The organism is Mycolicibacterium hippocampi (assembly GCF_010723735.1).
In the GTDB taxonomy this organism is placed as follows: domain Bacteria; phylum Actinomycetota; class Actinomycetes; order Mycobacteriales; family Mycobacteriaceae; genus Mycobacterium; species Mycobacterium hippocampi.
On record NZ_BLLB01000002.1, the window covers coordinates 4,616,886 to 4,673,962 of the forward strand.

Here is a 57,077-nt window from a genome sequence, read left to right on the forward strand (position 1 = left end):
GCAAGGGATCACTGCTGCACGAGCATCCGCAGAGCGTCGGCGCCGTGGGTTCCACCGGCACCACCGCCGCCAACGCGCTGGCCAGCGAGGCCGACGTCATCATCGGCATCGGCACCCGGTACAGCGATTTCACGTCGGCGTCTCGGACCGCGTTCAACAACCCCGACGTCCGCTTCGTCAACATCAACGTGGCGTCGCTGGACTCGGTCAAGCAGGGCGGCGTCAGCGTGGTGTCGGATGCGCGCGAGGCGCTCGAGGCGCTGGACGTGGCCCTGTCCGACTACACGGTCGGCGGTGAATACCGCGCCAGGGTCGGCGAATTGGCGACGGAGTGGAACGACACCGTCTCGGAGGTGTACCGCACCGAAGACGGCGCCGCGCTGAACCAAAACCAGGTGATCGGGCTCGTCAACACCCTGTCCGAGCCACGCGACGTGGTGGTGTGCGCTGCCGGATCGATGCCCGGGGACCTGCACAAGATGTGGCGGATGCGTGACCGTAAGGGCTACCACGTCGAATACGGATACTCCTGCATGGGTTATGAGATCGCCGGCGGCATCGGTGTCCGGATGGCGGCCCCGGACCGAGACGTGTTCATCATGGTCGGCGACGGGTCCTACCTGATGATGGCCACCGAACTGGTGACCGCGGTGCAGGAGGGCGTCAAGATCATCCCGGTGCTGGTGCAGAACCACGGCTTCGCGTCCATCGGTGGTCTTTCGGAATCGTTGGGCTCACAACGGTTCGGCACGGCCTACCGCTACCGCAGCGAGGACGGCCGACTCGACGGCGGCAAGCTCCCGGTGGATCTCGCCGCTAACGCCGCCAGTCTGGGCGCAGACGTCATCCGGGTGTCGACGGCGGCCGAGTTCAGCGACGCGGTGAAGGTGGCCAAGTCGGCCGACCGCACCACGGTGATCTACGTCGAGACCGACCCGCTGATCTTCGCCCCCGACAGCCAGTCCTGGTGGGATGTCCCGGTCAGCGAGGTGTCGACGTTGTCGTCCACGCAGTCGGCGTATCAGCGTTACGCGGATTGGAAGAAAGTGCAACGGCCACTGATCAACCCCTCGGATCGCTGACCGTGACCGGTGACCGAGATCTGCGCATCGCCGTGCTGGGCGTCGGGGTGATGGGCGCCGACCACGTCGCCCGGATCACCTCGCGAATCTCCGGGGCCCGGGTGGGTGTGGTCAACGACTACATCACCGAGAAGGCCGAGCAGATCGCCTCCGAGATCGACGGATGCCGTGCGGTGGCCGATCCGCTGGAGGCGATCGCCGATCCCCAGGTGGATGCCGTGCTGCTGGCCACGCCCGGCGCCGTCCACGAGAACCAACTGCTCGCCTGCCTGGAGCACCGCAAGCCGGTCCTGTGCGAAAAGCCGCTGACGACAGAGGTTTCGACGTCGTTGGACATTGTTCGGCAGGAGTCCCAGCTGGATCGTCCGCTGATCCAGGTCGGGTTCATGCGGCGCTTCGACGACGAGTACATGCACCTCAAGGCGCTGCTCGACGGCGGCGAACTGGGCCGGCCACTGCTCATGCACTGCGTGCACCGCAACGCCAGTGTGCCGTCGTACTTCGACAGCTCGTTGATCGTCAAGGACTCGCTCGTGCACGAGGTCGACGTGACCCGATTCTTGTTCGACGAGGAGATCACGAGCGTGCAGATACTCAAACCGTCCTCGAACCCCGCGGCGCCGGAGGGCGTCATCGATCCTCAGATCGCGGTCCTGAGGACCGCCTCGGGAAAGCACGTCGACGTCGAACTCTTTGTCACCACCGGTGTGGCCTACGAGGTTCGCACCGAAGTGGTTGGCGAGAAGGGCAGCGCGATCATCGGCCTGGACATCGGGATGATCCGGAAATCCGCCCCGGCCACGTGGGGCGGGCAGGTGACGCCCGGGTTCCGGGAGCGCTTCGGCCGCGCCTATGACACCCAGATCCAGCGCTGGGTGGACGCCGTCCGGGCCGGCGTCAATGTCGATGGCCCCACTGCCTGGGATGGCTACGCAGCCGCGGCCGTCTGCGCTGCCGGCGTCGAGTCCCTCCATACCGGCCTGCCCGTCGACGTGCAGCTCGCAGCACGCCCCTGAACCGCAACATCATCAAGGAAAGAAGAAATCGATGACGAAGACCATTTCTCATTGGGTGGGTAACAAGGAGTTCTCCGGGACCGGTAGCGGTACGGCGCCGGTGACGAATCCGGCGACCGGTGCGGTCACCGGGCAGGTGGCGTTGGCCACCGTCGAGGATGCGCGTGTGGTGATCGATGCTGCCGCGGCGGCGTTCCCGGCCTGGCGGGACACCTCGCTGGCCAAGAGGACTCAGGTGCTGTTCCGGTTTCGGGAGCTGCTCAACGAACGCAAGGGTGAACTCGCCGAGATCATCACCGCCGAACACGGCAAAGTCGTCTCCGACGCCCTCGGGGAAGTCTCGCGCGGCCAGGAAGTCGTCGAGTTCGCCTGCGGCATCCCGCACCTGCTCAAAGGCGGGTTCACCGAGAACGCCTCGACCAAGGTCGACGTCTACTCCATCCGCCAACCCCTGGGCCCGGTCGCGGTCATCTCCCCGTTCAACTTCCCCGCCATGGTCCCGATGTGGTTCTTCCCCATCGCCATCGCCTGCGGCAACACCGTGGTCCTCAAACCCAGCGAGAAAGACCCCTCAGCGTCGCTGTGGATCGCGGCGCTGTGGGCCGAAGCCGGCCTACCACCCGGGGTGTTCAACGTCCTACAAGGCGACAAGACCGCCGTCGACGAACTGCTCACCAACCCCACGATCAAATCCGTCAGCTTCGTGGGCTCCACCCCCATCGCCCAGTACGTCTACACCACCGCCACCACCGCCGGAAAACGCGTCCAAGCCCTCGGCGGCGCCAAGAACCACGCCGTCATCCTGCCCGACGCCGACCTCGACCTGGCCGCCGACGCCATGGTCAACGCCGGCTTCGGCTCCGCCGGGGAACGCTGCATGGCCATCTCGGCCTGTGTGGCCGTCGGCCCCATCGCCGACGACCTGGTCGCCAAAATCACTGACCGGGCACGCACCATCAAAACTGGCGACGGCACCAAGGACTCCGACATGGGCCCCCTGGTCACCCAAGCCCACCGCGACAAAGTCGCCTCCTACATCGACGCCGGCGAAGCCGACGGCGCCAAAATCGTCGTCGACGGCCGCACCGTCACCCCCAACGGCGGCGCCGACGGCTTCTGGCTCGGACCCACCCTCATCGACCACGTCACCCCCGACATGAGCGTCTACACCGACGAAATCTTCGGCCCCGTCCTGTCCGTCGTCCGCGTCGACACCTACGACCAAGCCCTGGAACTGATCAACACCAACCCCTACGGCAACGGCACCGCCATCTTCACCAACGACGGCGGCGCCGCCCGCCGCTTCCAAAACGAAGTCCAGGTCGGCATGGTCGGCATCAACGTCCCCATCCCCGTCCCCATGGCCTACTACAGCTTCGGCGGCTGGAAAAACTCCCTATTCGGCGACGCCCACGCCCACGGCACCGACGGCGTCAACTTCTACACCCGCCAAAAAGCCATCACCCAACGCTGGCTCGACCCCAGCCACGGCGGCATCGAACTCGGCTTCCCCCAAAACCAGTAACCCATTCCCCCGCGAGCGCGCGTGTCGGTACGCGACACGCCGCTCGCGGGTGGCATTTTCGTCACGCTCGCGAGGGACGACAACAATGACCGACACCAAATTGGTGGCAACCGCATGGACCAGTGCGGGCGACACGTCACCGGTGCACGTCCCTGCCACCAGTCCGGTACCGATCACCGAACGGGTCGCGGCAATCGCGGCCGCGGGTTACTGCGGCCTCGGTCTGATCGCCGACGATCTGGTCGTCGTACGCGACTCCATCGGCTTCGCAGGTCTGCGTGATCTGCTCGCCGATCACGGGCTCCACCACATCGAGATCGAACTGCTCGAGCGGTGGTGGATCCCCCGCGACACCCCCGGGCACACGCACGAGATCCGCGATCTGCTCTTCGATGCCGCTGACGTCCTCTCCCCCGCGTTCGTCAAGATCGGTTCGGACAACGGACCGCCCGCTCGAGACCCGTTGGCATTCGTCGCGCCGCTGCGTGAGCTGGCCGACCAAGCCGCCGACCACGGCACCCGAGTGGCCATCGAGCCGATGCCGTTCGCCGCGATCTCGACGGTGCCGATCGCCTGCGAGCTCGTCGCTGCCGCAGCTCACCGTCGCGTCGGCCTGATCATCGACGCCTGGCACGTGTTCCGCGCAGGTACCACCCTGGCCGAACTCGACGCCGCGCTGCAGTCAGGGACGATCTTCGGGGTGGAACTCGATGACGCGGCGCCCGGTGTGGTCGGCACGCTCTTCGAGGACACAGTGCAGCGCCGATTGCTCTGCGGTGATGGTTGCTTCGATCTCAAAGGGTTGGTCGAGGTGTTGCGCGACAAGGGGTTCCGCGGGCCGTGGGGCGTGGAGATCCTGTCGGCGAAGTTCCGCAGACTGCCGGTCGCGCAGGCGCTCGAACAGGCCGCCGACTCCACGCTCGCCCAGCTGTAGCGGCCATGCCGCCCAGCGAGGTGTCGAATTTCTTACGTACGGCCACCACCGGTCCACCTCCCCTGGCGCCCGGGTACCCATGAGGCATGATGCGTCGGCTGTTCGTGCTCGTTGTGGTGCTCGTCGTCGTCGGATGCGGCGGCCAAGCCGGGGACTCCGCTCAGTCGTCGACCGAGACGACGGCCGCGTCCACCACGGCGACGACCACCGGCATGCTGCCGGCCGGCGTCCCGACAGAGGGCAACCGCCCACCGGCTGACGATCTCCCGCCAGCGGCCGAGCCGCAGCAGGCGCCGCCGCAGAACGGGCAGGTGCCGGGGCGGATCGTGCCGGTCGGGTCGGCGCCGGAGGGCATCGTCGTCGACGCGGTCACCCGTACCGTCGCCGTCGCCAAACGCAATCCCGACGAACTCGTCCTGATCAACGCCGACACCGGCGAGATCACCGGGCGCACCGCTCTGCCCGGCTACGTCCGCCATCTGCAGCTCGCCGCCCCCGGCGGCCCGGTCCTGGTGCCGGTGGAGAGCGCCGACGCCCTGGTGCGGGTGGAACTTCCTGGCGGACGCGCGGAATCACAGGTGCTGACAGGCACCTTCCCCCACGACGCGTCGCAGGCCCCGAACGGCACCGTGTTCGTCGCCAACGAACTGGGCGGCACGGTCTCCGCGGTACGCGGTGAGGAGATCGTCAAGGTCTTCACCGACAGCGTGCAGCCGGCGGGGCTGGCTCCGGTCGGCTCCGCGATGGGACTGATCGACGTCCGCAAGAACGACCTGACCATCTATGACAGCGACGACCTGACCATCGTCGGGTCAACACCGGCCGGCGAGGGCCCCACGCATCTGGTCGCCGACCGGCACGGCCGGATGATCGCCACCGACACCCGCGGCGACGCCATCAGGGTCTTCGATACCCAGCCGCGTCAGGTCGCCGAAACCGCCCACCCCGGAGGGCCTTACGGCATCACCTATGACCCCACCCGGGACCGGTTGTGGGTGGCGTCCTCCGGCATTAACGAGGTGATCGGATACGACATGACCGATCCGATGCCCCGCGAGGTCCAGCGGATCCCCACCGTGCAGAACCCCTACACCGTGGGGGTGGACGCGACCACAGGACGGCTGTTCATCGCCGGTGTCACCGCCGGCGTGGTGCAGATCGTCGACCCGGACTGACGCTGACGTCACGGTCGCCGAGCGCGAGCGTGCGCATTTGCACACGACACACCGAGTGCCGACGTGCAAACACGCACGCTCGCGGGGAAAAGTGATCAGAGGATGTAGAGCATCTCCTGGTAGGTCGGCAGCGGCCACAGATCGTCGGCGACAAGGCCTTCCAACGCGTCGGCCGCCTCACGCACTGCGTCCATCAACGGCAGCAGGCTCTGCGCATGGGCAGCTTCCTCGCGGGCCGAGTCGCCACCGTGCACACCCATCGCCGTCTTGAGCGCGCTCAACGCGCTCGTCAGCTCCGAGATGGGCGCGGAGACCGTCGACAGCAGCGTCATGTCCGGCTCCAGGCCGGCCGCCTTCAGCGTCGCCGCGTTCTGCGCGAGCTCGGTCTGGTAGCGGATCGCCGCAGGCAGAATCACGGTCGAGCCCACCTCCAGCGTCAGCTTGGCCTCAACGGCCACCGTCAGCGCGTACATCTCATAACGGACCTCGACCCGGCTCTCCAGCTCGCGCGCGCTGAAGACATTGAACTTCTCGAACACCTCGATCGCTTCGGGCTTCACCAGCTCCGGAATGCAGTCGATGGTGGTCTTGAGGTTCGGCAGCCCACGCTCGGCGGCCTCGATCTGCCAGTTCTCGGAGTAACCGTCGCCGTTGAACACGACGGCGCCGTGCTCGGTGATGATCTCGGTGAGCAACTGCTGCACTGCGGTGTCGAAGTCTTCGCCCTCGCCGACCGCCTTCTCGAGCCAGGTCGCCATGTAGTCGAGCGAATCGGCCATGATCGTGTTCAGGATGATCATCGGCACGTTGATCGTCTGCCCGGAGCCCGGCGCGCGGAACTCGAAGCGATTGCCTGTGAAGGCGAATGGGCTGGTGCGGTTCCGGTCACCCGGATCGGTCGGCAGCACCGGTAGGGTGTCGCAACCGATGATCATGCTGCCCTTGCCCTTGGAGGAGGTGGCCGCACCCTTGGCGATCTGCTCGAAGACGTCGGCCAGCTGGTCGCCGAGGAAGATCGAGATGATGGCCGGCGGGGCCTCGTTGGCGCCGAGGCGGTGATCGTTGGTGGCCGAAGCCACCGACACCCGCAGCAGGCCGGCGAACTTGTGAACGGCGCGGATGACGGCCGCGCAGAACACCAGGAACTGGGCGTTCTCGTGCGGGGTGTCACCGGGCACCAACAGGCTGCCGAACTGAGCATTGCCGAGTGAGAAGTTGACGTGCTTGCCCGATCCGTTGACGCCGGCGAACGGCTTCTCGTGGAACAGGCACTCCATGCCGTGCTTCTTGGCGATGTTCTTGAACGTGGTCATCAACAGCTGCTGATGGTCGGCGGCGATGTTGGCCCGTTCGAACATCGGGGCGATCTCGAACTGCCCGGGGGCGACCTCGTTGTGCCGGGTCTTGGCCGGGATGCCGAGCTTGAACAGCTCACGCTCGGTGTCCATCATGAACGCCAGCACCCGGTCCGGGATGGCGCCGAAGTAGTGGTCGTCGAACTCCTGGCCCTTGGGCGGCTTGGAGCCGAACAGGGTCCGTCCCGCATTGATCAGGTCCGGGCGGGCGAGGAAGAAGTGCCGGTCGACCAGAAAGTACTCCTGCTCGGGCCCGCAGAAGGACACGATGTTGTCAAAATCGCTGTGCCCGAACAGCTTCAGGATGCGCTCGGCCTGTGCGCCCATGGCCTGCTGGCTGCGCAGCAGCGGCGTCTTGTAATCCAACGCCTCGCCGGTCATCGAGACGAACACCGTCGGGATGCAGAGCGTGTTTCCGTTCGGGTTCTCCAGGATGTACGCCGGGCTGGTGACATCCCAGCCGGTGTAGCCGCGGGCCTCGAAGGTGCTGCGCAGGCCACCGGACGGGAAGCTCGATGCGTCGGGCTCACCCTGGATCAGGGTCTTGCCGGCGAATTCGGCGAGCGTGGTCCCGTCGCCCACCGGATCGAGGAAGCTGTCGTGCTTCTCAGCGGTCAGCCCCGTCATCGGGTAGAAAACGTGAGCGTAGTGGGTGGCCCCCCTCGACAGCGCCCAGTCCTTCATCACCGAGGCGACCGAGTCGGCGATCGCCGGATCCAGCTTGGCGCCCTTTTCCATCGTCGCGACCATGGACTTGTAGACCGACTTGGGCAGCCGCAACCGCATCTCGGCCAGCGTGAAGACGTTGGTACCGAAGATCTCGCCGGGGGCCTCGCCTGGATCGAAACTGATGGGGGGAGGCACATACGCCTCGACGCTGTTGATCGCCTGCAGGCGTACCGCATTTCCGCTCAATGGACTTCCTATCACCGCTGGTGTCCGCAAGGGGCTTGACGGACAGTTGACCGGCCCACAGTAGGGAGGCCGCGTTCCGGGATTGTTACGTCAGCGTCAACGGGGTGATTCGGTCGTCACGGTCGCCGCCGTGCTTGCTTCCGGCTTGCGGCCGCGGAGCCCGCGAGGGCAGCGCCTACGCTGGTTTCATGGGTCTACGGCTGCGCAGGGGGCGGGGGGTCACCCGTGACATCGAGGCGGATTACGACGAGCGCACGACGGTGGTCACCGGCCGGGAGCACGAAGCGGCCGGAGTCAGGGCCGTGCTGGTGTCGCTGCAGCGTGGGCTCGAGTCCATGGGCCCGCTGCGGACGGCGCTGTCGCTGGTCAGGCTGAACCAGCGCAAGGGCTTCGACTGCCCCGGCTGTGCGTGGCCGGAGGAGCCCGGCGGCCGCAAGTTCGCCGAATTCTGCGAGAACGGCGCCAAGGCCGTCGCCGAGGAGGCCACCAAGCGTGTCGTCACGCCCGAATTCTTCGCCCGGCACTCGATCGCCGATCTGGAAGGCCGCCCGGAGTACTGGCTGAGCCAGCAGGGCAGGCTCACCCACCCGGTGGTGCTACGCCCCGGTGACGACCACTATCGGGAGATCGGCTGGCCCGAGGCGTTCCGGTTGATCGCCGACGAGCTGCGCGCGCTGGACGATCCGAACGAGGCGGTGTTCTACACCTCCGGTCGCACCAGCAACGAGGCGGCATTTCTCTACCAGCTGCTGGTGCGCAGCTTCGGCACGAACAACCTGCCGGACTGTTCGAACATGTGCCACGAATCCTCGGGAGCCTCGCTGGTCGAGTCGATCGGCATCGGCAAGGGGTCGGTGACCGTGGAAGACGTGGCGGGCGCGGACCTCATCGTGATCGCCGGACAGAACCCGGGCACCAACCATCCGCGGATGCTCTCGGTGCTGGAGAAGGCGAAAGCCAACGGCGCGAAGATCATCGCGGTGAATCCGCTGCCCGAGGCCGGCCTGATCCGGTTCAAGGACCCGCAGAAAGTCCACGGCGTGGTCGGCCAGGGCGTCGCGATCGCCGACGAGTTCGTCCAGATCCGACTGGGCGGCGACATGGCGTTGTTCGCCGGGGTGGCCCGCCTGCTGTTGGAAGCCGATGACCGCAGCCCGGGAAGCGTCGTCGACCGCGACTTCATCGACAACTACTGCGCCGGCTTCGACGAGTACGCAGCGCAGGCGCGCGCGGTGGACATCGACACCGTCCTGGAGGCCACCGGCATCTCGCGTACCCAGCTGGAACGGGTGGCCGCGATGTTCGTCGCATCAGAGCGCACCGTGGCGTGCTGGGCGATGGGCCTGACTCAGCACCGGCACGCGGTGTCGATGATCTCCGAGATCAGCAACGTGCTGCTGATGCGCGGCATGATCGGCAAACCCGGAGCGGGCCTGTGCCCGGTGCGCGGGCATTCGAATGTGCAGGGCGACCGCACGATGGGCATCTGGGAGAAGATGCCCGAGACGTTCCTGGCCGCGTTGGACGCCCACTTCGGGATCACCAGCCCACGTGAGCACGGTGTGGACACCGTCGACGCGATCCGGGCCATGCGCGACGGCCGGGCCAAGGTCTTCATGGGCATGGGGGGCAACTTCGCGCTCGCGACGCCGGACACCACCGTCACCGAGGCGGCACTGCGGGCCTGCGCACTGACCGTGCAGGTGTCCACGAAGCTGAACCGCAGCCACGTCGTGCACGGACGGACGGCACTCATCCTGCCGTCGCTCGGCCGGACCGACCGCGATGTGCAGAACGGCGTGAAACAACAGGTCTCGGTTGAGGATTCGATGTCGATGGTGCATCTGTCCCGCGGTAGCCTGCACCCGCCAGGAGAGCAGGTGCGCAGCGAGGTGGCGATCGTCTGCCAGCTCGCGCGGGAACTGCTCGGGCCCGGGCATCCGGTGCCGTGGGAGCGGTTCAACAACGACTACGACGCCATCCGCGACGCCATCGCCGCGGTGGTCCCGGGCTGCGGCGACTACAACGCCAAGGTGCGGGCACCCGACGGCTTCCAGCTGCCCCACGGCCCCCGCGATTCACGCGAATTCCCCACCAGCACAGGGAAAGCCAACTTCGCGATCAACCCGCTCGAATGGGTGCCGGTCCCCCCAGGCCGGTTGGTCCTGCAGACCCTACGCAGTCACGACCAGTACAACACCACGATCTACGGCCTGTCCGACCGCTACCGCGGCGTGGAGGGCGGCCGTCGGGTGGTGTTCGTCAACCCGGCCGACATCGCCTCGTTCGGGCTCGCCGACGGCGACCGGGTGGACCTGGTGTCGGAATTCACCGCTGGCGGCGAGTTGCAGGAGCGTCGCGCCAAGGACTTCCGGGTGGTGCCGTATTCGACGCCGGTCGGCAACGCCGCGGCCTACTATCCCGAGACGAACTCCCTGGTCGCCCTCGACCACGTCGCCGCCAGGTCGAACACCCCGGTGTCGAAAGCCGTCGTCATCCGGCTCGAAAAGGCTAGCGCCCCAGCCGATCTGGTAAGTGGATCATCATGGGGCGAGTGACGGCACGCCGGCGGGTGCGGCACGTGACGGCCCAGGACGCCGTGGCCCGGCCGGAGACGCTGGTGGTCGAGGAGCCGTTGGAGATCCGGGTCAACGGTGTGCCGCTGACCGTGACGATGCGTACCCCGGGCTCCGATGTCGAGTTGGCGCAAGGGTTTCTGCTCACCGAGGGCGTGGTGACCCGGCGCGAGGACATCCTGTCGGTGCGGTATTGCCGCGGCGCTCCAGTACCCATCCCCGAGTCGCTTCGCTCCAGCCCGCCGGAAGAAGACGGTCTCAACTCCTACAACGTGCTCGACGTGACGTTGGCGCCGGACGTGCCCGCACCGGACGTCGATCCCACCCGCAACTTCTACACGACGTCGTCGTGCGGTGTCTGTGGGAAAGCGTCGCTGGAGGCGGTGCGCCTGATCAGCAAACACGGCCCCGGCGACGACCCGTCGACGGTGCGCACCGCGACGTTGTCCGCGTTGCCCGGCAAGCTTCGCCAGGCGCAGAAGGTGTTCGCTGCGACGGGAGGTCTGCACGGTGCGGCGCTGTTCGCCACCGACGGCACCCCGCTGGTGGTGCGCGAGGACATCGGCAGGCACAACGCCGTCGACAAGGTCATCGGCTGGGCGCTGGAACAGCGCCGGGTGCCGCTGAGCGGCACCGTGCTGCTGGTCAGCGGGCGGGCGTCTTTCGAGCTCACCCAGAAGGCGGTGATGGCCGGCATCCCGATGCTGGCCGCGGTGTCCGCGCCGTCCTCGCTGGCCGTCGACCTCGCCAGCCAGTCGGGTCTCACGCTGGTGGCCTTCCTCCGGGGTGACTCGATGAACGTCTACACCAGGCCCGACCGCGTGACGAACTGAGCCGGAAACCGGCTCCTACCTGCGTTCTCCATGCGTTCTCCAGGCAACCTCCATGCGTGCCCACCCCCTGATCGCCGAGGATCAAAGGTATGCCGGAGATCCTGATAGCCACGCTGCCGTCGGCCGGCCACGCCGAACCCCTTCGCACCGTCGCCGCGGATCTCGTGGGCCGCGGGAACGATGTCACGGTGGTGACCGGCGCAGCGCACCCGGGTCGCCAGACGGAGGAGTTGCGCACCGCACTCGACGAACGGCACCATGACGCCGTCATCGTGGACCACGGAGTCACCGGAATCAGTCCGCTGCTCGGCGCCGGCCTGCCGCCGGTGCTGTGCTATCTGCCTGCCCCGGTGATGCCGACGTCGCTGCGCGATATCGGAGCGCTCGTCGACCGGTTGATCGTCCCGACAGTCCCGAGCTTCGAGTACCCACACAGCGACCTGCCTGCCGGCGTGCGATTCGTCGGGGTGGTGCGGCCGCGACCGCCGGACGGTTTCGTGGCACCGCCGTGGTGGGGTGAACTCGACGGCACCCGTCCCGTCGTGCACGTCGCCCAGAGCTCCGTCGACGACCGTGACCTGTCGCAGCTCGTCGAACCCACCCTCACAGCGCTCGCAGACAGCGACGTGACGGTGGTCGTCAGCACCGGCGGCCGTGACGTCGGCGCGCTGGGCATCCCGGTACCGGCCAATGCGATCGTCGCCGACCATCTCCCGCACGATCTGCTGCTACCCAAGGTCGACGTCCTGGTGACCGACGGTGACTACACAACGGTTCAGCTTGCGTTGGCGGCGGGGGTGCCCGTCGTCGTCGCGGGCAGAACCGGGTACCGGGCCGAGATCGCGGCGCGGGTGGCGCGCTCGGGCGCCGGGATCAACCTGCAGACGGGCACACCATCACCGGCGGAGGTGGCCGCGGCCGTCCACCGCATCCGCAGCGAGGCGGGTTTCCTGCGCAACGCGCGAACAATGGAGGCAGCGTTCGCCAGACGCGACGGGGTCGCGGAGATCGCAGCTCTGGTCGACGAGGTCATCGGCGACCGCGCGCGGCCGTACGTGACCTAGGCGCTCTTCTCGCGCCGCTCGTTACGCGGTGGCTTGCGCGGCACGATGGTCGGCAGCACGTTGTCTTCGACCGTCTCCTTGGTGACAACCACCTTGGCGACGTCGTCGCGGCTGGGGATGTCGTACATCACCGGCAGCAGGACTTCCTCCATGATCGCGCGCAACCCGCGGGCACCCGTGCCGCGGTGGATCGCCTGATCGGCGATCGCCTCGAGCGCGTCCTCGTTGAACTCCAGCTCCACACCGTCCATGTCGAAGAGCCGGGTGTACTGCTTGACCAACGCGTTCTTCGGCTCCGACAGGATCTTGACGAGCGATTCCTTGTCCAGGTTGGTCACCGACGCCACCACGGGCAGCCGGCCGATGAACTCGGGGATGAGCCCGAACTTGATCAGGTCTTCGGGCATGACCTCGGCGAAGTGGTCCTGGGTGTCGATCTCGGCCTTGGAGTGCACCTCGGCGCCGAAGCCCAGACCGCGCTTACCGACGCGATCGGAGACGATCTTCTCCAGCCCGGCGAACGCGCCCGCCACGATGAACAGCACGTTGGTGGTGTCGATCTGGATGAACTCCTGGTGCGGGTGCTTGCGGCCGCCCTGCGGTGGAACCGAGGCCTGCGTGCCCTCGAGGATCTTCAGCAGCGCCTGCTGCACACCCTCCCCGGAGACGTCGCGGGTGATCGACGGGTTCTCGCTCTTTCGGGCGATCTTGTCGACCTCGTCGATGTAGATGATGCCGGTCTCGGCGCGCTTGACGTCATAGTCGGCGGCCTGGATCAGCTTCAGCAGGATGTTCTCGACATCCTCGCCGACGTAGCCAGCTTCGGTGAGCGCCGTCGCATCCGCGATTGCAAACGGGACATTGAGCATCTTGGCCAGCGTCTGCGCCAGGTAGGTCTTGCCGCAGCCGGTGGGGCCCAGCATCAGGATGTTGGACTTCGACAATTCGACCGGCTCGGCGCGGGAATCCCGCATCTTCTCGCCGGCTTGGATGCGCTTGTAGTGGTTGTAGACGGCCACGGCGAGCGTCCGCTTGGCGGTGTCCTGGCCGATCACGTAGCCCTCGAGGAAGTCGCGGATCTCGACCGGCTTGGGCAGCTCGTCGAGCTTGACGTCGTCAGCGTCGGCGAGCTCCTCCTCGATGATCTCGTTGCACAGGTCGATGCACTCATCGCAGATGTAGACGCCCGGACCCGCGATGAGCTTCTTCACCTGCTTTTGACTCTTGCCGCAGAACGAACACTTGAGCAGGTCACCGCCGTCTCCAATGCGTGCCATGGTGCTGGTGTCCTACTTCCTGTCGGCAGTCGATGATCAAACTGTTCGGTGCGCTGCACCGGGCGTCATCCCGACGCTACCCGCTTGTTCTGGGGCCGTGCGACCGATAAAGCCGAATCGCGCCGGTGGTATTCACGTGTGGTTGCGTCAACATATCGCCTGATGCGCCCCACATGGCGGCGAAGACAACACCGTGTCTCTGGCGTGTCGCCGCCGTTACCGCTCCGGGAGCCGTCCGCAACCGACCGTCCGGGTCCTTGAGCAGTGTTCGAGGGCACTGTTCACGATACCGGCATCGGCACCGGACCCGCCGGTCCCCGTCAGCGGGTCAGCGACGACCGGGTCCTATCGGGCCGGGACCCACTGGACCGGGCCCCACCGGGCCGGGACCGACCGGACCCACCACCCCCCCGACGCCCACTGGGCCGACCGGGCCGACGACCGGGTTCGGGGGGTTCAGATAGACGTTCACGTCGTAGTAGAGGCACTGGGCCGAGTAGACGTCCCAGTACATTCCGACAGGGCAGACCACGTCATCGGCGCCGCTGACCGCGGGTGAGACGATCTGCGACAACACCACGGCGGCCGCCGACGCGGCCAGCGCGACCCTGGCGGCGCCAGGCCGTAACCCAACCATCATCGCTATTCCCCCTGCTGCCGGTGCCACTTTGCAGTCGTCGACGGACGTCACGCCTGCACGGTCAGCCTGCCACGGTCAACGGCTCGGCGACGGACGATCGGCACATTTGCCGTGCACCCGTGCCGACCCGCTGTCGTACTCTGCGACGATGACCTCCCTCGAGGAAGCTTTCGGCCTGGCCCGTGACGACAACGGCCTGGCCGTGGTGTCCACGCTGCGCGCCGACCAGACCATCCAAGCGTCGTTGATCAACGCCGGACCGCTGCCACACCCCGCGACCGGTCGACCGGCACTGGGTTTTGTCACCTACGGCAAGGTCAAACTGGCCAACCTGCGGTCCCGGCCCCAGATCGCGGTGACTTTCCGGCAGGGCTGGCAATGGGCCACCGTCGAGGGGCGAGCCGAACTGGCCGGTCCCGACGATCCGCAGCCCTGGGTGCAGTCCGACGACACCCTGGCGCGCCTGCTGCGCGACATCTTCAAGGCCGCGGGAGGAACCCACGACGACTGGGACGCCTACGACCGCACGATGCGCGAGCAGCGCCGCACCGGTGTGCTCGTCGTCCCCACCCGGGTGTACAGCAACGACTGAACGCCGCTCAGCCCTTCTGGGCCGACAGCTTGCGGTACTCCAGCACGGTGTCGATGATCCCGTAGTCCTTGGCCTGCTCGGCGGTCAGGATCTTGTCACGGTCGGTGTCCTTGCGGATGACCGCCGCGTCCTTGCCGGTGTGGCGCGCGAGGGTCTCCTCCATCAGGGTGCGCATCCGCTCGATCTCGGCGGCCTGGATCTCCAGGTCGGAGAACTGTCCCTGGATGACGCCACCCAGCGACGGCTGGTGGATCAGGATGCGGGCGTTGGGCAGCGCCAGTCGCTTGCCGGGGGTACCGGCGGCGAGCAGCACCGCCGCCGCCGAGGCGGCCTGGCCCAGGCACACCGTCTGGATGTCGGCACGGACGTACTGCATCGTGTCGTAGATCGCCATCAGCGACGTGAACGAACCGCCGGGCGAGTTGATGTACATCGTGATGTCGCGGTCCGGATCCAGCGACTCCAGGACCAGCAACTGGGCCATGATGTCGTTGGCGGACGCGTCGTCGACCTGCACGCCGAGGAAGATGATGCGCTCCTCGAACAGCTTGTTGTACGGGTTGGACTCCTTGACCCCGAAGCTGGAGTGCTCGATGAACGACGGAAGGATGTAGCGCGCCTGGGGCTCAATTGCTCCTCGCGTCCGCAGTGGCTGATTCATAGCACCGCCGTGGGGCTGGGTCATGAGGCACTCCCGTTGAAGTTGACACTGGTGATGATGTGGTCGACGAAGCCGTACTCGAGGGCTTCCTGCGCGGTGAACCAACGGTCGCGGTCCGAGTCAGCCTCGATGCGCTCGATCGTCTGCCCGGTGAACTCGGCGTTCAGCCGGAACATCTCCTTCTTGATCGACGCGAACTGCTCGGCCTGGATCGCGATGTCTGCGGCCCCGCCGGTGATGCCACCCAGTGGCTGATGCATCAGGATGCGAGCGTGCGGCAGCGCATGACGCTTGCCCTTGGTGCCCGCGGCGAGCAGGAACTCGCCCATCGAGGCGGCCATGCCCATCGCATAGGTCGCCACGTCGCACGGTGCGAGCACCATGGTGTCGTAGATCGCCATACCCGCGCTGATGGAGCCGCCGGGCGAGTTGATGTAGAGGTTGATGTCCTTGGTCGGATCCTCGGCAGACAGCAAGAGGATCTGCGCGCACAGCCGATTGGCGATGTCGTCGTCCACCTGCGAGCCGAGGAAGATGATCCGCTCGGACAGCAACCGCTCGTACACCGAGTCGACAAGGTTCAGGCCCGATGAGGCGCCACGCATGTCAGTCACGTCTGAATACCTGCTTTCTTTACGTACTTGCTACGCGGTGACCGGTCTTACGAATGACACTAACCAACGTGCGCCGCCGGGGAGCCCCCAGACGGTGCCCGTTCGCTCAGAGCATCACTTCGAGTCGTCGGCCTCGGGGGTGTCCTCGGCAGTGTCGGCGTCCTCGGCACTGCCCGCCTCATCACTGGTTTCCCCAGCGATTTCCTCAACGTCGTTTTCCACGCTGTCGTTTTCCACGCTGTCGTTTTCCTCAACGTCGTCCGCCGCCTCAACGTCCTCACCGGAGGGACCGAAGAACTCGGTGGTGTCGATCTCGGTGCCGTCGGTGTCGGTGACGGTGGCACCGTGCACCACCGCGGCAACGGTCAGGCCACGGCGGACATCGGCGAACATCGCCGGCAGCTGGTTGTTCTGCTGCAGCATCTGCAGCAGCTGCTGGGGCTCGACGCCGTACTGGCGAGACATCAGCACCAGACGCTCGGTCAGATCGTTCTGGCCGACCTGGATGTCGAGCTTGTCGGCGATGGCGTCCATCAGCAGCTGGGTCTTGATGGCCTTCTCCGCGTTGGTGCGGTTGTCGGCGTCGAACTCTTCGCGGCTGCTGCCCTGCTCCTTGAGCGACTCCTCGAACTTCGCCTCATCATGGTCGAGCCCGTGGATGGCGTTGTGCAGGGTGTCGTCGACCTGGGCCTGGACCACCTTCTCCGGCAGCGGCACCTCGACCTGTTCGAGAAGTTCCTCGATGGCCTTGTCGCGGATCTGCTCGGCCTGCTCGACCCGCTTGCCCCGGGCGACCTGCTCGCTGAGGTTGCTACGCAGTTCCTCCATGGTGTCGAACTCGCTTGCCAACTGCGCGAATTCGTCGTCGAGGTCGGGCAGCTCACGCACCTTGATCGACTTGACGGTGACGCTCACCTGCGCCTCCTGGCCGGCGTGCTCACCGGCGACGAGGGTGGTGGTGAAGTCGCGGCTCTCGCCCTCCTTGAGGCCGATGATCGCCTCGTCCAGGCCGTCGATCAGCTGACCGGAGCCGACCTCGTGGGACAGCCCCTCGGTGGCGGCCTCGGGCACGTCCTCACCGTCGACGGTCGCCGACAGGTCGATCGAGACGAAGTCGCCGTCCTCGGCGGCACGTTCGACACCGGTCAGGGTGCCGAAGCGCTTCTGCAGGTTCTCCAGCTCGGTGGCGACGTCCTCGTCGGTGACGCTGATCGGGTCCACGGTGATCTTCAACGTGGCCAGGTCGGGCAGCTCGATCTCGGGACGGACGTCCACCTCGGCGGTGAACACCAGCTCCTCGTTGTCCTCGAGCTTGGTGATCTCGATCTCGGGCTGGCCGATGGGCTGCAGCGACGACGACGTCACGGCCTCGCTGTAGCGGCCGGGCAATGCGTCGTTGACAACCTGCTCGATCACCGCGCCGCGGCCGACGCGGGCTTCCAGCAGCTTGCGCGGCGCCTTGCCGGGCCGGAAGCCGGGCAGCCGGATCTGCTTGGCCAGCTGCTTGAATGCCTTGTCGATCTCGGGTTCGAGCTCGGTGAAGGGCACCTCCACGTTGATGCGAACCCGGGTCGGGCTCAACTTCTCGACGGTGCTCTTCACGTTTCGTACTCCTCTATTGCCGTTCGGGTGGTGGTACTGGTCGGGGTGACAGGATTTGAACCTGCGGCCTTCCGCTCCCAAAGCGGATGCGCTACCAAGCTGCGCTACACCCCGGTCGTCGCTGGCGTCGCGCAGCGCCGGACCACCGGCGATACTACGGCCTGACCAGACAAAGCCTTCAATTGGATTTGAGTTGGGCGGGGCCGGTACAGTCTGCCGGTACTGTCCTCTATGTGCAGCACATGCGGGCGTAGCTCAATGGTAGAGCCCTAGTCTTCCAAACTAGCTACGCGGGTTCGATTCCCGTCGCCCGCTCCATCAGCTACCAGCTCAAGGTCGGCGAACAGACGTTCGGCGACCGGCCTTGTCCGAATCCCCGTCAGATCTCTGAAGCGGTGAGTAGCGCTGCCGCTGCGTTCTTCGTGGACTTGGGATAATGGCCGTTCATCAGCGCATAGTCCGCGGCGCCAACGTGCAGGACGGTCAGTTGTTCGGCAAGCTCGGCCGGCGACGCGGCCCCGGCAAGAGCCGCCTGCCGAGCAAAGAACCGCGTCAACTGAGCTTTGTGATCCGCAGCGATACGAACCGCGGGGTGATTGGGATCGCGAAGTTCCGTGGCGATGTTGCCGAAGAAGCAACCGGAGAACTCCGGGTTTGAACAGTACTGCGCCTGCCTGTCGAAAACTTCGAGGATCCGCTCGCGGGGAACCGAGTCGTCGTCTTCATCCGGCAAGTTGCCGACTGCCATCTCATCGCAGCTGTCCAGCACCGCGAGAAGCAGATCGTCCTTGGAGCTGAAGTACTTGTACAGCGTCCGCTTCGACATTCCGATCGACGTCGTCAGGCGGTCGATTCCCACGGCGCCGAAACCTTCCCGGTGAAACAACTCGACCGCCGCGTCTATCGCACGCTGCCGAACGTCTTCGGCCGGCATCTGCTCGCCCTCCCACTCGCACCTACGGCGCGTACGACAGTCCTCAACCCCTGCCAGCGCCGACCGCGATCATACACCGATGTATAACGATCTGTTTACCCAGCGGGGTGCGTTGACGCCATGGGGATGCCGTCTACCTCACAAGGGTGGTGACGATATCGACGGGATTGGCCAGGGTGTCCCGGATCGGGGAACGCTTCTGCACGGCGTCGGTGAGTTCCTGGAGTTGCTCGTCGGTCGCGGTGGGCGACTTGGCATGCACCCTGACCCGGATCTGCTGCGCGCCCGGACGCACCGAATCATCCAGATTGAGGAATCCCCGCAGGTCGAAATCGACCTCCAACTCCAGTCTCAACGAGGACAACTCGATTCCTCGCACGGCGGCGTTGGTGGCGTAGGTGACCGCGTAACAGCCGGCCAGCGCCTGCAGCACGTATTCCCCCGGGTTCGCGGCCTTGTCGGTACCAAGCAGCGCCGCCGGCTCGTCGGATTCCAGGACGTAGCGAGATGCCCGGCCGGCGACGATCTCACCGTTCTGTCGCATCGCGCCGGTCTGCGAGCGCTGGTGACACCCGGACAACCAGGCCGAACCCAGGGTGAAGCTCACCTGAGCCAGTCCCGGAGTGTCTTTCACCGCAATCATGGTCGCCGAAAGTGCTTCCTGGTCAACGCCGTTGAGGGAGGTGGTGGTCATGGTCTGCTCACCGTCGGGTAGCGGTCGGGTAATCGGTGTAGCCGCGGGGGTAGCCGGCGACGTCGGAGCCGTAGACACTTGGCAAATCCACCTCGGTGAGCGCGAGGTCGTCGAACAGCCGTGTCGGCAGGTCCGGGTTGGCGATGAAAGGCCGGCCGAAGGCTGCCGCATCGATGAAGCCTTCGGCGATCATCTCCTCAGCCTTCGCGACGGTGTAGTTTCCCGCTCCGATGATGATCCCGGAGAAGACTTTTCGCAGCGCGGCACGAAAGTCGGAGTCGAGTTCCGGCCCGTCGGCCCAGTCCGGCTCGCACAGATGCAGGTAGCCAAGTGCGCGCTCCTGAAGCGCTGCGGCCAGGTACAACCCCATGTCCATGCCATCGGCGTCGTCGAGTCCCCCGAACTTGATCATCGGTGACAGCCTGACTCCCACGTGGGCTGCATCCCATTCATCGATGACCGCGTCGACCACCTCGAGCGGCAGCCGTGCCCGGTTCTCCAGCGAGCCCCCGTACTGATCGGTGCGCTGGTTCGAGGTGACCGCCATGAACTGCTGGAGCAGGTACCCGTTGGCACCGTGGATTTCGACCATGTCGAATCCGGCAGCACGCGCATTGCGGGCTGCACGACGGAAGTCGTCGATCAGCTCGGGGATCTCGCTGACCTCCAGCGCCCTCGGCGTCGGACACTGGGCTGTGTAGCGCTCGCCGTCGGCGCGCTTGAGCGTGACCGTGCCGTCGAAGTCGATCGCACTCGCCGAGACACCCGGCTTGCCACCCTGGAGCGTTTCATGGGTGAGGCGTCCGACGTGCCAGAGTTGTATCGCGATTCGCCCGCCCGCCTCGTGAACGGCATCGGTGATCTTGCGCCAGCCCGCAACCTGAGGGTCGCTGTAGATGCCGGGGGTGTCCGCATAACCCTTGCCCTCCGGCGAGATCGGGGCGCCCTCGGTCACGATCAGTCCCGCACCGGCGCGCTGCGTGTAGTACTCCACCATCAAGTCGGTTGGCACATCACCCGGCGACGCCGCCCGCATTCTGGTCATGGGCGCCATGAAGACCCGGTGCGGCGCCACGAAGGCGGGCAGTTCGAGGGGTTTGGAGATGAGCTTGGTCATGCCTTTCCTTTCCTAGGAGTCGCTGTCACCGTCCCCTGTTGCGCGCAGCGACCGCCGGAGGCTGCGCCCGCCAACCAGCCACAATGGAACGTGTTGTACGACAACGACACTCGTTGCGTTTCGATGAGGGAACCCGCCATCCGCGCGCTCCGCCGGCAAGAGTAACACACCCGGAAACAGATCTGTTTCCTCCTGGCGAAAATTTCTGGATCCGCCCCCAACCAACCCTCACCGGCGACCCCCTCGGCCAAATCCGAGGATTCGGCGAGGTGCCGCTCGGGTAGTCGGCAACCGGACGACGGAGTCCTTGATGAGGCAGGCACCTCCACCACCGAAAACGCCGGTTCGGACCAAGGGAAACGACATGGCAGAGCCCGAACACTCCGCACCCGAACCCGTGGCCGTCTCCGACGACGAACGGTCAGGTCCGAAGTCCTCCAAGGCGACCAGAACCGCGCTTCTGGGCGCGATGTTCCTGATGGCGACCAGCGCGGTCGGCCCCGGATTCATCACCCAGACCACCGACTTCACCGTCAGACTCGGCGCGGCCTTCGCGTTCGCGATCGTCGCCTCGATCATCATCGACTTCGCCGTCCAGCTGAACGTGTGGCGGGTCATCGGGGTCTCCGGGATCCGGGCCCACGAACTGGGCAACAAGGTGCTCCCCGGTGTCGGGTACGCGCTCGCCGCCCTGGTGGTGGTGGGTGGGCTGGTGTTCAACATCGGCAACACCAGCGGCGCCGGCCTCGGCACGGACGCGATGTTCGGCCTCGACCCACGCATCGGCGGTGCGGTCTCGGCGCTCATCGCCATCGGGGTGTTCCTGAGCAAGCGGGCCGGCGTCGGACTCGATCGGATCGTGGTGGTGCTCGGGGCCGGGATGATCCTCATGACCGCCTACACCGCGATCGTGTCGCGGCCACCGCTCGGTGAGGCGCTGCGTAACGCGGTGCTGCCCGAGTCGGTCAACTTCCTGGCGATCACGACGATCGTCGGCGGCACGGTGGGCGGCTACATCACCTACGCCGGCGCGCATCGCCTCCTCGACACCGGGGTGACCGGGCCGGAGAACGTCGGCCGGATCACCAGCACCTCGCTCTACGGAATCATCGTCACCGGCGTCATGCGCACGCTGTTGTTCCTCGCGATCCTCGGGGTGACCGTCGGCGGGGCCGTCCTCGCCGACGACAACCCCACCGCGTCGGCGTTCGAAGCCGCACTCGGCACCGCCGGCGGGGTGTTCTTCGGCGTCATCCTGTGGGCCGCCTCGATCACCTCGGTGATCGGTGCCGCGTACACGTCGGTGTCGTTCCTCACCACGTCGAAAACCACGCGCCGCCGGCAGAACATCCTGACGGTGGGCTTCATCGCGCTCAGCGCCGCGTTGTTCGTCGTCCTCGGCGCCGCGCCGGTGACGCTGCTGATCTTCGCCGGCGCCTTCAACGGCCTGATCCTGCCCATCGGGTTCACCGTGGTGGTGTGGGTGGCCTGGAGGCGCCGCGACCTGATGCACGGCTACCAGTACCCGATGTGGCTCAAGCTGGTGGCGCTCGCCGTGTGGCTGCTGACGCTGTACCTCGGGTGGATGTCGCTGAGCGGCCTCGCCGAGCTGTGGAGTTGAGCCGACCGGCCGAGGAGCGCAGATGAATTTCCACACCGCCCCTGCGGACACGGCCGCCATCTCCCCCTCGGAAGCCCGGCGCCGGTTCCGGGACGGCCTGGTGACCCCGACGGCCGGATGGGCGGCCGGCTACGCGCAGGCCAACCTGATCGCCGTGCCCCGCGAGTACGCCTTCGACCTGATGCTGTTCACCCAGCGCAACCCGAAGCCGTGTCCGGTGCTGGAGGTGCTCGAACCCGGCGAGTTTTCCGGCCCGCTGCTCGCCGACGGCGATGTACGCACCGACATTCCGGCCTATCGCATCTACGTCGCCGGCGAGCTGGTGGCCGAGACGTCGGATGCCTCCGATCACTGGACCGACGACCTGGTCGCGTTCCTCATCGGCTGCAGCTTCAGTTTCGAAGCGGCGCTGCAGGAGTCGGGCGTTCCGGTGCGCCACGTCGACGCGGGCACCAATGTGCCGATGTACCGCACCAACCGCAGGTGCCGGCCGGCGGGGCAGATCAGTGGCCCGCTGGTGGTGTCGATGCGGCCGATACCGGCGCCGCAGGTCGCCGATGCGGTACGCATCACGTCCCGTTATCCGTCGGTGCACGGCGCCCCGGTGCACGTCGGTGATCCCGCCGCGCTGGGCATCACCGACCTGTCCGCACCGGATTTCGGCGACGCCGTGACCGTCGGCCCGGATGACATCCCGGTGTTCTGGGCGTGCGGGGTCACCCCGCAAACCGCCGTCATGCAGTCACGTCCGCCGCTGGCGATCGGTCACGCGCCCGGGCACATGTTGATCACCGACCTGCGGGACAGCGCACTGCAGGTGCCGTGAGCGCGGTTCCCCGGCACTGGTTCCGGGATCTCCACACGATCTCCATGTGAACTCCAAGCCCGCGCAGGCGGTGTGCAAGACGCTGGTGGGCATGAACGAATACACCGAAACCCTGCCCAGGCCCTACTGCCCGCCCGACACCGCGGCAACCCCCGCCGAGCCGGTGTTCATCAGTGTCACCGAAGTGCTGCTCGGCAGCGCCGCGGCCTGCTCGACCGTGGACGCCCGTCGGGTCGGCGCGCTGCACAACTGGTGGACGAGCCGCGCTGAACGACGGGATCGTCGACGACGGATGGCGCGACGCCGGCCGGACTACTTCGAGCACGCGGCGATGGCCAGGGAGATGCACCGCTTGTGACCCGAGCCAAAATCACGCCCGCGTGCAGATCCAGCAAATTACGAATGCATAACTATTTCTGACTGCTGCGGTTCAGTAGGTCTTCTCGTCCATCGCCAGGAACACGGAAAATCCCAGCAACAGCGTGATAAGTACGACGGCATAGGTCATCATGGGCTCCGGGGTTCTGCGCTCGAGGTTCGAACTGCGAACACGAGTCTAACCAATGTTGACACCCCTGACAATTACTGTGACCTATTCCAGCAACGACAACGCCATCCGGTAACACGATCCTGGCCTCCCCGCCGGGGGTGGCGCCCTCCGATCAGCGGGGTGACGTCGCAGCTGTCGGTACGCTGTGAGCCATGGAAGGCGCATTGCTCGTTTTGATCCTGCTGGTCGTCGCGGCGATCGGGGCAGGCGTCTACGCGACCGCCAACGCCTCGAAGAAGCGCAGCGCAGCATCACTGGCCGACGCGAAGGCCGACGCCCGCCGCGTCATCGAACGGCTGGGTGGGCAGGTGTTCGCCCTCTCCGGCACCGACGACGCCTCCAAGCAGGCCCTGGCCGACGCTTCCGAGCGCTACACCGCGGCGTCCTCCCAGATCGACCAGGCCACCACAGGGCGCCAGGCCGAACTGGCCAAGGAGAGCGCGATGGAAGGGCTCTACTACGTGCGGGCGGCGCGCATCGCGATGGACATGGACCCGGGGCCTGAGCTGGAGTCGCTGTCAGGTCAGCGGACGGCCGGTACCGTCACCGAGGACCGCCGCGTGCAGTTCGAGGGACGCGAGATCGAGGCGTCACCGGTCCCCTCGCAGCGCACCCCCAACTATTACCCGGGCGGCCGGGTCGCGGGTCGCCCGGTACCGGCAGGCTGGTACTCCGAACCGTGGTGGAAGCCCGCGCTGGTCGCGGGCGCGTGGGGCATGGGCTCGGTGCTTCTGTTCAGTGCGTTGTTCTCCGGGATGGGCGGCGTCGGCTACGACGCCCAGGCGTTCGAGAACGGCTACGGGGACGGATACGGCGACGGCCTCGCCGCCGGCCAGGACGGTGGCGGCTTCGACGGCGGCGACACCGGTGGCGGCTGGGACTCCGGCGGAGGCGATTGGGGCGGCAGCGACTTCGGCGGCGACTTCGGCGGTTTCTAGCCGTGCCTCAGCTCTGACAGCCGGGGCACCAGAACAGGTTGCGCCCCTCCAACACCGTGGTCCGGATGCCCGTCCCACACACCCGGCACGGATCCAAGGCGCGGCGGTAGACGTATGTTCGCGGCCGGCCCTGCCGGTATGACGGTGCGCCGCGGTCGTGTTCGGGTCGCACGACGATGATCTTTCCTCTGCGAACTCCGACCTTCATCAGCGCGACGAGGTCGGTCCACATCGCGTCGAATTCGTCGGCGGTGATCGTCGTACCGGGGCGCAGCGGGTCGATCCGGTGGCGGTAGAGCAGCTCACTCCGGTACACGTTGCCCACCCCGGCCATCACTGCCTGATCCATCAGCAGCGCCCCGATGGGCCTGCGGGACTTGGTGATTCGTCGCCATGCAAGCTGCGGGTCGGCGTCGGCGCGCAACGGGTCGGGTCCCAGCTTGGCGACCACGTCGACGACCTCGGGTTCCTCGATCACCTCGCAGACCGTCGGGCCCCGTAGGTCGGTGCCGTACTCGGTGCCCAGCATCCGCATGCGCACCTGCCCGACGGGTAACGGCAGTGGCACGGGCTTTTCGGTGAACGTCCCGTACAGCCCCAGGTGCACATGCACCACCCGACCGCCCTCGTAGTGGTGGAACAGATGCTTGCCCCAGGCGGTGGCCTTCTTCAGCACCCGGCCGCTCACCATCGCAGCGCCGCCTTCGAAACGCCCCTGCGGGCTCGAGACCACCACCGGCGCACGGCCGAAACGACGCTGATGCTGCCGGGCAAGCCGGTGCAGCGTGTGCCCCTCGGGCATCGGTCAGGCGCCGGGCACCGGGGGCGCGACGTGGGTGGTCTCGTAGTCGGCGAGGATGTCGATGCGCCGTTGGTGGCGCGGGGCCTGCGACCACTTGGTGGTCAGAAAGGCGTCGACGATCGCCAGTGCCTCCTCGGTGGTGTGCATGCGGCCACCGATGCCGATCAGCTGGGCGTTGTTGTGCTCGCGGGCCAGCGATGCCGTCGTGGTGCTCCAGGCCAGCGCGCAGCGGGCACCCGGCACCTTGTTGGCCGCGATCTGCTCGCCGTTTCCGGAGCCGCCGAGCACGATGCCCAGGCTGCCCGGGTCGGCCACCGTCTGCTGTGCGGCCGCGATGCAGAACGCCGGGTAGTCGTCGTCGGCGTCGTAGTCGAACGCGCCGCAGTCGACTGGTTCGTGCCCCGATTGCTTGAGGTGCTCGATGACGGCCTGCTTGAGCTCGTATCCGGCGTGGTCGGCCCCGAGGTAGACGCGCATGCGGACACCCTACATTTGTCCCCTGCTCCGCGAACGCGCGCGTTTGCGCAGCAACACGCCGCCAGGCATGTGTGTTCTTGTCGCACTCGTCGGCCGCGACAGCGGCGTTTCAGCCCACCGTGATGGCGTCGAGCCGCTCCTTGATGAACGCCGCCGACGTGACGGGAGGCAGTCCGGACACCTTGCCGATGGGCGGCTCCAGCGGGGTGACGACCGCGTCGTGGTTGGCCTCGTAGAAGTAGATGAGCGACACCAGGTCTTCTTCGGGGGCATGCCGTTGCGGTGGCAGCACCCGGTGCCGCCCTGACGGCCAGCGCCGTCCGCTCCAGTACTCCAGGAGATCACCGATGTTCACCGTCAGGGCATCGGGGTCATACGGCGCGTCTTCCCAGCCCGCCTCCTCGGAGTACACCTGCAGCCCGCCGGCGCCGGGCTCGCGGTCCAGGATGGTGACCGTCCCGAAGTCGGTGTGCGGTCCGATGCGGAACTGGCCGGGTTCCGGCTCGCCCACCACGCTGACAGGTGGGTAGTGGTTGATGTTCATCGTCCATGTCGGCGTGCTCGCCATGGCCGCGAACGGGTTCGCGGCCAGGCCGAGCGCGTGTGCGAACAACGCCAGAAGTTCGTCGGCGACCCGCCGCATCTGAGCGGTGTATTCGGTGACCAGTCGCTCGAGTGAGGGCACCTCGGCCGGCCAGACGTTGGGAGCGAACCAGATCCGGTCGACGTCGACGTCCCCCGTCGCGGTCTCGGCGCCGAGGCTGAAACTCTCCTTCAGATCCGGTGGGGTCTCCGTCCCTTCGGAGTAGGCGTTGGCCTCCGCACCGGGGGCCAACCAGCCGTGTCCACCCACGGCAACCGAGTAGCCGGCCTTGACCTGGTCGGGCTGGCCGAAGAACTCACGGGCCGCCGCCCGAACCCTCTGCGTCAGCGCCGGGTCCACACCGTGACCGCGGACCAGGATGAACCCTGCTCGCTGCAGACCTGCGTCGACGTCGGCGGCGATCTCGCCGGCACTGGGGCCGCCTTGGTGCCACCGTGAAAGATCAATGGTCGCAATGGTACTCACTGGCCGTCCTCACTCACCGATGTCCTCCGCCCACAGGTCCGGGTTGGAGGCGATGAACTCCTGCATCATCGTCACGCAACGCTCGTCGTCGAGCAGGGTGACCGACACCCCGTTCTCGGCCAGCCAGTGGTGGCCCCCGGCGAAGGTCCGACTCTCGCCGATGACCACGGCACCGATGTTGAACTGCCGCACCAACCCACTGCAGTACCAGCACGGTGAGAGCGTGGTGACCATCACCGTCGACCGGTAGCCGCGTTGCCGACCCGCGTTGCGGAACGCGTCGGTCTCGGCGTGGATGGACGGGTCATCGAGTTGGACGCGCCGGTTGTGGCCACGGCCGAGCAGGGTCCCGTCGGTCGAGAACAGCGCGGCGCCGATCGGGATACCGCCTTCGGACAACCCCTTTCGCGCCTCCTCTACGGCGACGTCGAGCATCTCCAGTGGCGAGCTCACACCTTCTCGGCGGTGATCTTCGAGCGGCACAGAAGCAAGTATGCCGCGCCGGCGAGCCCGCGTCAGTCGAAGACGGGCGGCTCGGTGCGGGTGCGCTTGAGCTCCCAGAAGTGCGGGTAAGAGGCGAAGATCACCGAGGCGTCCCACAGCTTGCCCGCGTCTTCGCCGCGCGGGATGCGCGACAGCACCGGCCCGAAGAACGCCACGCCGTTGACGTGGATCGTCGGCGTTCCGACGTCCTCGCCGACCGCGTCCATTCCGGCGTGGTGACTCTCCCGCAGCGCGGCGTCGTAGGTGTCGCTGGTCGCCGCGTCCGCCAGTTCGGCGGGCAGTCCCGCCTCCTCGAGGGACTCCCTGATCACCTGGCTGAAATCGCTGTCGAAGTCGCGATAGCCCTTGTCGTGGATCCGGGTGCCCATCGCGGTGTAGAGCGGTCCGAGCACGTCGGCGCCGTTGGCCCTTTCGGCGGCGATCGCCACGCGCACCGGTCCCCACGCCGTCTTCATCATCTCCTGGTACTCCTCGGGCAGATCCCTACCCTCGTTGAGCACCGCCAGGCTCATCACGTGGAACCGCACGTCGATGTCGCGGACTTTCTCCACTTCCAGGATCCAGCGCGAAGTGATCCAGCACCACGGACACAGCGGATCGAACCAGAAATCGGCGCGGGACTTCTCGGGCATGGGTTGGTCCTCTCGTCGAAGCTGTGACACACGTCGCTTCAGCACAACCATCGGCGCCCGTCGTGTCTTCCCGTGGCCAGGCTAGTGTTGACGAGCGTGGCCCTTCCTAATCTGACCCGCGACCAGGCCGCCGAGCGCGCCGCCCTCGTGACCGTAGACAGCTACCACATCGCGTTGGACCTGACCGACGGCAGCGGCAAGCCCGGCGAGCGCACGTTCCGTTCGCTGACCACCGTCGAGTTCGACGCACTGGCCGGCGCCGACACCTATATCGACCTGGCCGCGGAGCAGATCCGCAGCGCTACGCTCAACGGCACCGACATCGATGTGTCGGGCTACGACGAGTCGACCGGCGTGCAGCTGACCGGCCTGGCCGAGCACAACGTCCTGGTGATCGACGCGGACTGCCGCTACTCGAACACCGGCGAGGGCCTGCACCGCTTCGTGGACCCCGTCGACGACGAGGTGTACCTGTACTCGCAGTTCGAAACCGCCGACGCCAAGCGGATGTTCGCCTGCTTCGACCAACCCGATCTCAAGGCTGTCTTCAACGTCAGCGTGACCGCGCCGGCGCACTGGGAGATCATCTCCAACGGTGCCACCGTCGAGGTCGCCCAGGCCGATCCCGCCAAGCAGCACACCTTCGCAGCCACCCCGCGGATGAGCACCTATCTGGTGGCGCTGATCGCCGGACCGTACGCACGGTGGGATGACGTGTATTCCGATGTCCACGGCGAGATCCCGCTCGGCATCTTCTGCCGCAAGTCCCTGGCTGAGTACATGGACGAAGACCGGCTGTTCACCGAGACCAAGCAAGGCTTCGCCTTCTACCACGACAACTTCGGCACCCCGTATGCCTTCGGCAAGTACGACCAGCTTTTCGTCCCTGAGTTCAACGCCGGCGCGATGGAGAACGCCGGAGCGGTGACCTTCCTCGAGGACTACGTCTTCCGGTCGAAGGTGACCCGGGCGTCGTACGAACGTCGCGCCGAGACGGTGCTGCACGAGATGGCCCACATGTGGTTCGGCGATCTGGTGACGATGCAGTGGTGGGACGACCTGTGGCTCAACGAATCGTTCGCGACATTCGCCTCGGTGCTGTGCCAGGCCGAGTCCACCGAGTACACCCAAGCATGGACGACGTTCGCCAACGTCGAGAAATCCTGGGCCTACCGGCAGGATCAGCTGCCGTCCACCCACCCGGTGGCCGCCGACATCCCCGACCTGCACGCCGTCGAGGTGAATTTCGACGGCATCACCTACGCCAAAGGCGCCAGCGTGCTCAAGCAGCTGGTGGCCTACGTCGGCTTGGAGGCGTTTCTCGCCGGCCTGCGGGACTACTTCCGAGACCACGCATTCGGCAACGCTACGTTCGGCGATCTCCTTGGCGCGCTGGAGAAGTCCTCGGGTCGTGACCTGTCGGGCTGGGGCCGGCAGTGGCTCAAGACCACCGGGCTGAACACGTTGCGTCCGGAATTCGACGTCGACGCCGACGGCAGGTTCACCCGGTTCGCCATCGATCAGGGCGGCGCCAAACCGGGTGCCGGCGAGACCCGGGTTCACCGGCTGGCGGTCGGCATCTACGACCAGGACGCGACCGGCAAGCTGGTGCGGGTGCACCGCGAGGAGCTCGACGTCGAGGGTGAGACCACCGAAGTACCTGCACTGCAAGGTGTTCCGCGGGGGAAGCTGGTCCTGGTCAACGACGACGACCTGACCTACTGCTCGCTGCGGCTGGATCCCGAGTCGTTGCAGACGGTGCTGACCCGCATCGCCGACATCGCCGAGCCTCTCCCCCGCACCCTGGCCTGGTCGGCGGCCTGGGAGATGACCCGCGACGCGGAGTTGCGCGCCCGCGACTTCGTCGCACTCGTGATGAGCGGTTTGCATGCCGAGTCCGAGGTGGGAGTGGCGCAGCGCCTCATCCTGCAGGCGCAGACCGCGCTGAGTTCCTACGCCGAACCGGACTGGGCGGCCGCGAATGGCTGGCCTGCCTTCGGAGATGCGCTGCTGGACCTGGCGCGTGAGTCGGCTCCCGGTTCGGACCACCAGTTGGCCTTCGTCAACGCGCTGTGCACCTCGGTGCTATCCCCGAACCACGTCGCTGTGTTGTCGACCCTGTTGGACAACGAACCCGCAGCGGTGAACATGGAGGGCCTGGTACTCGACACCGACCTGCGGTGGCGCATCGTGACCGCGCTTGCCGCCAGCGGAAACCTCGATGCCGACGGTGCCGAGACCCCGTTCATCGACGCCGAGGCCCACAACGATCCCACCGCTGCCGGGCGCCGCCACGCCGCCGCCGCGGCGGCCGCACGGCCACAGGCACCGGTCAAGGAGTCCGCGTGGCAGCAGGTGGTCGAGGATGACACGCTGGCCAACATCACGGCGCGGGCGATCATCGGCGGCTTCGTGCGTCCCGGTCAGGGTGAGCTGCTGGCACCGTTCCGGGCCAGGTACTTCGAGGCCATCTCCGGTGTGTGGGAGCGGCGTTCGAGTGAGGTCGCGCAGACCGTCGTCATCGGGTTGTACCCGTCCTGGGACATCAGCCAGGAGGCGTTGGACGCCGCCGACGAGTTCCTCGCCGATCCCGACGTGCCGCCGGCACTGCGCAGGCTGGTGCTGGAGGGCCGCGCAGGGGTCGAACGTTCGCTGCGGGCAAGGGAATTCGACGCCGGCTGACCTTCGGCCCCCGAGCGCGCGGGTCTGCACACCGACGCGCCGCTCACAGCGTGCGTGGACGCACGCTCGTCGATGTCGAGGGTCGGCTCAATGCCCGGCATCGCAGATATTCACCGCTATGCGGCAGGCATGTTGGGGCAGAGTTCGCCGAGGGCGCCGGCGGCGTCGTTCATCGGAGTGGCTATCTCGAGCATCTCCTCGAGCGTCTCCGACTGTTCCGGACCGCCCGAGTCAACACGTTCGGACATCGCCAACCGGTCGGCCGCGTCAGCCCACTCGGTTAGGTGCTGCTTGATCTCGGGCGTCGAAACGGAATCGGCCGCGGTGTGAACCATCATCGCCATCTGCGTGTACTGCTCGACAACCGTTTGAGGGTCGCTCGGCAACGTCGCGCCCTGAGCCGGAGTCAACGTTTCTGCTGCTGCCTGCCATTGGCGGGCAGTACCTTCCACCACCGCACAGTCCGCCTTTCTCTGCGGTGACGCTGGCTCAGGGATGAGCCACATCGCCGCCAGGACCGCCGCCACGGTGGCAGCCGCGGTACTCGCGATCCAGATCCAACGCACCCGGACTGACCTCTGCGACTCCGTGGAACTCATTGCGACCGTGACACCGTAGGTCGATCGGGGTCGAGTTCGAGAACGCTGCCCGACGGATCCGGGACGTAAAGGGTGAGTCGTGGATTGTCGGCTTGCAGTCGGTACACGTCCTTGATGTCAATGGGGTCCCAGTCGTTGAACCCCTTCGTGAATGGCACCTTGCTTTCGAAGTGGAAAAGGTGTTCCGCCTCGAGGTCGTGGGTGATCCACTGGGCCTGATACCAGGCCCCGTCACGTTGAACCCAGCGCACATGACCGGCGTCGTTGCTGAAGCCCTCCCCGGTCACCCGGAACCGGTATGCCTCCTTCACGACTACCGGCGGAACTTCACCCCAACCGTTGGGCGGTGGTGCAACCACGTCCTGCAGTGCCGTGGTGCCCCCAACCACCGGCGGATCGACACTGCGATGCCAGGGCTTCGGAACCGCTGTCGGCCCCATCGGCGGGCCCCCACCAGGGCCTGGCGGGTACGCCTGGCCAAGCTCCCATCTGCCACCGCCGGGCGCGGAATCTGGTGGCGGTGGCGGATCGAACGGGTAGGTCCACGGCGAGTCCTCGTCGCCGACAGCATTGAGTGGACCGTCACCGGGTCCAACTTCATCTCCGGGCCCGAGTTTGAGCTCACTCCGCAGCGACTGGTACTCGGAGCCGATGCCACTGATCCGGCCGGCGATCTGGGCCATATCCGTGTGCGAACGTTGCAGGATCTCGACGACCTCACCGCTGCCTCGGCTGACCACCGGGTAAAGCATCCGCTCGCCCTGCGGGGTCTGGGGCACCGTGGCTGCGGCGTTCGTCACCCAGTCCCGCACCGCGTCGAGATCCCGCCGCCCCGCGGTCACGACCGCAGCCGACCTGTCGACCTCAGCACGCAGTCGTCGGTCGAGACGCGCCGCTCCTCCGAGAACACCCGCGTGCTGGTCGTTGGCGACGGCGTAGGCATCCGACGCCGGGCCCTGCCAGCGTTCTCCGGGCCTGGCTGCCTGCACCTGCGACTGCAACCGCAACAGCGTTGCGCTCTGGTCGAATGCGGAGCCGTCCTGCGGAAGGCCCTCACCGAAGGTGGCACGCGCCTTCGCCCATACCGCCATGAACGCGTCCAGCACGCCCAACGCCCGAACCTCCCCTCAACGGCCCGCAGTCCATTTTAAGGTCGCCTCGGCGCCGGTTCGCGCACCAACTACGTCACCGCCAGAGTGAAGCCACGGTCATGGTCGCCGGGCGATTCGCGACCCGGAATGATATTTCGCGGCGGGAGGCCGCGAAGGTCAGTGCGGCGAGACGCCGGCCGAGAGCACCCGCACGCCGCTGATCAGTCCGTCGATCAGGTTGCCCTCTTTGAAGGATGCGGCGGCGGCAGACACTCCGAGCGGGGCGGTCTCCTCGATGCCTCGGCCCTTGACCTGCGACCCGTAGACCACCTCGATGGCCTTCTGGTCGGGCGACACGGCGAGCAGCACCGCGTTGTCCGGGGTCGGCACCTTGGCCAGCAGCTCACGCGCGGTGGCCGCGGTGTCCGCCCCGAGGTCGCCGATGTAGACCGCGAAGCGCGCCCGGGCGGCGCGCGAACCGAACTTCAGCGCGTTGTCCAGGATCACCAGGTCCTTCGTCGGAAACGGGTAGTGCACCGACAGCTCGCCCGGCTCGGTGACCCCTGAGAGCCGACCACTGGACGTGACCGCGTACCCGCGGGGCAGCTCGGCCAGTTCGTTCGACCCGACGGTCGCGACCTCACCACTTGCCACTTGCGCCACCTCCCACTGTCAGATGTGCACCATGGCCGCCGTGGCCGTGATCGGCCGGTTCTTCGGCAGCCCACAGGATCGGGCCGTGCGTCCACTTCTCCGACATATCGAAGGTCGCGGGGTGCGGGCCCTTCTTGGTGAAGATGAACAGGGACAGAATCAACGTCAGAGCCAGCGGAACCAGCACAAAGCTGGCGTGAATCAGTGCGGTCGTGTTCACACCGAAACCGTAACTCACGGCCCGGTCAGGCCGCGCCCTCACCCAGGTATCTGACCCAGGCCGGGTCGAGCTCCTTGATGCTGGAGAGCAACCGCCAGTGTTGTCCCTTCGGAGGCAGCGGAGTGGTGTGCAGCTTCCACCCCAGCTCGCTCAGCAACCGGTCGGCTTTGCGGTGGTTGCACGCCGAACACGCGGCGACGCAGTTCTCCCACGAATGCGCGCCACCGCGGCTGCGGGGAATGACGTGGTCGACGGTGTCGGCCTTGGCTCCGCAGTAGGCACAGCGGAACCGATCGCGATGCATCAGCGCCGCCCTGGTCATCGGGACACGGGCGCGGTACGGAACCCGGACGAAGGTGCGCAGCCGGATGACCGACGGGACCACGATGGTCCGAGTCGCCGAGTGGACCACCGGGCCCTGGGGGTCGTCGTGCACCACGTCGGCCTTACCGCACATCAGCATGATCACCGCGCGACGCATGGGCAGCGCCGTGAGGGGCTCGTAGGTCGAATTCAGCAGCAACACCCGCCTGCGGCCCCAGATCGACGCCTCGGGCAGCGTGCCGGGGTGGGCGTCCAGACCTGGGCCGACACTGTGCAGCGCGCGCGTGCCAGTGGTTGATGTCGACCCGGATGAGCCGACTGCGGACCGGTGCCGGTGGCCGCGACCGTTCTTGCGCTGAGCCATACGTCCTCCGTCGGACAGTCCACCATGGATCACCCCGGTCCGCACGGCAATTCTCGACGTGTTCGCTGGTCAGTCGGTGAACATCGGGTGACCGTCACCTTCTGGAACATCTCGGAGCGCCGGCACAGCAGCGTCCGAAAGTGGGTCGGCGGTGGCGATGGCCCACAATGGAGACGATGGGCGTGCAAGAGAATCCAGTCGAGAAGCAGCAGTCGTTCTACGACGCAGTCGGAGGCCATGCGACGTTCCACGCCATCGTGGCGAAGTTCTACGAGTTGGTGCGCGAGGACGAGATCCTGCGTCCGCTCTATCCGGAGGAGGACCTCGAGGCCGCCGAGGTGCGGTTGCGGATGTTCCTCGAGCAGTACTGGGGCGGCCCGCACACCTACTCCGACGAACGCGGACACCCGCGGCTGCGGATGCGGCATGCCCCGTTCCGGATCGGGTACCTGGAACGCGACGCGTGGCTGCGGTGTATGCACACCGCGGTCGCCGAGATCGACTCCGAGACCCTCGACGACGCGCACCGCCAGGAACTGATCGCCTATCTGGAGATGGCGGCGCAATCGATGGTCAACTCGCCGTTCTGAGGTCGCCGCCCCGCCGGAACGGTATTCCAGCAGGTGCTCACTCGAAATCCCCCGCCTGGAATACCGTTCCGGCGGGGAAGGCGGGAGGACGGGTCAGCGCAGGACGACGGCGGGGTCGCCGCGACGACGGTAGACGGTGCCGAACCGCGCGTCGATGCGCAGCCAGGCCGGCATCGCCCGGACCCGCACCACCTCGTCCACGCTGACCGATTCCGGGGCGAAGTCGTCTCCTGCCGGCGTCTGTGGCAGAAAGCCCATCGCGGTCAGGGCGAACACGCACCGCATCGGGATCCCGAGGCTGTCCCCGCCGGCAGTGACCGCAACGACCTCCTGGTCCAGCAGCGATGCGGGCGGTCCGTGCGCGCTGGAATGCTCCTTGGCCAGGCCGACACCCCGCTGGGCCAGATCCAGGACCGCCCGCGCCGGCACATCGTCGAGGTGAACGAAGCCGGAGTCCGGTGGCAGAACTCCCCGCCAGGCCGAGTCCATCCCGAAACCCGGGTCGACGTAGCCATCGGCGTCCATGGCCGCCAGGCCCGCCAGCAGTGCGTCGGCCCCCGCACACAGATCCGCGGGCCGCACCCGGCCGCCCACCACCCTGCTGGCCAGCACATCGAACCCGGTGGCGACCCAGGCGACGATCATTCCGTCCGGACGTTCCCGCAGCCGGACCACTGCCGCCTCGTCGAGACGCCGCGCGCGCTCGGTGAAGATCGACAGGTCGTCGCGGTTGTTGTTGCCGTCGAGCCACACACCCCGCTCGGCGCCCGTCATCGGGTCCAGCGTTGCAGGTACCGCCGCTGGCGCTCCGAGAGTCGTTGCAGTCGCTGTTCCTCGATGTGCACCGCCGCCAGCTGGGTCTCGGCGATGACGGCGGGTTTGGAGTCCGGCGGCGCGCCGACCGAGCGCACCTCGTAACCCATCGTGAAGTCCACCGCCCTGACCCGCTTCGACCACATCGTGACCTGCAGCGGGGAATCGACGAGCCGGAGTTGACCCTTGTAGACGATCTTCACCTCGGCGATCAGCAACCCGATCGTGGTGATCTCGTCGCCGAAGGGTTCACGCAGGAACGGGATCCGGGCCTCCTCGAGGAGGGTCACCATCGTCGCGTGGTTGATGTGCTGGTACATGTCGATGTCTGACCAGCGCACGTGGACCGGCGCGGTGAACCCGTGCTGGCCCGTCACCCCGTCGAACCCGTTCCGCTCGTCCTCGTCATGCTGCGAATCTGGCGGGCCGCCACCGACAACGTCGCCAGGTCGTGCTCACCGCTCTCGTAGAGCTCAGTCAGCGTGCGCCGGGCGCGTCGGACCCGCGAGCTGTTCGTCAGCTCCCACTCGGCGATCTTCTCCTCGCCGTTCTCGTCGGGCTCACCGCCGGCGAGTACATCAAAACACAACGCCCTCAGCGAGCCGTAGATGTCGTCGCGAATCGCCAAGCGCGCCAACGCATGCCAGCGGTCGTCCCGGGACAGCCGGGAGACGGCCGTGAGCAGCCCGTCGGTGCCGAAATGGTCCATCAGCGCGAAGTAGGTGTCGGCGACCTCCGCCTGGTCGCGGTCGACGATGTCGGCGATGTCGATCACGTCGAGCAGGCTGAACTGATACAGCCCCGTCGCGACCATGTAGGACAGATCCTTCGGAACGCCCTGCGAGCTGAACTCCCCCGCCTCGCTGCCGACGATCGCTGCGTCGTCACCGCGCAGCCATTCCGGCATCCGTGGGGTCAGCGCGGCGACCTTCTCGGCGAACCGGTTGATCTCGGCGCCCACTGCCAACGGTTGCGGTCGGTAGTTCAGCAGCCAGCGGGTGGCACGGTCGATGAGCCGACGCAGGTCGAGTGTCATCCGGTCGGTCACCGCCACCGAAACTCCGGCGGCGTAGGCGTCCCGGATCTGGTCGCGCACCCGGCCGAACCCGAAGATCGCGTCGGCGGCGACGTAGCTTCGCACCGCATCCACGGGTGCCACCCCGACATCCTCGGCGACCCGGTAGGCATACGAGATCCCGGCGGTGTCGACCATGTCGTTGACCAGCATGGTGGCCACGATCTCCCGACGCAGCTGGTGCGACCGGATCTCGGTGCTGAACTGCTCTCGCAGCGTGTACGGGAAGTACGACGGAAGCCGGGCCGCGAACACCTCCTGGTCGGGTAGGTCGCCGGAGAGCAGATCGTCCTTGAGGGCCAGCTTGACGTGTGCCATCAGGGTCGCCAGCTCCGGGGAGGTCAGGCCGATACCGGCCTCGGCGCGACGCCGGATCTCCTTCTCCGACGGCAGCGCCTCCAGTTCGCGGTTGAGCCCGCGCTCCTCCACGAAATCCCGGATCATTCGGGAATGCACCGACAGCAGGCTGGCGGTGTTCGCCCGGCTGGTGCCCATCAGGTCGTTCTGACTCTCGTTGTCGGCCAGCACGAGTCGGCCGACCTCATCGGTCATCGACAGCAGCAGCTCGGAGCGCTCCCCGGGATCCACCTTGCCCGCGGTGACCAGCGAGTCGATCAGGATCTTGATGTTGACCTCGTGATCGGAGCAGTCGACGCCGGCGGAGTTGTCCATCGCGTCGGTGTTGACACGGCCGCCGATCAGATCGAACTCGATCCGCCCCAGTGAGGTCACGCCGAGGTTGCCGCCTTCGCCGATCACCTTGGCGCGCACCTGATTCCCGTTGACGCGCACCGCGTCGTTGGCCCGGTCCCCGACGTCGGCGTCCGCCTCCGACTCGGCCTTGATGTAGGTGCCGATGCCGCCGTTGAACAACAGATCGGCGGGCGCTTTGAGGATGGCCTTCATCAGAGCCGGCGGTGTCAGCTCGGAAACTTCATCCTCGATGCCGAGCGCGGCGCGAGCTTCGGAGCTGATCGGGATGGACTTCTGCTGGCGGCTGTAGACGCCTCCGCCGGGGCTGATCAGCGAACTGTCGTAGTCCTCCCAGCTGGAGCGCGGCAGGTCGAACAGCCGCTTGCGTTCCTGCCACGAGGTCGCCGCGTCGGGGTTCGGATCGATGAAGATGTGCCGGTGGTCGAATGCGGCCAGCAGCCGGATGTGCTCGGAGAGCAACATGCCGTTGCCGAACACGTCGCCGCTCATGTCACCGACGCCGACGACGGTGAAGTCCTCGGACTGGGTGTCGACACCCATCTCACGGAAATGCCGCTTGACCGACTCCCAGGCGCCCTTGGCGGTGATGCCCATCGCCTTGTGGTCGTAGCCGACGGATCCCCCGGAGGCGAATGCGTCACCCAGCCAGAACCCGTAGGACTGAGCGACCTCGTTGGCGATGTCGGAGAAGGTCGCGGTGCCTTTGTCCGCGGCGACCACCAGATAGGCGTCGTCGCCGTCGCGTCGGACCACTTCCGCCGGTGTGACGATCGCCCCGGTGGCCTTGTCCACGTTGTCGGTGACGTCGAGCAGGCCGGCGATGAACAGCCGGTAACAGGCCACACCTTCTTCCCGGGTGGCGTCGCGATCCGCTGCCGGGTCGCCGGTCGGCTCGGGGGGGTTCTTGACGACGAATCCGCCCTTGGCGCCGACGGGCACGATGACCGCGTTCTTGACCGCCTGCGCCTTCACCAGACCCAGGATCTCGGTGCGGAAGTCCTCACGGCGGTCGGACCAGCGCAGGCCACCGCGGGCGACGAAGCCGAACCGCAGGTGCACGCCCTCCACCCGTGGCGAGTACACGAAGATCTCGAACTTGGGCCGTGGCAGCGGGAGTTCGTCGATGAGCTCGGGATTGAGCTTGAACGACAACACGTTTTGCGCGCGAGCCGAGTCCTGTCGTCCGACGAAGTAGTTGGTGCGCAGCGTGGCCTGGATCATCGAAGCGAACGCGCGCAGCACTCTGTCGGTGTCCAGACTGACCAGCGCGTCGATGTCAGCCGACACCGCGGCGGCGGCCGCCTGGGCATTGCGGTTCGCGGCGCCCCCGTTGGCGTCAGAGGGGTCGAACAGCGCCTGGAACAACTCCACCAGTGAGCGTGCGGTTCCGGCGTGGTCGTTGAGGACCGTCGCGATGTGGGTCTGGCTGTACGGGAACCCGGCCTGCCTCAGGTACTTCGCATAGGCGCGCAGCAGAGCCACCTGCTGCCACGTCATACCGGCCCGCAGCACGAGTTCGTTGAACCTGTCGATCTCGGCATGGCCGTGCCAGATCGCGGTCACGGCGTCGGCGAACCGTTGCGAACTGGCCTCCCGCTCGGGCCCCGCGGGGGCTTCGGGGATTCCGCGATGCGGCGACACCTTGAACTGGTAGATCCAGACCTGCAGCCCGTCGGGGCGGGTGACCGTGAACGGCCGTTCCTCGAGCACCACCACACCCATGGACTGCAGCATCGGCAGCAGATGGCTCAACGATGCCGAACGCCCGCCCAGATACCAGACGAGATGGGACACGCCCTCCTCGGTGGTGTCGTCGAGCACCAGCTTGACCGAGTCATCCTCGAGCTGCTCGATGATCGCGATGTCGTCGAGGGCGTGCAGCGGCGTGATCGCCTGCTTGTACACCTCGGAGAAGGCGTTGGCGTAGTGCTCTGCGGCCGTCTGTTCGATCGCACCGGCCTTGACCGCGCCGAGCAGCCGGTCCGCCCAGGTGCGGGCGGCCTCGGTGAGCAGATCCTGCAGCCGGAACTCGTTGGCTTCGGACAGGTCGACGTCGCGCTGACTCGAGCCCTCCGGCAGCAGAACAGTGAAATGCACTACTGCCCACGGTGATTCGCTGACGCGGGCGGCGTAGTCGATGCTGATTCCGCCGAGCTCGCGGACCAGGATCTCCTGCATCTCCAGTCGCACGGCGGTGGTGTAGCGATCGCGCGGGAGATACACCAGGCAGGACACGAAATGCGCGAGACGATCGGCTCGCATGAACAACAACGTGCGGCGGCGCGATCCGAGTTCGACGACGGCCATCGACATGTCGAGCAGTTCTCTGGCGCTCAGCGCGAACAGCTCGGAGCGGGGAATGGTCTGCATGATGTCGAGCAACAGCTGACCGGGATGGCTGGGGTCCCGGTGCGCCATCGCCAGGGCATCGTTGACGCGGCGGGAGATCAGCGGGATCTCGAGCACGTTGGCGTTCATCGCCGCGACGGTGAACAAGCCCACGAACCTGTGCTCCACCGCGGCCGACGCGTCCCCGCCCACCGATTGCTCGCGGACCACCACGATCTGCGGATAGGCGCCGTACCGCAGGAAACTCGGAATCGTGGCCTGCGCCATCGCCAACAGGTCGTCATCGGCGGTCAGCTGCGGCAACACCTCGTGACGCAGCCGCAGAACGCCGAGCCGGCTGGACGAGTCGACCGTCGCTTCACCATCGCGCACCGGGCAGCGCTGGTAGCCCAGCAGGACGAAATGCCCGTCGGCCAGCCACCGCAACAACGCGGCGACGTCCTTGCGGTCCGGGCTGCGGAAGCGGTGCCCGGCGTCGCTGTGCAGCTCGGCGGCGAGGCTGCGCAGCGTCGCCGCCATGGCGGCTGAATCGAGCGCGACCTGGCGGGCGTCGGCCAGCACCCGAGGCAGCAGCCTCTCGGCCTCCGCGAGCGAGGCCCGATCCACCGATTTCGAAAGCTGGATGTGCACCCAGGTCTCGTCGACACCGGCATCGAAGGTGGCCTCCGTCGGAGGCGCGATCTCCAGCAGTTCACCGGCCGCACCGCGCCGTACCCGGAACACCGGGTTCATGATCGCCTTGTAGGCGACCCCGATGCGGTGCAGCAGCACGGTGACCGAATCCATCAGCATCGTCGCGTTGTCGGTGACGATCTGCAGTGCCGGACCGAAACCGCCTGGGTCGTCGGCGGAGTAGACCGCGACCCGGGTGGTCCCCGGCGGCCGGTGACTGCTCAGTCGGTACTGGGCCGCGACCAGCGCCTGGCTGGCCGGGCTCTCCGTCGTGGAGCGGTGCACCGGACCCGTGACGGCGGCCTCCGCCCCGGGAGCACCCCCATGGGGCCCCCGATAGGTCTCCAGATAGGCGGGCACGAGCCGGTCGATGACCTCAGCAGGTACCGAACCGCCGACTGTGCTGCTGATGGCACCTGGATTCAACGACATTCGCCGCTCCTGACTCGCACGTACGCACCGACCTTCGTTGGCTGTCACCGACTCCGAGGCAGGAACCGGTCACGCGATCCGCACGACGAGACTATCCCCGTGTGAGCTTCCGATGGGTCACCCTGTGCGGACGGGCCGCTTCGGCGCCGAGCCGCTCGACCTTGTTCTCCTCATAGCCACCGAAGTTGCCCTCGAACCAGAACCACTTGGCCTCGTTGTCGTCGTCACCCTCCCACGCCAGGATGTGGGTGCAGGTGCGATCGAGGAACCAGCGGTCGTGGCTGATGACCACCGCACAGCCGGGGAAGTTGCCCAGCGCATTCTCCAGCGAGCTCAGTGTCTCGACGTCGAGGTCGTTGGTCGGCTCGTCGAGCAGGATCAGGTTGCCGCCCTCTTTCAGCGTCAACGCGAGGTTCAGCCGGTTGCGCTCACCACCGGACAGCACACCGGCCGGTTTCTGCTGGTCGGGGCCTTTGAAGCCGAAGGCGGACACGTACGCCCGCGACGGCATCTCGTTCTGACCGACCTCGATGTAATCGAGGCCGTCGGAGACCACCTCCCACACCGTCTTCTTCGGATCGATGCCGGCCCGGCTCTGGTCCACATAGCTCAACTTGACCGTCTCACCGACCTTGACGATGCCGCTGTCGGGCTGCTCGAGGCCGACGATCGTCTTGAACAACGTGGTCTTGCCGACACCGTTGGGTCCGATGACGCCGACGATGCCGTTGCGGGGCAGCGTGAAGGACAGGTCCTTGATCAACGTCCTGCCCTCGAAACCCTTGTCGAGGTGCTCGACCTCGACGACGACGCTTCCCAGACGCGGGCCGGTCGGGATCTGGATCTCCTCGAAATCGAGCTTGCGGGTCTTCTCCGCCTCCGCCGCCATCTCCTCGTAGCGCTGCAGGCGGGACTTGCTCTTGGCCTGCCTGGCCTTGGCACCCGACCTGACCCATTCGAGCTCGTCCTTGAGGCGCTTCTGCAGTTTGACGTCCTTGCGTCCCTGTACGGCGATGCGCTCGGCCTTCTTCTCCAGGTACGTCGAGTAATTGCCCTCGTAGGGGTAGGCGCGGCCCCGATCGAGCTCGAGGATCCATTCAGCGACGTTGTCGAGGAAGTAGCGATCGTGGGTGACCGCCAGGATGGCGCCCTTGTAGTCGGCGAGGTGCTGCTCGAGCCACAGCACGCTCTCGGCGTCGAGGTGGTTCGTCGGTTCGTCGAGCAGCAGCAGATCGGGCTTGGACAGCAGCAGCTTGCACAGCGCCACGCGCCGACGCTCACCACCGGAGAGGTGGGTGACCGGCTCTTCCGGTGGCGGGCAACGCAGCGCATCCATCGCCTGTTCGAGCTGCGAGTCGATGTCCCAGGCGTCTGCGGCGTCCAGCTCCTCCTGGAGCTTGCCCATCTCCTCCATCAGTTCGTCGGTGTAATCGGTCGCCATCAGTTCGGCGACCTCGTTGTACCGGTTGAGCTTGCCCTTGATCGCGACGCCGTCCTCGACGTTCTCGCGCACCGACTTGGTCTCGTCGAGCTGGGGCTCCTGCTGCAGGATGCCCACGCTCGCGCCCGGCGCCAGGAACGAGTCGCCGTTGTTGGGTTGGTCCAAGCCGGCCATGATCCGCAAGACGCTCGACTTACCGGCCCCGTTGGGACCGACCACGCCGATCTTCGCGCCTGGAAGGAAGTTCAGGGTGACGTCGTCAAGAATGACCTTGTCGCCGTGCGCCTTGCGGACCTTCCGCATGGTGTAGATGAATTCGGCCATTGCCGTGATGTCGCCTTTCTCGATCTCGGTTCGGTTCCGGGATCATCTGGACCTCTGCGATGGTCGGGCCCCATCCTAGGCGTGGCCTCGTCGGCGGCGACCGTCGCTACGCGCTCAGCGGCACCTCCTTGCCTTCGAGCTCCGCGGAGTCGGGACCGATCTCGTCGTCGACGTCGGCCTCCACCTCGGAATGACCCCGGCCCTCGATGCGGACCCCGGCATCGGCCGAACCCGGCTCCGAGGTGAAGTCGGGGTGCCTGCGCTTGTCGATGCGGATGATGCACCGCGCCAAGTCAGGCCCCACAGAGGTCGCCCGGATCTCCAGCGAGGAGCGACGGTTCCCGTCGCGGTCCTCGTATTCGCTGGTGTACACGTTTCCAACAACGATGACCGCGTCGCCCTTCCCGAGCCCGGCACCGACTCCGGTGACGAGCCGGCCCCAGCAGTTCACCGTGGCGTACAACGAGTTGCCCGGCTCCCAGGTGCCGTCCGCGGTGCGCCTGCGTGAGTTGCTCGCGACCCGGAATTTGATCAGCTCCTGATCGCCGACCCAGCGGCGTTCCGGGTTGGTGACGATGGTGCCCACGACGGCGATGGGTGTTTCGAACATTTGGTTCCTCCCTCGATATTCGGCTACGGGCCAGGCACGGCGCCTGACTCGTGGGGTGACACCGCCATTCACCGCCGTACCGCCGACATCCCGCGGCCGGGGCGCGGCCCGGGGCGGCCGGGCTGTGGATGAGTTGCGCACTGTGGACAACCGCCGCATAGGTTGATCCGCATGACGGAACAGGTCGCCGGCCGCGCCGCTCCGGGGTCCCTGGCCGGCCGCCGGGTCGTGGTGGCCGACACCGTCGGGGACGCTGCTGTCGGCGCCCTACGCAGTGCCGGCGCCGTGATCGTCGACAACTCGGCCTTCGCGACCGTCGACGGTGCGCTCGGCGATGGCCACGCCGATGTCGTGGTGACGGCAGCCGCGCCCGCGGGGTCTGTGTGCATCACCCCCACCGCCACGGCACTGCCCGCCCGACTCAGCGTCCTCGCATCCGACCTCGTGCTCGCCGACGCCGTGACGGCCGTGCTCGCCGGACAGGCACCGGGCCGGGGTTGGCCGGCCGACATCCGGCTCGCGGCCCCCGTCGAGCCGGTGGTGGGGGTGGCGCTGCACCGACACGACCGCAGAGTGCTCGGCGCCGTCACGGCAGCATTGACGAAGATCGGCGCCCGAATCGTGCCCGTGCCGGTCGGGACGTACTCCGTGCCCCACGGAGTGGATGCCGTCGTCGTAGCTGCCGACTCGACCGACCGTGACGGCCTGTGCTCGGTCACTGTGAGCGTTGACGGGGCCGCGCTCACCGTCCTGGCGCGCGCCTTCGACGATGCGGTGGCTGTGGATCTTGCCGCCGGGCTGATCTTTGGGCGGGCACTGCAGTCGATCTGGCCGCTCTCGGCCGCCGACCCCGTCGAACTGGTGGTGTTCGGCGCGCACCTTCGTGGCGGACCCCTCGTGCATCAGCTCACCGATCTGGGCGCCCGGTGGGCCGGGGAGATCATCACGGCGCCGCGCTACCGGATGACGGTGCTGTCGACGTCACCTGCCAAGCCGGCGATCACCCGCGTGTTCGACGGCGAGCCGGGCGCCGCGCTCCACGGGCACCGATGGCTGATGTCGGCGGCAGCCCTCGGCCGCTTCCTGGCGGCGCTGCCGGCACCGATGCAGCTGGGCAAAGTCGAGTTCGACGACGGCTCCTGGCGGACGGCGTTCGGCTGTGAGGCCAGTGCGGCGGTCGGCGCCGACATCAGCAGCTACGGCAGCTGGACGCGGGCTGTTGCCGCAGGGGCGGTGCGGGTGGCGGATCCGCCGCGTCAGCCGCCCTGCTGAGACTCGCGCCGGGCCAGTTCGGCCAGCATCCGGTTGTAGGCCGCCAAATCGGCGTCCTCGTCGCGGTCCGCCGCCCGGTCCAGCCGCGTCGCGGTCCGCTGATCGCTGCGACGCCACTGGATGAACAGCGCGATCAACACCACGACGAGCGGGACCTCTCCCGCAGCCCACGCGATCCCGCCGCCGAGCCGCTGATCACCGAGCAGGTCGGTGTGCCAGTCCAGCTGCAGCGACCGGTAGAAGTCCTCCCCGATCACCGACTTGGTCGCCATCAGGACCACCCCGAAGAACGCGTGCAACGGCAACGACGCGAACACCATCGCCAGCTTGCCGATGGGCGGTATCGGCCGCGGTGTCGGGTCCACACCGATCACGACCCAGTAGAACAGGTAGCCGCTGAGCAGGAAGTGCAGGTTCATCGCGACGTGGGCGCCGTGGCTGTCGACGGCGGCGTCGAAGATCCCGCCGAAGTACAGCCCGTAGAACCCGACGATGAACAGCGCCGTCGCGACGAACGGGTTGGTGAGCACCCGGGAGACCCCGGAGTGCAGGCCGGCGAGCAGCCATTCCCGCGGTCCGGGCGGCTCGTCGCGGCCTGCGGCGGGCAGCGCCCGCAGCGCCAGCGTCACCGGTGCACCGAGAACCAGCAGGATCGGCACCAACATCGACAGCAGCATGTGGGCGATCATGTGCATGCTGAACATCGCCGGCATGTACCGGCCGATCCCCGACGACGTCGTCACCAGCAGAAGCAGGCAGCCGAGCAGCCACGCGAGCGTCCGGCCGGCCGGCCAGCCGTCGCCGCGGCGCCGCAGCCTGACCACGGCGGCCAGATACACCAGCGCGAACACGATGGCCGCCGTGCCGAACAACAGATCGAAGCGCCAGTCGAACAGGACCCTGCCCACGGTCGGAGGACCGGCCAGGTCGTAGCCGATCTCGACCGTGGTGACCGACGGGTTGAGGTCCCGCGGCGGTGGTGGCGGCGTCCTGCCCAGAGCGACCGCCACCCCGAACGTCAACCCGAAGACCACCGCCTCGACCAGCGCCAGCCGGATCAGCGGACCGCGGGCACCCGGGTCGTCGCGGAGGGCGGCCACGCCGTTGCGGCGCTGTCGCCACCCGAGGAAGCCGAGTACGCACAGCGCCGTGACCTTCGCCAGCACCAACAAGCCGTAGTCGCTGTTCACCAGGTCGCCGGGCCGCGTTCGCACCAGCGCGTTGATCACACCGCTGAGCGCCATCGCGACAAAGCACCACAGGGCCACCGCGGAGAATCGGCGCGCCGCCAGGTCGGCGTGCTCACCCCCCCGTAGCGCGTGGACCAGCAACGCCAGCAGGCCGCCGGCCCACAGCGCACCGGCGATGAGATGAATGAACAGGCTGTTGGTGGCCAGGTCGTGGGAACCACCCGACGACGAGTGTCCGGTCAGCGCCAGCGGCAGCAGGGTCACCAACGAACCGGCGAACAGCACCGGCGTCCACGACCACCGCAGCACCGGCGCGCTGAGCACCGTCACCGCCAGCGCGAGCAGCGCCGTCCAGCGCCAGGCGCCGGCGATGTCGATGAGGTCGGCCACCGCCCAGATGTCGGCCGGGCTCAGCCGCGTCCACAACGGCTGACCGCTGACATCGGAGACGGTCAGTGGCACCAACAGCACGGCGCAGACCGCCCAGATCCCCGAGGCGACGGTCCCCGTCCGCAGCGCACGGTAACCCGCGGCGTCCAGCACGCCGTTGCGTTGCGGCGGCACCAGAAACGCGGCGAGCAGAAACGATCCGGTGGCGGCCACGGCGGCGATCTCCCCCGCCGCCCTGACGAACGGCAGCCCGTAGCTGGTCACCGGGCCGGGGTCGGGCAGCCCGGTCGCGGTCAGCGCCTCGGCCACCGAGAGGGCGGACAGCCCGGCTGCGGTCAGCCCTGCCAGCAGCGCCACCGCGTACAACACCGTCCACGCCGGCGCGCTGCGCACTCCGGTGGTGGCGGGGGCGCCGGACGAAGTCATGCGCCAAGGGTATGACCTCACCGCGCGGGGCCCGCTAGACAGGCTCGTTGCTGCGCATCCCGCGGCGGTTGCGTTCACGGACGAAGAATTGGTCGCGCGAGATGGCATCGACCGTTTCCATGTCCTCCAGGATCCCGCGGAGCTCGTCGCGGAAGGCCTTCCGCCGACCGGGCAGGTCTGCCGCGGGTTCGAGCAGATGCTGGTCCACGGCCACCTGGCGCGCGGTGGTGAACAGCAGCGCCGACACCGACTCGGCGCTGCGGACCACACCCTGGGCCACATACTGCTGCCCCAACCCCAGCGCCGTGGCGGTCAGGTCCTTCTCGGAGACCTCAGCGGGTGCGTCGATCAGGACGTCGGCGACGATGCGGTAGGCCTCGAAGAACGGGCGCAGCAGCGGCCCGGCGATCGCCGGGCGTTTGGCCCGCAGCAGCGCGTCGATCCGCTCGCCCCCGGCGTCGACATCGTCCTCCCACCCCGGATGCCACGACATTTCGTGGATGACGTGTTCCCGGAAACCCGCGGAGTCGGCGAAGTAGAAGTCGAACTTCAGCAGATCGCGCAGCCTCATCACCTGCGACCAGAACGCTTCCAGGCGGTCGGAATCCGCGCGGGCGGCGTGGGCGAGCGACAGTTCGACCAACGACGTCTCCAGGAACGCGTCGATCAGCGAGTTGCGGTAGAACGCGGCCTCGTGCTCGTCCTGCGAGGCGATGTGCCACACCGGTTCTCGGCCCCCGTCGATCCGGGTCACCGGGTGTCCATTGGACAGTGCGTCCACCGCCGCGCGCACACCGTCGGGGGTTCGCAGCCGCAGCGCGCTGTTGGTCATCGGGGTCTGTTTGCGCTCGAGGTAGTCCAGCGAGTCCTGCAGGGTGTGGTGCAACTGGTCCAGCGTCAGCGCGATACCGCGGGTGCTCAGCAGCAACGCCGACACCAGAGCGGTGGCATTGACGGGCGTGACCTGGAGGATCCGGAACGCGACCTCGAACGCCATCTTCTGCAGCGCAAGGCGTTTGGCGTCCTCGTCAGTCGTCATCGGGCCGTGGGGCTCGCCGAGGTATTCGCGCATCGAGACGGCTTCTGGGAACCGCACATAGATCTTGCCGTAGTTGCGCTCGCCCTGCGCCTTGATGAAGTTGTACAGCCACGACAAACCCTCCGGGGTCTTCTCCCCGCCCCGCGCGTAGGCCGCGTACTCGGCGGTTTCGTGGAGTTGGTCGAAGCTGATGGACACCGGTTGCAGCAGGATGTCGTCACTGCGGCCGTCCAGATAGGCGTCTGCGACGTAGGCCAGTAGACCGAGCTTGGGGGGCAACATCTTTCCGGTGCGCGACCGGGTTCCCTCGATCGACCAGCTGAGGTTGAACCGCTTCTCCACGATGTAACCGACGAACTGACGCAGCACATACTTGTACAGCGGGTCGTCGAGCTTGCGCCGGATGAAGATGACGCCCGACCGCCGCATCAGCGGGCCCATCGCTCCGAACGACAGGTTGATTCCGGCGAAGGTGTGCACCGGTGGCAGCCGGTTCTCCTGCATCGCGACGGGAACGATCGCGCCGTCGAGATAGGACCGGTGCGAGAACAGCAGCACTGCCGGGTGGGATTCGAGGGCGTGGCGCATCGATTCGACCTCGAGACGGTCGTAATCGATGTTCGGGTCGAACCCTCTGCTGAATATGGCGCGCCCCAGCGACGGGATCAGGTCGACGGAGAACCGGCTCCAACCGGTGCCGAGTTCGTCGAGCATCTCGCCCGCCTTCTCGACCGTCGCGCCGGGAATCTTCTCCAGGCCCTCGCGGAACCGCGCCGACGCCAACATTTCTGGTTTGACCAGTCGGGGCGACTTGTACTCGGGTCCGAGCAGACGCAGCTCGACCCGTTCGATCGCGAGGATCGCCCGGCGGATGACGAATCGGGCGAATTCCCTTGGGTTCTCGGCAACAGTGGTCTCGCTCCACTGCTGATGCAGCTCCGAAACCTTCGCGGGTTCGCCCGCGACCACCCGGGCACGCGCCGGGTCCCGCTTCAGGATTCGGCGCTGTAGAAGCTGCGGCGGGCAGTAGGTGTCGCGACCCGACAACAGCGCCACCACCTTGGATCGCGTCGGCAGCCCGCCCGGGACCCAGAACACGCGGACCGGCACGACCGAACGGTCGCCGTCGGCCTCGAGCAACTCGACGAGACCGGCGAGCACACCCGGCGGCGGATCGTCGTCGGCCGGCAGCTTGAGCACCGCGATGTTCGATTCGGGATGCTCGCGGCGCTGGTGTTGCAGCCAGTCGTTGAGAAGCTCCTCCTCGGCCGGTGACGACACCGACGCGAGGACAAGAGCGTCGTCGGTGGCGGAGAAGGCCGCCATGTCTTCGATGTGCGGCTTCATGGCCGTCCCTTGCCGGTGCGCTTGGCAGCTCCCTTGGCGGGAGCTTTCTTGGCCGGCGTCTTCTTGGCTGCCGTCTTCTTCGCCGGCGTCTTCTTGGCTGCCGTCTTCTTCGCCGGCGCCTTCTTGGCGGTCGCCTTCTTCGCCGGCGCCTTCTTGGCCGGGGCCTTCTTGCGCTTGTAGAGGTCGGGGACCGGCACCTCGTCGTGGGGCCAGTTCCGAAGGGTGTCCATGTAGAGCCCACGCACCTCGGCGATGCGCTCTGCCAGGTTCTCGTGGGTCCAATCGTCGACCGGAATCGGCGGGTAGACAACAACATCGACGGTACCGGGATTGAAGGTGCTGGAATCGCGCGCGGCGATCACCTCCGCGTTGCGGATCACGATCGGCACGATGGGGATGCCCACAGACATCGCAATCCGGAATGCACCCTTCTTGAAGTCGCCGACCTCTGTGGTGTCCAGCCGGGTGCCTTCGGGTGCGATCAGGATGGACAGTCCCTTGCGCGCGAGGTCCTCGACCTTCTTGAGACCTTCGACCGCCTTCGCCGGGTCGTCGCGGTCGATGAACGCCGCATCCATGATCTTGCCCATGGTGCCGACGATGGGATCGTTCTCGAGTTCCTTCTTGCCGACCGAGGTGAAGTTGTCGCTGACCAGCCGCCCCGCGATCAGGGGGTCCGCCTGGTTGCGGTGGTTGAAGATGAACACCGCGGGCCGTTGCGCGGTCAGGTTCTCTCTGCCGAGCACCTGCAGGTTGATGCCGATGGTGTTGAGCAGCGTGCGCCCGAACATCGAGGTGAAGAAGTTCACGCCGGTGCGCCGGTTGCGGGTAAGCAGCCCGACGCCGACCGCTCCGGCGGCGATCGGCATCATCGACGCGATGCCGGCGGCGGTGCGCAACTGGGAAAGCGGGCTGGTGCCGCTGCGGCTGCTGAACCGCAGCACCGGCCACCCCCGTTTGGCGGCGACGGCGGCCATCTTGCCCGCCGGGTTGGTCGGACGGGGGTTGCCGACGAGGTACATCAACGCGACGTCCTCGTCGCCGTCGGCGTAGAAGTAGCTCTTCGACAGATCCACCTCGTTCGCCGCGGCGAACTCCTGCACCGCCCTGGCCTTGCCGGGACCCCAGATGATCGGCCGCTTGACCTCGCCGGTGATCAGGCCGTCGTCGTCGGTCTCGAACTTGTTGCTCAACACGTTGTTGATGCCGAGGAACCGCGCCACCGGCTCGACCTGCACCGTCAGCGCCGACGAGCTGAGCACCACGGTGTGGCCACGGTTCATGTGCGCACGTACCAGCTCACGCATCTCCGGATAGATCCGGCTGACGATCTTCTGCACGAACAGCCGCTCGGCCAGTTCGTCGATCTCGTCGACCGAGTTGCCGCGCAACATGCGCGCGCCCTTGCCGATGAGGTCCTCGAACTCCGAACGGCCCAGCTGGTGATTGAGACCGGCCTGCACCATTCCGACGAACTCACCGACCGACATCTGGCGGCGCCGCAGCCGGTCCTGCGTCATCACGACGCCGGTGAACCCGGCGACGAGCGTGCCATCGAGGTCGAAAAACGCGCCCACCTCGGGGCCGGGCGGACTTGCATGGATCTCGGCGACCGAACCCGGTAGACGCAGCTGACCGTCAGCTGATGTGCCCGATACTCCCGATGTCATTGTGCGGCACTTCCGTTGCGTGAGTAGGGACTGGACTGTTGCTCGAACGTCACCGGTGTCGCTCGACCGTCACCGCCGAGCGCGAGCACTTCATCGAAACCGGCGATCAGACAGTCAGCCAGCAGTTTCGGGTCGGTGATCGATGCCTTGTCGTAGCGCAGGGTGACGGTGCAATAACCGGACCGCGAGATCAGCACCACCATCATCGCCACCCCGGGCAACGGCCCAAGTCCGTACTGTCGCAGCACCTTCGCACCGGCGATGAAGGTGTCACCGGCATAAACCGGTACGTTGCTGGCCTGCACGTCGGAGTTCACGATGGATCCGGCCATCGATTCCAGCACGGTGTCCGGCAGCAGGCTCACGACAGGTGCGATCGCTCCGACCATGTCGAGGGCACGCTCGTCGCGCTTGCTGGTCATCTGCGCGCGGATGTTCTTGATGCGCACCGCGGGGTCGGACAAGCCGATCGGCGCCGCGAGGTTGACCCCGGCGAACCGGTTGCCACCCGCCGGATCTGCGTCGGAACGCAGGTTCACCGGGACAGCCATCGGCAGAGTGTCGACCGGGACCCCCTTGGCCTGGTGGTAGAGGCGCAGTGCACCGCACAACCCGGCGAGATAGGCGTCATTGATCGACCCGCCGGCAGCTTTCGCTGCGCGATGCAGGTCCCCGAACTCGATGTCGATGGCCTCGCTGCGTGAGGACAGGCTGCGGCGACGCAGCAACGGTGACGGGTCGGCAACCGGGCCAATCACCCTGGCGCCGGACATCGCGTAGTCGATGACGCTGCCGAGTCGGCGCACCGGATCGCGCACCACATGGCCCACCGTGAGCGCGGCACCGAACAGGACGCCGCGCACCCCGCCGACGATGGTGCCCGGCAGCCGGTTGACTCCTTGTCGCATCAGGTCGTTGGGCGACAGGTCGGACGGGATCGGAAGGGGTGGGGTGTCCTGCGCAGGCGGGTCACGCTCGAGGTCGTACAGGTTGGCGAACATCTCGACACCGCCGACACCGTCCGTCACCGCGTGGCTCAGATGCACCATCAAGGCGGCTTGCGCGTTCTGCATGCCCTCGATCAGGGTGGCCGTCCACAACGGCCGCGAGATGTCGAGTGGGGACTGCGCGGCGACCTCGACGATGTCCATCACCTGACGCAGCGTGCCCGGCTCCGGGACCCGCACCCGGCGGACGTGGAAGTCGAGGTTGAAGTCGGGGTCCACGACCCAGCGGGGGGCTGCGGTCGGCAGCGTCGGCGTCACGACCTTCTGCCGCAGCCGGAGCACCTTGCGCGAGGCGATCTCGAAACGGCGGCGGAACAAATCCCAGTCCGGTGTGGTGTCGAGCAGTTCCAGCGTGATGATGCCTGACCGGGTGCGGGGATTGGCTTCCCCGCGATGCAGGATCTGGTCGAGCGGGCTGAGTTCCTCCGGGAGTCCGGCCGCATCCAGTTCCGGCGCGTTGCTCATGCGCACCACGCTAGTCGGCGACACTGTGACCGGAGCAGGTTTTGGCGCCGTCACCGCAGCGGTCGCACACGTCGCGTTCGATACACTGCTCGGCGCTGCCCCCGTAGCTCAGCGGATAGAGCAGCCGCCTTCTAAGCGGTTGGTCGCAGGTTCGATCCCTGCCGGGGGCGCCAGGTAAGAGTGGTGCCCGTGTCGTCAACCGCCCGTCAGCGCGTCCGGACGCACACTGACGATTCGATCGTCGCCATCCCGCGGGTCACCCCGCCCGTCACGGTTGCTGGTGGTGAACCACAATGTGCCGTCGGGCGCCGCCACAACCGTCCGCAGCCGCCCGTACTGCTCGACGAAGTGGCCGACGGGTTCGCCGAGCGCTCCGTCCGCGCCGATCGGTATCTGCCACAGCCGCTCACCACGCAGGGCCGCCACCCATAGCGAACCCGCCGTGTAGGCCAGTCCGGACGGAGACGCCTCTCCGGTCCCCCACTGGACCCGCGGGTCGATCAGCCCGGGGATGCCGGCCCGTCCCTCCGCTTCGGGCCAGCCGTAGTTTCCGTCGGGTTCGATCAGGTTGACCTCGTCCCAGGTGTTGGCGCCGTACTCGGTGGCCCACATGCGGCCCTGCGCGTCCCAGGTCAGACCCTGCACATTGCGATGCCCGTAGGACCAGACCGGTGATGCCGAGTCCGGGTTGTCCGCCGGGACGGAGCCGTCCGGGTTGATGCGTAGTATCTTGCCGCCCAGTGACGACTTATCTTGTGCCAGTCCGGAATTCCCGGCGTCACCGGTGGTCACGTACAGCTTCCCGTCGGGGCCGAAGACGATGCGTCCGCCGTCGTGGATCCTCGCCGCCGGGATTCCGGTCAGGACCGGTCGCTGGTCGGTGAGCACGCTTCCGTCGAAGCGGGTGGCCACGACCCGGTTGTCGGCGTCGGTGGTGAAGTAGGCGAACACCGTCTGGTCCTGGGCGAAGTTCGGCGACACCGCCAATCCGAGCAGGCCGGCCTCGCCGCGCGGCACCACACCGGTGACGTTGCCGATCTCGCGCAGTTGGCCGGGCGCAGTCAGGTGTTTGACAGCGCCGGTGTCACGTTCGGCGATCAACGCGGTTCCGTCCGGAAGAAACGTGACACCCCACGGCACGCCGAGTCCGGTGGCGACGTCTTGGGTGCTGACCGCGGAGCTCTGCACCTCGCGGGAGCCCGAGTCACTCGGTGAACATCCGGCGATCAACGCACCCACGACGGCCGCCACCCACCATGCGCGTCGTCGACCGTGACCAACCATTGCTCTCCAACGTAGCCACGAAGGGCCGGACTCGCCACGACCGAGAGGCGCGACCTTCGCGCGCAGCGAAACGTCCTTCCCGCTCTGCAACCGTCGTGGAAGTGTCTGTGGCATGGCTGTACTCAACACTTCGCTACGACACGCGATAGACGGCGTGCAGTTCGATGCCGTGCTGGTCCGTGACGACACCGTGGGTCCGGCGCCCACTGTCCTGGTGTTCCACGGCATGGAAGGCCGCAGCGACGCCCAACTGCAGTTCGCCACGCGCTTGACGGAGTGGGGCTACCAGGCGATTGCGGTGGACCTGTTCGGCGAGGCGGTCAGCGGCGGCGGCATCGACAGCACCACCGCTGCGATGACCGGCTATCTCGACGACCGCGCCGCGCTCGGCGAGCGCCTCACCAAGGTGCTCGGGACGCTGACGGCCGCTCCGCAAGTAGACGCCGGACGAGTCGCAGCGATTGGCTTCTGCTTCGGCGGGTTGTGTGTCCTCGATCTGGCTCGCGCCGGCCACCCGCTTGCCGGGGTCGCGAGTTTCCACGGCTTGTTGACCCCACCTCCCGACGACACCCCGCACATCGTCACCGCCAAGGTGATGGTGTTCCACGGGTGGGACGACCCCTACGCACCGCCCGAGGACGTCGTCGCCCTGGGCCGGGAGTTCTCCGGCCGTGGGATCGACTGGCAGCTGCACGCATACGGCAACACGATGCACGCGTTCATGGCGCCCTGGGCCGACGATGTGGACCGCGGTATTCTGCACAGCGAGTCCGCGGCGCGCCGCGCATGGGCGTCGCTGGAATCCTTCCTCGGCGAAAGCTTCGGTCAAGAGTCGACAGCACACTGAGGCCCGACAACCACTGCGGGGAAGGTGATTCGGACGCGGAAGACGCAGGCTGAGTATTGGAATCACAACACCGCCTACCACCCATGGCTGGCCTCCCTCGCCGCGCGACACCGCGGCGACGTACTCGACGTCGGCTGTGGCGACGGTCTGCTGGCGCAACGCCTCGCGCCGGTGTCGCGGTCGGTCCTCGCCATCGATCCGGACGGCACGGCTGTTCGACGGGCACGTGATCGGGTAGGCACCGCGCGCAACGTGGCGGTTGATCAGGCCGCGTTCGACGACTGTGCCGCCGGCAGTGCCCGGTTCGACCTGATCACCTTCGTCGCCAGCCTGCACCACATGGAACTGCGGGACGCACTGCTCAAGGCTCGCCGGCTGCTTCGCCCCTCCGGCGAGATCGCGGTGGTCGGCCTCAGTGCCAACCGAACAGTCGGCGACTTTCTCTGGTCGGCGGCATGCCTACCGGCGGTGCGCATCGGTTCGGCGCTACACCGAGAGACGCGCGATGTCGGTGTCCTGGTCGCTGAGCCGCGAGAGAGCCTCGACGACATCCGGCGGGTCGTTGACGACGTCCTTCCTGGGGCGGAGATCCGACGCGCCCTCTACTACAGATATCTGCTGCGGTGGTCGAAGCCGTAGCGATTTTGTCGGCGGGTCGCACAATTGTTCGATCTATGGATGAGGTGTCTCGCGCGATACTTGCTCCCCGAGAACAACCAGGGTCCGTAGGCTGACCCGCGATGCCCACCAACGCCGTCGATCATCGCCTCAGCGCCATGCCTGAGACCGGATACGTCTACCGCACGTCGTGGCCGGTGGCGACCGGCGACCTCGACGGGAACCTCCACCTGCGCCTCGACGGCGTGGCCCGCTACATCCAGGAAGTAGGCGCGGAGAACCTGGTCGACGCCGGGGAAGCCGAGGACCATCCGCACTGGCTGGTACAACGCACCGTCATCGACGTCATCGAACCGATCGAGTTTCCGAACGACATCTCGTTCAGCCGATGGTGCTCGGCACTGTCGTCGCGGTGGTGCACGATGCGCGTCGACCTCGTCGGCAGCGACGGTGGCCGCATCGAGACCGAGGGTTTCTGGATCGCGATCAACTCGAAGACACTGACACCGCAGCGTGTTTCGGACACGCTGATCGAACGATTCGCGTCCACCACCGATGTGCACCGGCTGAAGTGGAGCCCATGGCTGGAGAACCCGGACAACCTGGACGAGACGATGCCGTTCCCGCTGCGCCGCACTGACATCGACATCTTCGAACACGTCACCAACACCGCCTACTGGCACGCCATCCACGAAGTGATCGCCCTGGTCCCCGACATCTGCACACCGCCCTACCGCACAGTCATCGAATACCGCAGGCCGATCAAGTACGGCGAGGACATCACCGTCGGATGGTCCCGCCACGGCGACGATGTGCAGATCGCACTGTCCGTCGGCGACGAGGTCCGCGCCGCTGCCCTGCTGCGCACGCTGTAGCCCTATGTGGGACCGCCCGGCCACGCCACTACCCTGAGCGAGTGTCCGCTTTGGTACTGACGCAGGTCGAGGACCGCGTCGCAGTCATCACCGTCAATGATCCCGACCGCCGCAACGCCGTGACGGCGGAGAGTTCGGCGGCACTTCGGGCAGCTATCGAAGCGGCGGAGGCCGACACCGGTGTGCACGCGGTCGTCGTCACCGGCGCCGGCAAGGCGTTCTGTGCCGGCGCCGACCTCACCGCTCTTGGCGAAGCGACCGAGGACGGCCTGCGGGTGATCTACGACGGCTTCCTCGCTGTCGCGCAGTGCACGCTGCCCACCATCGCCGCGGTCAACGGGCCAGCCGTCGGAGCGGGTTTGAATCTGGCCCTGGCGGCCGACGTGCGCATCGCCGGCCCGTCGGCGCTGTTCGATCCGCGGTTCCAGAAGCTCGGCATTCACCCGGGAGGCGGTGCGACCTGGATGCTGCAGCGTGCCATCGGCCCCCAGGCGGCCCGGGCAGCCCTGCTGTTCGGGATGCGCTTCGACGCCGAAGCGGCGGTCCGCCACGGGCTGGCGCTGGAGGTGGCCGACGACGCGGTGGCCACCGCCCGGGCTCTTGCGGCCGGGCCGGCCTCCGCGCCCCGCGACGTGGTCATGGCAACCAAGGCTTCGATGCGGGCCACCGCGAACCCCGGCACCGTCGACCTCGACCAGCACCGGCTCGCAGTCGATGTCGAGATCGGTCCACAGGCGGTATCGATCGAGTCACCGGAGTTCGCCGCCAGATTGGCTGCCGCCAAGCGCAAGTGAGCTACGGCGCCAGCGCCACGATGCGCTCGGCGCGGCGCAACACCGGCATGTCGACCATCTGACCTTCGAACTGGAACACCCCGCGCTCGGTGGCGGCCCTGGCGAGGACAGCTCGCGCCCAATCGGTCTGAGCAGCGGTGGGTGCGTACCCGGCACGGATCACCGCCACCTGCGTGGGATGGATCGCAACCTTGGCGTCGAATCCGACCGCGACGGCGTCGTCGGTCTCGGCGCGCAGCCCGTCCAGGTCTTTGATGTCGAGATACACCGAGTCGAGCGCCAGCCGGCCGAAGGCCTTGGCGGCGAGCAGGGTCTGTGACCGCACGTGCTTGGCGACATCGCGGTAGCTGCCGTCGGGCCGGCGGTTCGCGGTTCCACCGGTGGCCGCGAACAGATCTTCGGCGCCCCACATGACGGCCACGGCGTTGTCGACCCGGGCGGTCTCGGTGACGGCCAAGGCTCCCCGCGGCGTTTCGACCAGCACGACCACGTCGAGCGGTGCCAGCGAGGCGACCTGCTCGGCGGTTTCGGTCTTGGCCAGCATCACCGTGGTGTAGTCGGTGGCTTTGACTGCCTCGACGTCGAGCGCGTGGTCTGCCGTGGCGACGGGGTTGACACGGACCACCGTGCGGGTCGGGTCCAGCGGGGTGTCCAGCAGCGCCTTTCGGGCGGCTTCCCGGTCTTTGGCCGCGACACCGTCCTCGAGGTCGAGGATCACCACATCAGCTGCCGCAGCGGCCTTCTCGAATCGCTCCGGACGGTCGGCCGGGCAGAACAGCCAGCCGGGCCCGCTCTCCGCCAGCGCCATCACGCCTCGCTTTCGGGACGCTTGCGCACCATGGTCTTCCGCGACGCTGTCGCGACCACGTCACCG

At 67.2% G+C, this 57,077-nt stretch carries 51 protein-coding genes and 3 tRNA genes (2 of these 54 cut by a window edge); 22 read left to right on the forward strand and 32 right to left on the reverse strand.

From position 1 onward, the window contains the following. The 5 genes from iolD to G6N53_RS23185 all read left to right on the forward strand — a co-directional run. A protein-coding gene (gene iolD, locus G6N53_RS23165; RefSeq protein WP_163892708.1) for a 3D-(3,5/4)-trihydroxycyclohexane-1,2-dione acylhydrolase (decyclizing) crosses the window boundary here: on the forward strand, positions 1-1,082 show its 3' portion. 868 nt of this gene lie to the left of the window's left edge; the window shows 1,082 of its 1,950 coding nt (coding positions 869-1,950); its start codon lies beyond the left edge, outside the window; the stop codon is at positions 1,080-1,082. A gap of 2 nt (positions 1,083-1,084) precedes the next feature. Further along, positions 1,085-2,098, forward strand: a complete 1,014-nt coding sequence (locus G6N53_RS23170; protein ID WP_264062590.1) for a Gfo/Idh/MocA family protein — start codon at positions 1,085-1,087, stop codon at positions 2,096-2,098. 31 nt (positions 2,099-2,129) lie between these two features. Then, the gene (locus G6N53_RS23175) at positions 2,130-3,623 is read left to right on the forward strand and encodes a CoA-acylating methylmalonate-semialdehyde dehydrogenase (protein WP_163892714.1); all 1,494 of its coding nucleotides are present in this window, start codon (positions 2,130-2,132) and stop codon (positions 3,621-3,623) included. Positions 3,624-3,708: 85 nt separating this feature from the next. Continuing rightward, positions 3,709-4,557, forward strand: coding sequence for a sugar phosphate isomerase/epimerase family protein (locus G6N53_RS23180; protein WP_163892717.1), 849 nt, complete (start codon positions 3,709-3,711; stop codon positions 4,555-4,557). 86 nt (positions 4,558-4,643) lie between these two features. Then, positions 4,644-5,732, forward strand: a complete 1,089-nt coding sequence (locus G6N53_RS23185) for an NHL repeat-containing protein (protein ID WP_163892720.1) — start codon at positions 4,644-4,646, stop codon at positions 5,730-5,732. Positions 5,733-5,827: 95 nt separating this feature from the next. On the opposite strand, the gene G6N53_RS23190 is transcribed toward G6N53_RS23185, so the two are convergent. Next, the gene (locus G6N53_RS23190) at positions 5,828-8,002 is read right to left on the reverse strand and encodes a glutamine synthetase III family protein (RefSeq protein ID WP_163892723.1); all 2,175 of its coding nucleotides are present in this window, start codon (positions 8,000-8,002) and stop codon (positions 5,828-5,830) included. Between the two features lie 188 nt (positions 8,003-8,190). On the opposite strand from G6N53_RS23190, the gene G6N53_RS23195 reads away from it, so the two are divergent. The 3 genes from G6N53_RS23195 to G6N53_RS23205 all read left to right on the forward strand — a co-directional run bounded on the left by G6N53_RS23195 (position 8,191) and on the right by G6N53_RS23205 (position 12,475). Further along, positions 8,191-10,560: an FdhF/YdeP family oxidoreductase gene (locus G6N53_RS23195; RefSeq protein ID WP_163892727.1), complete on the forward strand. Its 2,370-nt coding sequence runs from the start codon at positions 8,191-8,193 to the stop codon at positions 10,558-10,560. After that, positions 10,548-11,411, forward strand: a complete 864-nt coding sequence (gene fdhD / locus G6N53_RS23200) for a formate dehydrogenase accessory sulfurtransferase FdhD (protein WP_163892730.1) — start codon at positions 10,548-10,550, stop codon at positions 11,409-11,411. Before G6N53_RS23195 ends, fdhD begins: the two co-directional genes overlap by 13 nt. 89 nt (positions 11,412-11,500) lie before the next feature. Beyond that, positions 11,501-12,475 carry a glycosyltransferase gene (locus G6N53_RS23205; RefSeq protein ID WP_163892733.1) on the forward strand — a complete coding sequence of 325 codons (975 nt, stop codon included), beginning with the start codon at positions 11,501-11,503 and terminating at the stop codon, positions 12,473-12,475. Here the strand turns inward: G6N53_RS23205 and clpX are convergent. Together clpX and G6N53_RS23215 are read right to left on the reverse strand one after the other, a co-directional pair. Beyond that, positions 12,472-13,752 (reverse strand): ATP-dependent Clp protease ATP-binding subunit ClpX, encoded by a 1,281-nt coding sequence (gene clpX, locus G6N53_RS23210; protein ID WP_163892736.1) that lies wholly within the window; start codon positions 13,750-13,752, stop codon positions 12,472-12,474. The genes G6N53_RS23205 and clpX overlap by 4 nt on opposite strands. A 328-nt stretch (positions 13,753-14,080) precedes the next feature. Further along, positions 14,081-14,443: a hypothetical protein gene (locus tag G6N53_RS23215; RefSeq protein ID WP_163886480.1), complete on the reverse strand. Its 363-nt coding sequence runs from the start codon at positions 14,441-14,443 to the stop codon at positions 14,081-14,083. A gap of 97 nt (positions 14,444-14,540) precedes the next feature. Between G6N53_RS23215 and G6N53_RS23220 the strand changes: the two genes are divergently transcribed. Beyond that, positions 14,541-14,984, forward strand: a complete 444-nt coding sequence (locus G6N53_RS23220; protein WP_163892739.1) for a TIGR03618 family F420-dependent PPOX class oxidoreductase — start codon at positions 14,541-14,543, stop codon at positions 14,982-14,984. Between the two features lie 7 nt (positions 14,985-14,991). On the opposite strand, the gene clpP2 is transcribed toward G6N53_RS23220, so the two are convergent. The 4 genes from clpP2 to G6N53_RS23240 form a co-directional block, all read right to left on the reverse strand. Further along, positions 14,992-15,645 carry an ATP-dependent CLP protease proteolytic subunit ClpP2 gene (gene clpP2 / locus G6N53_RS23225; RefSeq protein WP_163892753.1) on the reverse strand — a complete coding sequence of 218 codons (654 nt, stop codon included), beginning with the start codon at positions 15,643-15,645 and terminating at the stop codon, positions 14,992-14,994. 20 nt (positions 15,646-15,665) lie between these two features. Next, on the reverse strand, positions 15,666-16,250 hold the full coding sequence (locus G6N53_RS23230; RefSeq protein ID WP_163896288.1) for an ATP-dependent Clp protease proteolytic subunit: 585 nt from the start codon (positions 16,248-16,250) through the stop codon (positions 15,666-15,668). 123 nt (positions 16,251-16,373) lie between these two features. Beyond that, positions 16,374-17,861, reverse strand: coding sequence for a trigger factor (gene tig, locus G6N53_RS23235; protein WP_163892758.1), 1,488 nt, complete (start codon positions 17,859-17,861; stop codon positions 16,374-16,376). Positions 17,862-17,898: 37 nt separating this feature from the next. Then, a tRNA-Pro gene (locus tag G6N53_RS23240) sits at positions 17,899-17,975 on the reverse strand. Positions 17,976-18,105: 130 nt separating this feature from the next. Between G6N53_RS23240 and G6N53_RS23245 the strand changes: the two genes are divergently transcribed. After that, a tRNA-Gly gene (locus G6N53_RS23245) sits at positions 18,106-18,179 on the forward strand. A 61-nt stretch (positions 18,180-18,240) separates the two neighbouring features. On the opposite strand, the gene G6N53_RS23250 is transcribed toward G6N53_RS23245, so the two are convergent. The 3 genes from G6N53_RS23250 to G6N53_RS23260 form a co-directional block, all read right to left on the reverse strand. Beyond that, on the reverse strand, positions 18,241-18,795 hold the full coding sequence (locus G6N53_RS23250; RefSeq protein WP_163892761.1) for a TetR/AcrR family transcriptional regulator: 555 nt from the start codon (positions 18,793-18,795) through the stop codon (positions 18,241-18,243). A gap of 133 nt (positions 18,796-18,928) precedes the next feature. Beyond that, complete coding sequence (locus G6N53_RS23255; RefSeq protein WP_163892764.1) at positions 18,929-19,489, reverse strand: OsmC family protein; 561 nt, start codon at positions 19,487-19,489, stop codon at positions 18,929-18,931. A 7-nt stretch (positions 19,490-19,496) separates the two neighbouring features. Further along, positions 19,497-20,606: an alkene reductase gene (locus tag G6N53_RS23260; RefSeq protein ID WP_163892767.1), complete on the reverse strand. Its 1,110-nt coding sequence runs from the start codon at positions 20,604-20,606 to the stop codon at positions 19,497-19,499. Between the two features lie 364 nt (positions 20,607-20,970). On the opposite strand from G6N53_RS23260, the gene G6N53_RS23265 reads away from it, so the two are divergent. From G6N53_RS23265 to G6N53_RS23280, 4 genes are all read left to right on the forward strand, one after another. After that, entirely contained in the window at positions 20,971-22,227 is a 1,257-nt protein-coding gene (locus tag G6N53_RS23265; RefSeq protein ID WP_163892771.1) for an NRAMP family divalent metal transporter, read from the forward strand. A 22-nt stretch (positions 22,228-22,249) separates the two neighbouring features. Beyond that, the gene (locus tag G6N53_RS23270; protein ID WP_163892774.1) at positions 22,250-23,053 is read left to right on the forward strand and encodes a putative hydro-lyase; all 804 of its coding nucleotides are present in this window, start codon (positions 22,250-22,252) and stop codon (positions 23,051-23,053) included. 46 nt (positions 23,054-23,099) lie between these two features. Next, positions 23,100-23,411, forward strand: coding sequence for a hypothetical protein (locus G6N53_RS23275; protein ID WP_163892777.1), 312 nt, complete (start codon positions 23,100-23,102; stop codon positions 23,409-23,411). A gap of 344 nt (positions 23,412-23,755) precedes the next feature. Next, positions 23,756-24,541, forward strand: a complete 786-nt coding sequence (locus G6N53_RS23280) for a DUF1542 domain-containing protein (protein ID WP_163892779.1) — start codon at positions 23,756-23,758, stop codon at positions 24,539-24,541. A gap of 7 nt (positions 24,542-24,548) precedes the next feature. Here the strand turns inward: G6N53_RS23280 and G6N53_RS23285 are convergent, their stop codons facing one another. The 5 genes from G6N53_RS23285 to G6N53_RS23305 form a co-directional block, all read right to left on the reverse strand. Further along, positions 24,549-25,343, reverse strand: coding sequence for an Fpg/Nei family DNA glycosylase (locus G6N53_RS23285; protein ID WP_163892783.1), 795 nt, complete (start codon positions 25,341-25,343; stop codon positions 24,549-24,551). Positions 25,344-25,346: 3 nt separating this feature from the next. Further along, entirely contained in the window at positions 25,347-25,820 is a 474-nt protein-coding gene (locus tag G6N53_RS23290) for a ribose-5-phosphate isomerase (protein WP_163892786.1), read from the reverse strand. Positions 25,821-25,929: 109 nt separating this feature from the next. Then, entirely contained in the window at positions 25,930-26,889 is a 960-nt protein-coding gene (locus G6N53_RS23295; RefSeq protein WP_163892789.1) for an isopenicillin N synthase family dioxygenase, read from the reverse strand. Positions 26,890-26,898: 9 nt separating this feature from the next. Next, positions 26,899-27,324: a nucleoside deaminase gene (locus tag G6N53_RS23300; protein ID WP_163896290.1), complete on the reverse strand. Its 426-nt coding sequence runs from the start codon at positions 27,322-27,324 to the stop codon at positions 26,899-26,901. Between the two features lie 80 nt (positions 27,325-27,404). Next, the gene (locus tag G6N53_RS23305; RefSeq protein WP_163892791.1) at positions 27,405-28,025 is read right to left on the reverse strand and encodes a mycothiol-dependent nitroreductase Rv2466c family protein; all 621 of its coding nucleotides are present in this window, start codon (positions 28,023-28,025) and stop codon (positions 27,405-27,407) included. A gap of 96 nt (positions 28,026-28,121) precedes the next feature. On the opposite strand from G6N53_RS23305, the gene pepN reads away from it, so the two are divergent. Beyond that, positions 28,122-30,707: an aminopeptidase N gene (gene pepN, locus G6N53_RS23310; protein WP_163892794.1), complete on the forward strand. Its 2,586-nt coding sequence runs from the start codon at positions 28,122-28,124 to the stop codon at positions 30,705-30,707. Positions 30,708-30,823: 116 nt separating this feature from the next. Here pepN and G6N53_RS23315 read toward each other — a convergent pair whose 3' ends face one another. The 5 genes from G6N53_RS23315 to G6N53_RS23335 all read right to left on the reverse strand — a co-directional run bounded on the left by G6N53_RS23315 (position 30,824) and on the right by G6N53_RS23335 (position 33,959). Then, positions 30,824-31,234, reverse strand: a complete 411-nt coding sequence (locus G6N53_RS23315; protein ID WP_163892797.1) for a hypothetical protein — start codon at positions 31,232-31,234, stop codon at positions 30,824-30,826. 68 nt (positions 31,235-31,302) lie between these two features. After that, on the reverse strand, positions 31,303-32,412 hold the full coding sequence (locus G6N53_RS23320; protein ID WP_237166779.1) for an EspA/EspE family type VII secretion system effector: 1,110 nt from the start codon (positions 32,410-32,412) through the stop codon (positions 31,303-31,305). 162 nt (positions 32,413-32,574) lie between these two features. Further along, a complete protein-coding gene (locus G6N53_RS23325) occupies positions 32,575-33,051 on the reverse strand; it encodes a DUF5130 domain-containing protein (RefSeq protein ID WP_163892804.1) in 477 nt (158 codons plus the stop codon). Next, complete coding sequence (gene ctaJ, locus G6N53_RS23330) at positions 33,038-33,271, reverse strand: aa3-type cytochrome oxidase subunit CtaJ (protein ID WP_237166621.1); 234 nt, start codon at positions 33,269-33,271, stop codon at positions 33,038-33,040. The genes G6N53_RS23325 and ctaJ overlap by 14 nt, the downstream gene beginning before the upstream one ends. A 25-nt stretch (positions 33,272-33,296) precedes the next feature. Next, on the reverse strand, positions 33,297-33,959 hold the full coding sequence (locus G6N53_RS23335; RefSeq protein ID WP_163892809.1) for an HNH endonuclease: 663 nt from the start codon (positions 33,957-33,959) through the stop codon (positions 33,297-33,299). A gap of 176 nt (positions 33,960-34,135) precedes the next feature. Between G6N53_RS23335 and G6N53_RS23340 the strand changes: the two genes are divergently transcribed. Beyond that, positions 34,136-34,549 carry a globin gene (locus G6N53_RS23340; protein WP_163892811.1) on the forward strand — a complete coding sequence of 138 codons (414 nt, stop codon included), beginning with the start codon at positions 34,136-34,138 and terminating at the stop codon, positions 34,547-34,549. A gap of 93 nt (positions 34,550-34,642) precedes the next feature. On the opposite strand, the gene G6N53_RS23345 is transcribed toward G6N53_RS23340, so the two are convergent. The 5 genes from G6N53_RS23345 to G6N53_RS23365 all read right to left on the reverse strand — a co-directional run bounded on the left by G6N53_RS23345 (position 34,643) and on the right by G6N53_RS23365 (position 42,979). Then, complete coding sequence (locus tag G6N53_RS23345; RefSeq protein WP_163892814.1) at positions 34,643-35,323, reverse strand: DUF8010 domain-containing protein; 681 nt, start codon at positions 35,321-35,323, stop codon at positions 34,643-34,645. Then, a complete protein-coding gene (locus G6N53_RS23350) occupies positions 35,320-35,739 on the reverse strand; it encodes an acyl-CoA thioesterase (protein ID WP_163892818.1) in 420 nt (139 codons plus the stop codon). The genes G6N53_RS23345 and G6N53_RS23350 overlap by 4 nt, the downstream gene beginning before the upstream one ends. Then, on the reverse strand, positions 35,736-40,604 hold the full coding sequence (locus G6N53_RS23355) for an NAD-glutamate dehydrogenase (protein WP_163892821.1): 4,869 nt from the start codon (positions 40,602-40,604) through the stop codon (positions 35,736-35,738). Before G6N53_RS23355 ends, G6N53_RS23350 begins: the two co-directional genes overlap by 4 nt. Positions 40,605-40,695: 91 nt before the next feature. Beyond that, positions 40,696-42,369 (reverse strand): energy-dependent translational throttle protein EttA, encoded by a 1,674-nt coding sequence (gene ettA, locus G6N53_RS23360; RefSeq protein WP_163892824.1) that lies wholly within the window; start codon positions 42,367-42,369, stop codon positions 40,696-40,698. 106 nt (positions 42,370-42,475) lie between these two features. Next, positions 42,476-42,979 carry a single-stranded DNA-binding protein gene (locus tag G6N53_RS23365; protein WP_163892827.1) on the reverse strand — a complete coding sequence of 168 codons (504 nt, stop codon included), beginning with the start codon at positions 42,977-42,979 and terminating at the stop codon, positions 42,476-42,478. Positions 42,980-43,150: 171 nt separating this feature from the next. Between G6N53_RS23365 and G6N53_RS23370 the strand changes: the two genes are divergently transcribed. Continuing rightward, positions 43,151-44,251, forward strand: a complete 1,101-nt coding sequence (locus G6N53_RS23370) for an allophanate hydrolase-related protein (protein WP_163892830.1) — start codon at positions 43,151-43,153, stop codon at positions 44,249-44,251. Here G6N53_RS23370 and G6N53_RS23375 read toward each other — a convergent pair. The 4 genes from G6N53_RS23375 to G6N53_RS23390 are packed head-to-tail and all read right to left on the reverse strand — an operon-like array spanning position 44,236 to position 51,785. Then, entirely contained in the window at positions 44,236-46,257 is a 2,022-nt protein-coding gene (locus G6N53_RS23375; protein ID WP_163892833.1) for a bifunctional copper resistance protein CopD/cytochrome c oxidase assembly protein, read from the reverse strand. The genes G6N53_RS23370 and G6N53_RS23375 overlap by 16 nt on opposite strands. Positions 46,258-46,291: 34 nt before the next feature. After that, a complete protein-coding gene (locus G6N53_RS23380) occupies positions 46,292-48,643 on the reverse strand; it encodes a glycerol-3-phosphate 1-O-acyltransferase (RefSeq protein ID WP_163892836.1) in 2,352 nt (783 codons plus the stop codon). Continuing rightward, the gene (locus tag G6N53_RS23385) at positions 48,640-50,313 is read right to left on the reverse strand and encodes an HAD-IB family hydrolase/lysophospholipid acyltransferase family protein (protein WP_163892839.1); all 1,674 of its coding nucleotides are present in this window, start codon (positions 50,311-50,313) and stop codon (positions 48,640-48,642) included. Before G6N53_RS23385 ends, G6N53_RS23380 begins: the two co-directional genes overlap by 4 nt. Next, positions 50,310-51,785, reverse strand: a complete 1,476-nt coding sequence (locus G6N53_RS23390; RefSeq protein ID WP_163892842.1) for a wax ester/triacylglycerol synthase family O-acyltransferase — start codon at positions 51,783-51,785, stop codon at positions 50,310-50,312. Before G6N53_RS23390 ends, G6N53_RS23385 begins: the two co-directional genes overlap by 4 nt. A 97-nt stretch (positions 51,786-51,882) precedes the next feature. On the opposite strand from G6N53_RS23390, the gene G6N53_RS23395 reads away from it, so the two are divergent. Continuing rightward, positions 51,883-51,958: transfer RNA gene (locus G6N53_RS23395), tRNA-Arg, on the forward strand. A 22-nt stretch (positions 51,959-51,980) separates the two neighbouring features. On the opposite strand, the gene G6N53_RS23400 is transcribed toward G6N53_RS23395, so the two are convergent. Continuing rightward, positions 51,981-53,069, reverse strand: coding sequence for a PQQ-dependent sugar dehydrogenase (locus G6N53_RS23400; protein ID WP_163892845.1), 1,089 nt, complete (start codon positions 53,067-53,069; stop codon positions 51,981-51,983). A gap of 112 nt (positions 53,070-53,181) precedes the next feature. Here G6N53_RS23400 and G6N53_RS23405 point away from each other — a divergent pair, with 112 nt between their 5' ends. The 4 genes from G6N53_RS23405 (at position 53,182) to G6N53_RS23420 (ending at position 56,203) form a co-directional block, all read left to right on the forward strand. After that, on the forward strand, positions 53,182-53,916 hold the full coding sequence (locus G6N53_RS23405; protein WP_163892848.1) for a dienelactone hydrolase family protein: 735 nt from the start codon (positions 53,182-53,184) through the stop codon (positions 53,914-53,916). 27 nt (positions 53,917-53,943) lie between these two features. After that, positions 53,944-54,555, forward strand: coding sequence for a class I SAM-dependent methyltransferase (locus G6N53_RS23410; protein WP_163896294.1), 612 nt, complete (start codon positions 53,944-53,946; stop codon positions 54,553-54,555). A gap of 101 nt (positions 54,556-54,656) precedes the next feature. Then, positions 54,657-55,409: an acyl-[acyl-carrier-protein] thioesterase gene (locus G6N53_RS23415; protein WP_163892851.1), complete on the forward strand. Its 753-nt coding sequence runs from the start codon at positions 54,657-54,659 to the stop codon at positions 55,407-55,409. Between the two features lie 41 nt (positions 55,410-55,450). Beyond that, complete coding sequence (locus G6N53_RS23420; RefSeq protein WP_163892854.1) at positions 55,451-56,203, forward strand: enoyl-CoA hydratase; 753 nt, start codon at positions 55,451-55,453, stop codon at positions 56,201-56,203. A 1-nt stretch (position 56,204) separates the two neighbouring features. Here G6N53_RS23420 and G6N53_RS23425 read toward each other — a convergent pair whose 3' ends face one another. Together G6N53_RS23425 and G6N53_RS23430 are read right to left on the reverse strand one after the other, a co-directional pair. Beyond that, entirely contained in the window at positions 56,205-57,011 is an 807-nt protein-coding gene (locus tag G6N53_RS23425; RefSeq protein WP_163892857.1) for an HpcH/HpaI aldolase/citrate lyase family protein, read from the reverse strand. Then, positions 57,011-57,077: the end of a MaoC family dehydratase gene (locus tag G6N53_RS23430; protein WP_163892860.1), read on the reverse strand. 428 nt of this gene lie beyond the right edge of the window; the window shows 67 of its 495 coding nt (coding positions 429-495); its start codon lies beyond the right edge, outside the window; it ends in the stop codon at positions 57,011-57,013. The genes G6N53_RS23425 and G6N53_RS23430 overlap by 1 nt, the downstream gene beginning before the upstream one ends.

Bases quoted from the DNA above. Each gene is read 5' to 3' on its own strand.
- G6N53_RS23175 (WP_163892714.1), top strand. From the start codon at position 2,130: ATGACGAAGACCATTTCTCATTGGGTGGGTAACAAGGAGTTCTCCGGG.
- G6N53_RS23180 (WP_163892717.1), top strand. From the start codon at position 3,709: ATGACCGACACCAAATTGGTGGCAACCGCATGGACCAGTGCGGGCGAC.
- G6N53_RS23185 (WP_163892720.1), top strand. From the start codon at position 4,644: ATGATGCGTCGGCTGTTCGTGCTCGTTGTGGTGCTCGTCGTCGTCGGA.
- G6N53_RS23195 (WP_163892727.1), top strand. From the start codon at position 8,191: ATGGGTCTACGGCTGCGCAGGGGGCGGGGGGTCACCCGTGACATCGAG.
- fdhD (WP_163892730.1), top strand. From the start codon at position 10,548: ATGGGGCGAGTGACGGCACGCCGGCGGGTGCGGCACGTGACGGCCCAG.
- G6N53_RS23205 (WP_163892733.1), top strand. From the start codon at position 11,501: ATGCCGGAGATCCTGATAGCCACGCTGCCGTCGGCCGGCCACGCCGAA.
- clpX (WP_163892736.1), bottom strand. From the start codon at position 13,752: ATGGCACGCATTGGAGACGGCGGTGACCTGCTCAAGTGTTCGTTCTGC.
- G6N53_RS23220 (WP_163892739.1), top strand. From the start codon at position 14,541: ATGACCTCCCTCGAGGAAGCTTTCGGCCTGGCCCGTGACGACAACGGC.
- clpP2 (WP_163892753.1), bottom strand. From the start codon at position 15,645: ATGAATCAGCCACTGCGGACGCGAGGAGCAATTGAGCCCCAGGCGCGC.
- G6N53_RS23230 (WP_163896288.1), bottom strand. From the start codon at position 16,250: ATGCGTGGCGCCTCATCGGGCCTGAACCTTGTCGACTCGGTGTACGAG.
- G6N53_RS23250 (WP_163892761.1), bottom strand. From the start codon at position 18,795: ATGCCGGCCGAAGACGTTCGGCAGCGTGCGATAGACGCGGCGGTCGAG.
- G6N53_RS23255 (WP_163892764.1), bottom strand. From the start codon at position 19,489: ATGACCACCACCTCCCTCAACGGCGTTGACCAGGAAGCACTTTCGGCG.
- G6N53_RS23260 (WP_163892767.1), bottom strand. From the start codon at position 20,606: ATGACCAAGCTCATCTCCAAACCCCTCGAACTGCCCGCCTTCGTGGCG.
- G6N53_RS23265 (WP_163892771.1), top strand. From the start codon at position 20,971: ATGGCAGAGCCCGAACACTCCGCACCCGAACCCGTGGCCGTCTCCGAC.
- G6N53_RS23270 (WP_163892774.1), top strand. From the start codon at position 22,250: ATGAATTTCCACACCGCCCCTGCGGACACGGCCGCCATCTCCCCCTCG.
- G6N53_RS23280 (WP_163892779.1), top strand. From the start codon at position 23,756: ATGGAAGGCGCATTGCTCGTTTTGATCCTGCTGGTCGTCGCGGCGATC.
- G6N53_RS23285 (WP_163892783.1), bottom strand. From the start codon at position 25,343: ATGCCCGAGGGGCACACGCTGCACCGGCTTGCCCGGCAGCATCAGCGT.
- G6N53_RS23290 (WP_163892786.1), bottom strand. From the start codon at position 25,820: ATGCGCGTCTACCTCGGGGCCGACCACGCCGGATACGAGCTCAAGCAG.
- G6N53_RS23300 (WP_163896290.1), bottom strand. From the start codon at position 27,324: ATGCTCGACGTCGCCGTAGAGGAGGCGCGAAAGGGGTTGTCCGAAGGC.
- G6N53_RS23305 (WP_163892791.1), bottom strand. From the start codon at position 28,025: ATGCCCGAGAAGTCCCGCGCCGATTTCTGGTTCGATCCGCTGTGTCCG.
- G6N53_RS23335 (WP_163892809.1), bottom strand. From the start codon at position 33,959: ATGGCTCAGCGCAAGAACGGTCGCGGCCACCGGCACCGGTCCGCAGTC.
- G6N53_RS23340 (WP_163892811.1), top strand. From the start codon at position 34,136: ATGGGCGTGCAAGAGAATCCAGTCGAGAAGCAGCAGTCGTTCTACGAC.
- G6N53_RS23345 (WP_163892814.1), bottom strand. From the start codon at position 35,323: ATGACGGGCGCCGAGCGGGGTGTGTGGCTCGACGGCAACAACAACCGC.
- G6N53_RS23355 (WP_163892821.1), bottom strand. From the start codon at position 40,604: ATGTCGTTGAATCCAGGTGCCATCAGCAGCACAGTCGGCGGTTCGGTA.
- ettA (WP_163892824.1), bottom strand. From the start codon at position 42,369: ATGGCCGAATTCATCTACACCATGCGGAAGGTCCGCAAGGCGCACGGC.
- G6N53_RS23365 (WP_163892827.1), bottom strand. From the start codon at position 42,979: ATGTTCGAAACACCCATCGCCGTCGTGGGCACCATCGTCACCAACCCG.
- G6N53_RS23370 (WP_163892830.1), top strand. From the start codon at position 43,151: ATGACGGAACAGGTCGCCGGCCGCGCCGCTCCGGGGTCCCTGGCCGGC.
- G6N53_RS23375 (WP_163892833.1), bottom strand. From the start codon at position 46,257: ATGACTTCGTCCGGCGCCCCCGCCACCACCGGAGTGCGCAGCGCGCCG.
- G6N53_RS23380 (WP_163892836.1), bottom strand. From the start codon at position 48,643: ATGAAGCCGCACATCGAAGACATGGCGGCCTTCTCCGCCACCGACGAC.
- G6N53_RS23385 (WP_163892839.1), bottom strand. From the start codon at position 50,313: ATGACATCGGGAGTATCGGGCACATCAGCTGACGGTCAGCTGCGTCTA.
- G6N53_RS23390 (WP_163892842.1), bottom strand. From the start codon at position 51,785: ATGAGCAACGCGCCGGAACTGGATGCGGCCGGACTCCCGGAGGAACTC.
- G6N53_RS23400 (WP_163892845.1), bottom strand. From the start codon at position 53,069: ATGGTTGGTCACGGTCGACGACGCGCATGGTGGGTGGCGGCCGTCGTG.
- G6N53_RS23405 (WP_163892848.1), top strand. From the start codon at position 53,182: ATGGCTGTACTCAACACTTCGCTACGACACGCGATAGACGGCGTGCAG.
- G6N53_RS23415 (WP_163892851.1), top strand. From the start codon at position 54,657: ATGCCCACCAACGCCGTCGATCATCGCCTCAGCGCCATGCCTGAGACC.
- G6N53_RS23425 (WP_163892857.1), bottom strand. From the start codon at position 57,011: ATGGCGCTGGCGGAGAGCGGGCCCGGCTGGCTGTTCTGCCCGGCCGAC.